Consider the following 55,917-nt stretch of genomic DNA (forward strand, 5'->3'; position numbering starts at 1 on the left):
TTGCCGTACAACCACCCGCCGGCCCCGCCGGCCGCCCCCGACCCCGCCGTCGCGTTGGCGCCGTTGCCGATCAGCGGGCGCCCGGTAGCCGCCAGGAAGGGCGCGTTGATCGCGTTGAGCAGCGGACTGGTTATCGACGCGGCGCTGGCGGCCTCGGCGGCCGCATAGGAGCCCGCGCCCGCGGTCAAGGCCTGCACAAACTGGTCATGAAACACCGCGGCCTGCGCACTCACCGCCTGATAGGACAGGGCGTGCGCGCCGAAGACCGCCGCCACCGCCGCCGACACCTCATCAGCGCCCGCGGCCAGCACCGCCTCGATGTTGCCTGCCGCCGCGGCGTTGGCCGCGCTGATCGTCGAACCGATACCCGCCAAATCCGTCGCCACCGCCGCCATGAAATCCGGCACCGCGATCACAAACGCCATGGGACACCTCCCAACCTGTCATGACCCAATGAGCCAGGACGACCCGGGAGATGCCCGGGTCACCGTCGACCCTTAGGGCAGGAGCGGATCATACCGCAGTACGGAATGCGAAATCCCGATTTCGCATTGATCACCCAAATGCCCGCGGAGCCCTATTCGTTGCCTCGAATGAGAATGCCCGCCCACGACGCGTCGTCCAAAAAAACTGAGCGTGGTTCGGCGCCGCAGGCTTGGAATTGACGACGGCAGAGCGCAAGGCCGTAACGAAGGCGGTCGCGGGCCCGCCACAAGCGGGGGACCGGGCCCGGCAAAGCGAAGTTAATCGATGAGTCGTGTGCCACCACGCCGTGCCATCGCGATCATCCACGCAAGGCGCTGCGTGGTTCCTCGCGACAACGAGCGGTCCGCCAACGGCCGCCGCGACTACCCAAGTACGGACCGAAAGTCATTGCGGCGCTTATCTTCTGCTGGGTGACGCTCGGACCTGGGGTGAGCTGGTTGTCAGACTATGCCGCTTTGGCGAGCTGGCGAGCTGGACATCGATGGGGAACGCGGTCAGGGAATCAAATCGGGGCGCCACGCGACCGTAAGCTGTGTCCTTGTGAGCATTCCGAACGTGCTGGCCAGCCGCTACGCCAGCGCCGAGATGGTCGCGATCTGGTCCCCGGAGGCCAGCGTGGTCGGCGAACGTTGGCCGTGCGGCGGGCACAGGCCGAATTGCACCCGAATTGGACCCGAATTGGATGTAGCCATCCCGCAGGCCGCGATCGCCGACTACGAGCGCGCCCTCGAAGATGTCGACCTGGAGTCGATCGCTGCCCGAGCACGGCCGCTGCGCCATGACGTCAAGGCCAGTATCGAAGAGTTGTATGCGTAGCAAGCGGCCACACCGGCATCCGGCACCTGGCGGTGGAACTGGTTGGGAATTAAGGATTGTCCATGAGCAAACTTGCGATGATCTTCACGGCAGCAGTTCTCGTCGCCGGTTGCCACAGCCATAACCAACCAGCACCCAGCGCCGGTACAACGGCGGCCAGCGCCGCGTCTGGGCCACCGACCTCCAGATCCTCGACGTCCAACACGCTCCGCGGAGCGACTGCCACCCTGTCCGCCAACTACCCCACCGTCGATGACGTCTTCACCAACACCGTCACCGGGAAGGTTCCAGTTAGTTGGCCCAAGGGAACGCTGTATGCAACACGTGGTCCCATGGTGCAGGTGCTGGCCAGCTTCGACGTCGCGGATACCACAGTGACCGAGACGTTCCTGACGACTGCGAGCTTGGCAGTAGGGACGTTTAACGGACCCGTTTACACATTCAAAGGCGCGCCAGTCATCACGAACGTCACCGTGGACCCCGGCAGTGACCATGAAGTCGACCCGGTCAACATCTCGTTCACCGCCGACTCCATTAGCGTCAACGACTCGGGTATCCACGTCACCGACGGCGCCAAACAAATCCTCCGTGTGGAGTTCTCGACGTTGTAACCCTCGGGTAGTCGGGCACGGGATCCACAGCTCCTCGAAAGGGCAACCCACAGTTGAGCTTTGACGGGTTGCACACTGCGTGCTGTCAATCTGGCCAGGGCGGAGTCGTGGTGTGCTACGAACAGGTGTTGCCGCTGTTTGCAGCCCGGTTGAACTCGTGGCTTGCCGATCCGGCCCGCCGATGTCGAGCCGTCACCCGATGTGAGCGGTGCCAGCGACCGGAACCCTGTCGAAAGCGGCGGATAACCACCATTTCTCCGTGCGCAATATGTCGGTCCATTCATAGAGCGTGTCGCGCGACCGCGCGCACGGCGCCTGGGAGTTGGCCAGAGCCGGCAGGTCCGGTGCGAAGACCGTCAGCGTCAAGGTGGCCGCGGCACCGCCGCCTCCAACATCGGCCCGAACCCGCAAAGAATTGATCTCTGGCGGCAACCCCTACAAAGACGTTAGTCGGGAGGCCGACAAGCTATCCGGAATTCCATCCAATCCGAATTAATTAACAAGACCGTTAATGTGTGACGACCTCGCCGCTTTCTTGCTCACGCTTTATTTCCAAAGCGATATCGATCAGCTGGTCTTCCTGACCGCCGATCAGCTTGCGCTGACCTGCTCGATACAGCAGCGCCGACGCCGGCACACCGTAGCGCTCGGCCTGACGGACGGCGTGCTTGAGGAAGCTCGAGTAGACCCCCGAGTAGCCCATGATCAGCGCGTTGCGGTCCAGCAGACATTCGGCGGGCATGGCCGGGCGCACCACGTCTTCGGCGGCATCGGCGATGTCGAAGAAGTCGATGCCGGTTTTCACCCCGATCTTGTCGAACACCCCGATCAGCGCCTCTACCGGGGCGTTGCCCGCGCCGGCGCCAAAACGCCGCACGCTGCCGTCGATCTGCTTAGCGCCGGCGCGCACCGCCTCCACCGAGTTGGCCACCCCCAGGCCGAGGTTTTCGTGGCCGTGGAAACCCACCTGGGCGTCCTCGCCGAGCTCGGCGACCAGGGCCGAGACGCGGTCGGCCACCCCGTCGAGCACCAGGGCCCCGGCCGAGTCGACGACGTAGACGCACTGGCAGCCGGCATCGGCCATGATCCGGGCCTGGGCGGCCAGCTTTTCCGGCGAAATGGTGTGGGCCATCATCAGAAAACCGACGGTTTCCAGCCCCAACTCGCGCGCCAGCCCGAAATGCTGAATGGACACGTCGGCCTCGGTGCAATGAGTGGCGATCCGGCAGATCGACCCGCCATTGTCCTGTGCCTCTTTGATGTCGTCCTTGGTGCCCACCCCGGGCAACATCAAGAACGCGATCCGCGCCTCTTTGGCCGTCTCGGCCGCCAGCTTGATCAATTCCTGCTCGGGAGTTTTGGAGAAGCCGTAATTGAACGACGATCCGCCCAGCCCGTCCCCGTGGGTCACCTCGATGACCGGCACCCCGGCGGCATCCAGGGCCGCCACGATGGCGCCGACCTCCTCTTTGGTGAATTGGTGACGCTTGTGGTGCGACCCGTCGCGCAACGACGTGTCCGTGATGCGGACATCCCAGATGCTGGTCATCGCGTGCCTCCGGTAACCGAAAGTGTCACATCTTTGCTCTTGCGGGCGATCTCCTCGCCGACCTTGGTGGCCGCCGCGGTCATGATGTCGAGGTTGCCGGCGTACGGCGGCAGGTAATCCCCGGCGCCCTCCACCTCGACGAACGTGGTGACCACCGCCTGGCCGCCCGAGTTGAGCGACGGCTCGTCAAACTGCGGCTCGTTGAGCAGCCGGTAGCCCGGCACGTAGGTCTGTACCTCAGCCACCACATCGTGGATGGACTTCGCGATCGCGTCCCGGTCGGCGTCCTCGGGGATGGCGCAGAAGATGGTGTCGCGCATGATCATTGGCGGGTCGGCCGGATTCAGGATGATGATCGCCTTGCCGCGGGCGGCTCCACCGATGGTCTCTACTCCGCGTGAGGTGGTCTTGGTGAACTCGTCGATGTTGGCCCGGGTGCCCGGGCCCGCCGATACCGAAGCCACCGACGCGACAATTTCCGCATATGGCACTGTCACGACCCGCGACACCGCATACACGATCGGGATCGTCGCCTGACCCCCGCAGGTGATCATGTTGACGTTCGGTGCGTCCAGGTGTTCACGCAGGTTGGCCGGTGGAATCACCGCCGGGCCCACCGCTGCCGGCGTCAGGTCAATGGCCCGGATCCCCGCGTCGGCGTACTTCGGTGCGGCCGCCTTGTGCACGTAGGCGCTGGTGGCCTCGAACACCAGGTCGGGTTTTTCGGGCTGCTCCAACAACCAGTCGACCCCTTTGTGACTGGTCTCCAGACCAAGCTTGCGGGCCCGCGCCAAGCCTTCGCTTTCCGGGTCGATGCCCACCATCCAGCGCGGTTCCAGCCACTCCGAGCGCAGCAGCTTGTAGAGCAGGTCGGTGCTGATGTTGCCCGACCCCACGATCGCCACGCTTGCCTTAGACGGCATGTTGCTCCTATCTCTATGGTCGCGACCCGCCGCGCCCGGCTTCGCCGCGCTTGCGATCGCTCCTATCTCTATGGTCGCGACCCGCCGCGCCCGGCTTCGCCGCGCTTGCGATCGCTCCTATCTCTATGGTCGCGACCCGCCGCGCCCGGCTTCGCCGCGCTTGCGATCGCTCCTATCTCTATGGTCGCGACCCGCCGCGCCCGGCTTCGCCGCGCTTGCGATCGCTCCTATCTCTATGGTCGCGACCCGCCGCGCCCGGCTTCGCCGCGCTTGCGATCGCTCCTATCTCTATGGTCGCGACCCGCCGCGCCCGGCTTCGCCGCGCTTGCGATCGCTCCTACTCGAATGCCAACCGGACCGAGCCCAGCCCGGCGAATTCGGCGACGAAGTCGTCGCCGGCATGGGCGTCGATCGCGCGCGTGCACGATCCGGGCAACACGATGTCGCCTTGCCGCAACCGAACCCCGAAGCTGTCCACCTTGCGGGCCAGCCAGGCCACGGCGGTGACCGGATTGCCCAGCACCGCATCGCTTCGGCCCGCAGCGACCACCTCACCGTTGCGGATCAGCGTCGCCTCGATGGCCGTGACGTCGATATCGGCGGGAGACACCCGCGCTGCGCCCAGCACGAAGCCCGCCGAGGAGGCGTTGTCGGCAATCGTGTCGCACAGCGCGATCTTCCAGTCGGTGATCCTGGTGTCGATCAACTCGATCGCCGGCACCAGGGATCCGGTCGCGGCCAGCACGTCGTCCTCGCTGCAGTCCGCGCCCGGCAGGTCCGCCGACAAGATGAAACCCACCTCGACCTCGACCCGCGGATACAGATATCTGGCCGCCTTGACCCGCGTGTCCTCGAACACCTGCATCTCGTCCAGCAGATGCCCGTAGTCGGGCTCGTCGACGCCCATCATCTGCTGCATGGCCTTGCTCGACAGCCCCACTTTGTGGCCCAGCACCCGGGCGCCCTCGGCGACCCGCTGGCGAATGTTGATCAGCTGGATCTCGTAGGCGTCGACCACGTCCATGTCGGGGTGGGCGGCGGTCAGCGGAGCGATCGGCTCACGGCTGCGCTCAGCTTGCGCCAAGTCGGCGGCCAGCTCGTCGCGGGTCGCAACAGTGAGCATTTACCGAAGTCCCCTCGTCTTGCCGACCTCATGGTGACCGGGTCAGTAGCGCCCGACCCGGGCAATTCTATAACGTGTTCTACATGACAGCACAGGACTACGACGTCGTCGTGGTCGGGAGCGGTGGCGCCGGTATGGTGGCAGCGCTAACCGCCGCGCACCGCGGTCTTTCGACAGTAATCGTCGAGAAGGCCGCGCACTACGGCGGATCGACCGCGCGCTCGGGCGGCGGCGTCTGGATTCCCAACAACGAGGTACTCAAGCGCGCCGGCGTCCGCGACAGCTGCGAAGCGGCCCGCACCTATCTGCACGGCATCATCGGCGACGTGTCGAGCAGCGGGGTCGAGCCGGAGCGCATCGACACCTACCTCGAGCGCGGGCCCGAGATGCTGTCCTTCGTGCTGAAGCACACCCCGTTGAAAATGTGCTGGGTGCCAGGCTATTCCGACTACTACCCCGAGGCGCCCGGTGGCCGCCCGGACGGCCGCTCGATCGAGCCGAAGCCGTTCAATGCCCGCAAGCTCGGTCCCGACGAAGCCACGCTGGAACCTGCTTACGGCAAGATTCCGCTGAATGTTGTTGTGATGCAACAGGACTACGTGCGTCTCAACCAGCTGAAGCGGCACCCACGGGGTGTGTTGCGCAGCCTGAAGGTCGGTGCCCGCACCACCTGGGCCAAGGCCACCGGCAAGCATCTGGTCGGCATGGGGCGCGCCTTGATCGGCCCGCTGCGGATCGGGCTGCGGCAGGCCGGGGTTCCGGTGTTACTCAACACGGCGCTCACCGACCTCTACGTCGAAGACGGGGTGGTGCGCGGCGTGTACGTCCGTGACGCCGGCGCGTCGGAAGCTGCCGAGCCGCAGCTGATCCGGGCCCGGCGCGGAGTGATTCTGGCGTGTGGCGGTTTCGAGCACAACGAGCAGATGCGGGTGAAGTACCAGCGCGCGCCCATCACCACCGAATGGACTGTCGGCGCCAAGGCGAATACCGGCGACGGCATTGTCGCCGGCGAAAAGCTAGGTGCGGCACTGGATCTGATGGAGGACGCGTGGTGGGGCCCGACGGTGCCGCTGGTGGGCGCGCCATGGTTCGCGCTGTCGGAACGCAATTCGCCCGGGTCGATCATCGTCAACATGTCCGGCAACCGGTTCATGAACGAATCGATGCCCTACGTCGAGGCCTGCCACCACATGTACGGCGGCAAGTACGGGCAGGGTCCTGGACCAGGTGAGAACATTCCCGCCTGGCTAGTTTTCGACCAGCAATACCGCGACCGCTACATCTTTGCCGGACTGCAACCGGGCCAACGTATTCCGCGTAAGTGGCTGGATTCCGGCGTGATCATCCAGTCCGACACGCTGGAGGAACTGGCCACCAAAGCCGCCCTCCCGGTCGACCAATTCATCGCGACGGTCCAGCGTTTCAACGGCTTTGCCCGCTCTGGCGTCGACACCGACTACCACCGCGGGGAAAGCGCCTACGACCGCTACTACGGTGACCCGACCAACAAGCCCAATCCGAACTTGGGCGAGATCCGGCACGCACCCTACTACGCCGCCAAGATGGTTCCCGGAGACCTGGGCACCAAAGGCGGTATCCGCACCGACGTCCACGGCCGAGCGCTTCGCGACGACGGCAGCATCATCGACGGTCTTTATGCCGCAGGCAATGTCAGCTCGCCGGTGATGGGACACACCTACCCGGGCCCGGGCGGCACCATCGGGCCGGCGATGACCTTCGGCTACCTGGCCGCCCTGCATATCGCTGGAGAGCGCCAACATGCCGATTGACGTCGAAGTCGCACTGAACGCCGAACTGGATCCGGTCGAATTCACTTGGACCAGTAGCGATGTCCAGCTCTACCAACTGGCATTGGGTGCCGGGTCGAACCCGATGGACCCGCGCGAGCTGCGGTACTTGGTCGACGACACCCCGCAGGTGCTGCCGACTTTCGCCACGGTGGCCGCCACCTTCCATGCCACCAAACCGCCCACCGTCCGGTTCCCCGGCATCGATATCGAACTGAGCAAGGTGCTACACGCCAGCGAACGGGTGGAAGTGCCCGGGCCGCTGCCGCCGTCGGGCTCCGCGCGCGCCGTCACCCGGTTCACCGATATCTGGGACAAAGGCAAGGCCGCGGTGATCTGGAGCGAGACGAGGGTGACCACACCCGACGGCGAATTGCTGTGGACGCAGAAGCGGTCGATCTACGCCCGCGGCGAGGGGGGATTCGGCGGCGAACGCGGCCCGTCAACCTCGGATGCCCCGCCGGAGCGCGCACCTGATCTGCAGGTCGCGATGCCGGTGCTGCCGCAGCAAGCGCTGCTCTACCGCTTGTGCGGTGATCGCAATCCGCTGCACTCTGACCCCGAATTCGCAGCTGCCGCAGGCTTTCCCGCGCCCATTCTGCACGGGCTGTGCAGCTACGGCATGGCCTGCAAGGCCATCACCGATGCGCTGCTCGACGCGGACGCCACGGCGGTAGCCGCCTACGGCGCCCGCTTCGCGGGCGTGGCGTACCCCGGCGAAACGCTTCAGGTCAACATGTGGAAAGACCAGGGCCGCATCGTTGGCGGCGTTGTCGCGCCGTCGCGCGACAACGCCGTCGTGCTCAGCGGCATCGAGCTGGTGCCCGCCTAGGGCGTGTCTACTCTTTCGCCTGGGCGTGACCGCAGCGTCACGTTCGAGGCCGCGTGTGACTGCAGCGTCACATTCGAAGCGCACGGGCAGCGCGGACGCGGCGAAGAATCTCAGCGGGCCGATCACCCGCGACTACCCTGACCACGGTCCAGCCGCGACGGTCGACCAATTCCAGCCGTCGAACATCCCAGGTGTACTGTCGCCTATCAGTGCGATGTTGCTCGCCGTCGTACTCGACCGCGACTTTGACGTCCTCCCAACCCATATCGAGGTAGGCATTAGCATCGCCGAACTCGTTGAGCACCGGAATTTGCGTTTGTGGCCGCGGTAACCCTCCCTGCACCAACACCAACCGCAGCCACGTTTCCTTCGGGGATTGTGCGCCCGCGTCGACGAGATCGAGCGAGACACGAGCACGCCTCAGTCCACGACGCCCACGGTGTCGGGCGGCCAGCAACTCTACGTCGGCCACCTTGAACTCGGTCGCGCGGGCAAGGGCGTCGAGAGCGGCGACCGCTGCTGTCGTTGGATGCCAGCACGCGAGGTCAAGAGCAGTACGCGCGGGCGTCGTAATCGGAATGCCGTCGATCAGTTGGATCTCGTCATCCTCAAGCCGGTCGCCCCAAATTTGCAGGCCCGGCAACGGGTGACGGTTGTCGTGAATGATGTCCACTGGCCGGTCCTCGTCCACCCAGCTACTGCCATGCAAAGCCACGGCGGTGAAACCCGCGACGACCCCGCGGCGCTTCGACCAGAGCCAGGCCGCGCGCGCCCGCACCGCCTGCGTAAGCTCGGTTCCTTCGCTGACATAGACGTCGCGAAACACCCGCGTATAGCGACGCCGCAACTGGCTAGCTGACGTGATGCCCGCCGCCACTGCCTCACTGCCGACAAAGGGTTCCCCCATGAAACGAGCAGTGTGCCAGCGACCACCGACACGACCGCCAGCGTGACGCTGCAGTCACATTCGAACCCGAACGTGACTGCAGCGTCACGCCCGCAAACCCCGTGCACTAGCGCATCATGACAGCATCACTGGTGACGCTATGATTGCATGATGCGGACCACCGTGACGCTGGATCCAGATGTCGTCGCTGCGCTACAGCACGCAGCCCGTGAGCGGGGCTTGTCGTTCAAGGCGGTGCTGAACGACGCGGTGCGGCGTGGATTGAGTGGTGCACCCACCCGTCGCGCCTATCACACGCCGAGTCGCGACCTTGGACTGCGGGCGGGAGTCGACATCGACAAAGCGTTGGCGTTGGCCGCGGGAGACGAGGACGCGGAGACCTTGCGCAAGCTTGCGCTGCGCAAATGAAACTGCTTGACCTTAACATCCTCATCTATGCAATCGACGAGTCGACGGCTCGTCACAAGGCGGCACGCGAGTGGCTGGATGACACGTTGTCGGGTTCGGCGACCGTCGCTTTCGCCTGGCACGCCCTCGTCGGTTTTGTCCGGTTATCCACCCGCGCAGCGATATTCGAGCGGCCCTTGACCGTCGACGAGTCCTTCGACGTCGTCGCCGGATGGTTGGCCCAACCGTGTGTCACGGTTGTACATCCCACGGATCGCCACGCAGCCGTCCTTCGCGGCTTGCTTACTCCGCTTGGTACGGCGGGAAATCTGACCAGCGACGCGCATCTGGCCGCTTTGTCTATCGAGCACGGCGCCGAACTGTGTTCCACCGACGTCGACTTCAGTCGCTTCTCAGGTGTGCGGTGGACCGATCCGCTACAAACGTAGACCCACGCACACCAGACCAAGCATCGTCATCACCGACGGGCCGTCGCCCCGAGCCCCGCGCGGCGTAATGGCTTCGCATAGGCCACCAGCGGGGATCTCAAACCGGCCATCGACGTTCGAGAACCTGGATACCATTTCCTAGCTGTCCTGACGTTGTCGGGCCATCGGGGATTGGAGCGGCCGATGTCGTCGTACGTGATCACGGCGCCCGAGGCTATTGCCGTGGCATCGGGGGATCTGACCGGAATCGGTGAGGCGATCAAAGGGGCCGCCGCTGCGGCGGCGCCCTCGACGACCGGACTTATCGCGGCGGCCGGTGATGAGGTGTCGGCGGCCATCGCGAGTCTGTTCGGCGGCTACGCCCGGGAGTTCCAGGCGCTGAGCGCGCAGACGACGACGCTGTTTCAGGCCGAGTTCGTGCGTGCGTTGACCACGGCGGGGGTCGCCTATGCGGCCGCTGAGGCCGCGAATGTGTCACCGCTGCAGACGCTGGCGCAACAGGCCGAGCGACTGGGGGTTTTCGCGCCCGTCGAGCGGCTGATCGGCCACCCGCTGTTCGGTAATGCAAACACTGGCAGCAATCAGCCCGCCACATTGCTGAACACAGCCACCAACGAGGCGGGCCTGTCCGGGGCGGTGAACTACGCCGCCACCGAGGCCCTCGCTGCTCCGGCCACCAACGGGGTGACCGGGGTCAAGTCCGGCTTCTCTTTCCTGCAGATTCCGATCGGCCCGTCCTCCTTCCTGGGCTTTACCATTCCTCAGTTCAACTACCCCGCCCCCGCGCACTGGTACTTCCCGACGCAGGCGGACGGTTCGGTGAATGCCACCGGTGTCATCTATCTGCAGCACGGCTTCGGGGCGATAGGTTGGTTCTACGAGCCGCTGGCCGTGCAGTTGGCGCAGCAGACCAACAGCGTCGTGGTCGTTCCCACCGTGCCGTCAATTCCGTTGCCGTTCGGCCTATGGATCGGCAGCCCGCAGATGCAGCAGGGCGTGGCGTCGTTGTTCCTCGGACCGGAAGCGGCGCTGAACATCAGCGCGAACCAGGCCGGATACCAGGGCACGCTACCGCAGGATTTCATCCTGTCAGGACACTCCGCCGGTGGTGGCCTCGCCACGATCGCCGCCGGCAACTACCTCGCAGACCTCGGGGCGAACACCAACCAGCTGCGCGGGGTGGTGATGTTCGACGGGGTCGCCAACAACGCCACGGCCTTCGCGGCGGCGATAGCCAACCTGCAGTCGGCGAGCGTCCCCGTTTATGTGGTGGCAGCGCCACCCCAGCCGTGGAACGCCTTCGGTGGCACCACGAATCAACTGGTCAGTCTGTACCCGGGGCAGTTCGTCGGGGTCGAGATTGTCAACGGCTCGCATGTCGATTCGATGCTGGGCGGAAATCCCTTGGTCGACTTCGCCGCCCAGCTGCTGACTGGTTTCTCCCCGCCCGGCGCCACCGCCGCGGTGTACACCCTGTCTTCGGGTTGGATCAACGACATTTACGCCGGGGCAGGCCCGCTCAGCCCGATGTACGGCGTCTACGGGCCCACCGGCGGCTACGTCGCCCCCGGCGGCCAAGCGATCTTTCTGGGCCGGGCCAGCGGGATCGTCCTGCCGGCGTAATCACCGGGGTCAGGTACAGCTACCCCAAAATCAAACCCGACGTGGGCACGCCCGTCCCCGCGGTGACCAGCACGTGCTCGACACCGGGCACCGGGTTGACCGAGGAGCCGCGCAGCTGCCGCACACCTTCGGCGATGCCGTTCATACCGTGAATGTAGGCCTCCCCGAGCTGACCGCCATGGGTGTTGATCGGCAGCCGTCCACCCACCTCGATCGCGCCGTCAGCGATGAAATCTTTGGCCTCGCCGCGGCCGCAAAATCCCAACTCCTCCAACTGAATCAGCGTGAACGGGGTGAAGTGGTCGTAGAGCACGGCGGTCTGGATATCGGCCGGCGACAGGCCCGACTGCGCCCACAGCTGCCGGCCCACCAGCCCCATCTCCGGCAGGCCGTCCAGTTCGGGCCGGTAGTAGCTGACCATGGTGTACTGGTCCGGGCTCGACCCTTGCGACGCCGCTTCGATGACGGCGGGCCGCTGCTTCAGATCACGCGCGCGCTCCGCCGACGTCACCACGATCGCCACCGCCCCGTCGGTCTCCTGACAGCAGTCCAGCAACCGCAACGGCTCGGCGATCCATCTCGAATTCTGGTGGTCTTCAATGGTTATCGGCTTCTGATAGAAGTAGGCTTTCGGGTTGTTGGCGGCGTGCCGGCGGTCGGCCACCGAGATCACGCCGAAGTCCCGGCTGGTCGCACCCGACAGATGCATGTAGCGGCGGGCGATCATGGCGACCTGCGCTGCCGGCGTCGAAAGCCCGTGCGGATACGAAAAAGAATTGTCAGCTGATGTCGAATCAGCATGCGCCCCAGCAGTTCCCACAAGGCGGGTCTGCACCTGGCCGAACCGCATGCCGGATCGCTCGTTGAACGCCCGGTACGCCACCACCACGTCGGCCACCCCGGTCGCGACGGCCATCGCCGCGTGCTGGATGGTCGCGCACGCGGCGCCACCGCCGTAGTGGATCTTGGAAAAGAACTTCAGCTCACCGATGCCCACCGCCCGCGCCACCGCGATCTCGGTGTTGGTGTCCATGGTGAACGTGGTCAACCCGTCGACGTCCGCAGGGCTCAAGCCGGCATCGTCCAGCGCATCCAGCACCGCTTCCGCTGCCAGCCGCAGCTCGCTGCGGCCGGAGTCCTTGGAGAAGTCGGTAGCGCCGATGCCGACGATGGCGGCCTTACCGGACAACACTAGGCATCCCCCATCGTCAGCTTGACCGTCGCGATCACGTGATCACCAAGACTGTTGCGGCCCAGCACCTTTACCGTGATTAGTCGGTCCGCCACCGCGGTCACCTCGCCGGAGAACGTGACCGTGTCATAGGCGTACCACGGCACCCCCAGCCGCAGCCCGATCGACTTGATCAGCGCCGACGGCCCCGCCCAGTCGGTGACGTAACGTTGTACCAGCCCGGTGTCGGTGAGGATGTTGACGAAGATGTCCTTGGAGCCCTTGGCCTGTGCCTTGTCCCGGTCATGGTGGACGTCCTGAAAGTCACGGGTGGCCAACGCTGTCGAGATGATGAACGTGGGGTCGCCATACAGTTTCAGCTCGGGCAGCTGCGCGCCTACTGATACAGCCGGGGCGCTCATGCGTCCGGCTCCCAGGCGTAGAGAGTCCACTCCGGGCCGGAGGCACCAGCCGGGAAGTCGATATACATTGCCCGAACCGGCATTCCGATCTCCACTAATGACGGGTCGACGTTGCGCAACTCACCCAGCATGCGCACGCCCTCCTCCAGTTCAACCAGCGCAATCACGAAAGGCAGGGTGCGGCCGGGCACCTTCGGTGCGTGATGCACCACGAAGCTGAACACCGCGCCGCGACCCCTTGACACCGCGTAGTCGATCTGCGCGGACGGCTCCTGCCACACCGCCGGAACCGGAGGATGCTGCAGGCTGCCGTCGGGCCGCCGTTGGATGCGCAACTCGTGAGCCGCAACGCCTTCCCAGAAGAACGCGGTGTCGCGCGACAACGACGGCCGCATCATCGCACCGGGGTCCAGATCGTCGGGAACCGCCGCATCGGCCGACGCGGCAGGCCTGAATTTCAAAATGCGCCAATCCATTTCGGCAACGTCCTCGTCGCCGACGCGCCAGACGGTGCGCTGGTTGATGAACCAGCCCTCGCCGAGCGCGGTCTGCTTGGGCCCGACGACGTCACCGAGCTCGGCGGTGATGGCGACGTGCTCGCCGGGCCGCAGGTACCGGTGATAGGTCTGCTCACAGTTGGTGGCAACCACGCCGATATAGCCGGCCTCGTCGAACAGCTTCATAACCGGACCCAATGGGTCGTCCTTCGGACGTTGCCCGCCCAGCCCGTACATCGTCCAGACCTGAATCATCGCCGGGGGCGCGACGATTCCCGGATGGCCGGCAACGCGGGCGGCATCGTCGTCGACATAGATCGGGTTGCGGTCGCCGATGGCCTCCACCCAGTTGTTGATCATCGGCTGGTTCACCGGGTCCCGGGCGGCGCGCGGCTTACCGCTGCCGGCCGCCGTGATTTGCGTGATGGCTTCGCGGATATCGGTCATCGGGGCACCCTCGGCACCTTGAGGCCCGATGCGGCGATCATCTCTCGCATCACTTCGTTGACGCCGCCGCCGAAGGTGATCACCAGATTGCGTTTGGTCTGCGAGTCCAGCCACTCGAGCAGCTCGGCGGTGTCCGGTTCAGCGGGGTTCCCGTATTTGCCGACGATCTCCTCGGCGAGTCGCCCGATACGCTGAACACGTTCGGTGCCAAACACTTTCGTCGCCGCGGCATCGGCCACGTTGATGTCCTCGCCGGCTGCCGCCACCTGCCAATTGAGCAACTCGTTGATCCGCCAGGTCGCGTGGATCTCACCGAGTCCACGCTTGACGTCGGCGTGGTCGATCGGTGCGACGCCGTCGGCGGCCGGCTTGCACGCCCAGGTGTGCACCCGATCGTAGATGCTGGCGAAGCGGCCGGCCGGGCCCAGCATCACCCGCTCGTTGTTGAGCTGGGTGGTGATCAGCCGCCAGCCGCCGTTCTCCGCACCGACGAGCATGTCTACCGGCACCCGCACGTCGTTGTAGTACGTGGCGTTGGTGTGGTGGGCGCCGTCGGACAAGATGATCGGCGTCCACGAGTAGCCGGGATCCCTGGTGTCGACGATCAGAATCGAAATGCCTTTGTGCTTAACGGCTTCCGGATCGGTGCGACATGCCAGCCAGATGTAGTCGGCGTCATGGGCGCCGGTGGTGAAGATCTTCTGGCCGTTGACGATGTACTCATCGCCCTGGCGCACCGCGGTGGTACGCAACGACGCCAGGTCGGTGCCCGCTTCGGGTTCGGTGTAGCCGATCGCGAAGTGCACCTCCCCCGCCAGGATCGCCGGCAGGAACTTCTTCTTCTGCAGCTCGCTGCCGTATACCTGCAGGGTGGGCCCGACGGTCTGCAATGTCACCGCGGGCAGCGGCACGTCGGCCCGATGCGCCTCGTTGACGAAGATCTGCTGCTCGATCGGGCCAAAACCGTGGCCGCCGAACTCCTTCGGCCATCCGACGCCGAGCATGCCGTCACGGCCCATCCGCCGGATCACCGCGCGATAGGCCGCGCCGTGCCGGTCCTTCTCCATCTCTTTGGCCTCGTCGCGCGAGATCAACGTCGAAAAGTATTGCCGTATCTCGGCTTGCAGCTGCCGCTGCTCCGGAGTCAGGTCGATAAACATTGCACTCCCACGGGGTCGCTCGCACCCGGCTGCGCCGTGCCCGGGTTCGCCGCGCTTGCGATCGTCACGAGCTCGAGACGGTGCGACGGCCCGCCCAGCAACCGGGTCAGGTCTTTGATCGTGGAGTAATACCGGTGCATCGGATAGGTGATGTCCATTCCCATACCCCCGTGCAGGTGATGACAGATCTGCATCACCGGCGGCGCCTGAGACGCCAACCAATATCCGAGCACGTCGAGGTCGTCATCGGCATCGCGATCTTCGGCCAGCCGCCAGATCACCGACTTGGCCGCCAAATCGATGGTGCGCGAGGCGATATAGACCTCGGCGAGCTGCGCGGCCACGGTCTGGAAGGTGGACAGTGGCTTGCCGAACTGCTTGCGGTTGGCCACGTAGTCAGCGGTAAGCCGCAACGCACCAGCCACCAGCCCGTCGGCATACGCACCCACCATCGCCAAAGCCAGCTGGTTGACCCGGTGCGCCGAAGCGCCCACCAGCACATCGGATTCGGCAACCGTCACGTCACTGAACGTCACCGTGTACTCATCGGAACCGTTCGACGTCGGCGTGCGCACCAGTTGCACGCCTTCGGCTTTCGGTGACACCACCACGACCGCCTTGTCGGCGGTAACGACCATCCAGTCCGCCTGGCCGGCATACTCCACACCAATCTTGGTGCCCGACAACCTGCCGCCTACAAAACTGGTCCTCGGTCGGTCGGGCAGCGGGGCGCCCGGCTCGTTGAGCGCCGCGGTCAGCACCGACCCCTTGGCAACCCCGGCCAGGTAACGGTCCTGCTGCTCATCGGTGGCCAGCTCGAGCAGCGGCACCGCACCCAGGCCCAGCGTTGCCAGTCCCGGTGTGACTGCACCGTGCCGCCCGGCTTCGGTCAGTACGGTCCCCACCTCGAGCAGCCCGACGCCGTCGCCGCCGAGCCGCTCCGGCACCGGCAACGCCGTCACTCCGCCGTCGACCAACGCAGCCCAGGAGGCATCCCGCTGCAGCACCGACGTGACCACGTCGGCAACCGCCTGCTGTTCCGGGGTGAGATCGAAGTCCATTACCGCGCCACAGAACTCGAGACGCCGCCCGCCACCGCACCGGGTGTAGCGGCGGCTACCGGACACTTGCCGGCGTAGTCGACCTGCCAGTGCTTGATGCCGTTGAGCCAGCCCGACCGCAACCGCTGCGGAGCCGAGATGGGCTTCAGGTCCGGCATATGGTCGGCGATGGCGTTGAACATCAGGTTGATGGTCAGCCGGGCCAAGTTGGCTCCGATGCAGTAGTGCGCCCCGGTACCGCCGAACCCCACATGCGGGTTGGGGTTGCGCAAGATGTTGAACGTGTAGGGGTCTTCGAAGACCTCTTCGTCGAAGTTCGCCGAGCGGTAGAACATCACCACCCGCTGGCCCTTCTTGATCTGCACACCAGACAACTCGTAGTCCTGTAGCGCGGTCCGCTGGAAACAGGTGACCGGAGTGGCCCAGCGGACGATCTCGTCGGCGGCGGTCTCCGGACGCTCGTTCTTGTACAGCTCCCACTGCTCGGGGTGGTCCGCAAACGCCATCATGCCCTGGGTGATGGAATTGCGACTGGTCTCGTTGCCGGCCACCGCGAGCATCACCACGAAGAAGCCGAACTCGTCGTCGGAGAGCTTTTCGCCGTCGATGTCGGCCTCGATCAGCTGCGTCACGATGTCGTCGCCCGGATTCTTGGCCTTGTCCTCGGCCATCTTCATCGCATAGCTGATCAACTCCACCGAGGACGCCTTTGGGTCGACATGCGCGAATTCCGGGTCTTCGGTGCCGGTCATCTCGTTCGACCAGTGGAACAGCTTCCCGCGATCCTCCTGCGGCACACCCAGCAGACCCGCGATGGCCTGCAGCGGTAGCTCACACGACACCTGCTCGACGAAGTCGCCGGAACCCTCGGCCGCGGCCGCTTTGGCAATCTTGTGGGCACGCTCGCTGAGTTCGGCCTCCAGGCGTCCGATGGCCCGCGGCGTGAACCCGCGCGAAATGATCTTGCGCAACCGAGTGTGGTGGGGCGCGTCCTGGTTGAGCATGACGAACCGCTGCACCTCGATGTCCTCGCGAGCGATGTCATTGTGGAACCGCGGGATCACGGTGTTCTCCCAACTGGAGAACACGTCGCTGCGCCGCGACACCTCCTTGACGTCCTTGAGCTTGGTGATCGCCCAGAAGCCGCCGTCATGGTAGCCGCCGCCGTGGCCGGGTGCCTGCTCGTTCCACCAGATCGGCGCGGACGCCCGCAGTTCGGCAAACTCGGCGACCGGAAGCCGCTCGGCGTAGATGTCGGGGTCGGTGAAATCGAACCCGGGTGGAAGATTGGGGCAAGGCACGATACTTCTCCTAACTGCAGTCTTCGTTGACCAACATGCGCAAACCGTGCGCCAGGCGATCCATGGATAACTAGTGTCACTAGTTGTCCTAGTGATGCTCTATTGCCAGTAAAACATGCCTTCACCGCAGACAAAAGGCACCTACCCATCGTCGCTTGTCATAGTAATGAAACGTGTTCTAGCCTGGCTCCATGGGTAACCCGGTAATCGTCGAGGCCACACGCAGCCCAATCGGCAAGCGGAATGGGTGGCTGTCAGGTTTGCACGCGACCGAGCTGCTGGGAGCGGTGCAGAAGGCACTGGTGCACAAGGCCGGGATCGACGCGGGAGAGGTCGAGCAGGTCATCGGCGGCTGCGTGACCCAATTCGCGGAGCAGTCCAACAACATCAGCCGCACCGCGTGGTTGACCGTGGGCTTGCCCGAACACGTGGGCGCCACCACCGTCGACTGTCAGTGCGGCAGCGGGCAGCAGGCCAATCACCTGATCGCGGGGCTGATCGCAGCCGGCGCGATCGACGTCGGCATCTCCTGCGGAATCGAGGCGATGAGCCGGGTCGGCCTAGGGGCCAACGCGGGGCCGGACCGCAACTGGCGGGCGGCGTCGTGGGACATCGACATGCCCAACCAGTTCGAGGCCGCCGAGCGAATCGCCAAGCGCCGCGGGATCACCCGCGAGGACATCGACACCTTCGGACTCCAGTCACAGCTACGCGCCAAGCGCGCCTGGGACGAGGGCCGTTTCGACCGGGAGATCTCGCCCATCGAGGCGCCGGTGCTCGACGAGCAGAAGCAGCCCACCAGCGAGCGCCATCTGGTCGGTCGCGACCAGGGCCTGCGGGACACCACCATGGAGGGGCTCAGCCAGCTGAAGCCGGTACTCGAAGGCGGCATTCACACCGCGGGCACGTCATCGCAGATCTCCGACGGCGCGGCCGCGGTGTTGTGGATGGACGAAGACAAAGCCAAGGCGCTCGGTTTGAGGCCGCGCGCGCGGATCGTCAGCCAGGCGCTCGTCGGCGCCGAGCCGTACTACCACCTGGATGGCCCGGTGCAGTCGACGGCAAAGGTGCTCGAAAAGGCCGGCATGAAGATGGGCGACATCGATATCACCGAGATCAACGAGGCGTTCGCCTCCGTGGTGCTGTCCTGGGCGCGGGTCCACGAGCCGGACATGGATCGGGTCAACGTCAACGGCGGCGCGATCGCATTGGGCCATCCGGTGGGGTGCACCGGCAGCCGGCTGATCACCACCGCATTGCACGAGCTGGAGCGCACGGACCAAAGCACCGCGCTGATCACCATGTGCGCCGGCGGTGCCCTGTCCACCGGGACCATCATCGAACGAATCTGATGACGGTCTCCGACGAAGACCGCGTTGCCGCGGCGCAGGCCTACATCGACGCGCTGGTCAGCCATGATGCCGACAAGGTGCCGTTCGCGCCCGGCTGCACCCGGGTCGAGCAGGGTGTCAAGAACGGGTTTTCCGGCGCTCACCTGCGGCGCAGCCTCAACCGGGGACTTCAGTACCGGGTGATCGCCGATGCGACACCACCGGACTATCGCATCGTCGGCGATGAGGTGCACGCGACCTACGACGTGCTAACCAAGGCCGCCTTCGCCGGCCGGCGAATCGCCTCACGAGTCAACGAGACGTTCGTGATTCCCGCCGATAGCCCCAGCGGGAAGGCCGAGATCGCGCACATCGTCGTGCGCTTTCGCCCGTTCATTCAGCGGTAGCGCGCCCGTAGGATGTCGTCATGCCGAAGTCGCCGCCGAGGTTTCTGAATTCGCCGTTCACCGATGTTCTGATCAAGTGGATGTCGCGCCTCAATACCTGGATGTATCGACGCAACGGCGGCGAGGGCCTCGGTGGCACCTTCCAGAAGATCCCGGTCGCTCTGCTGACCACCACCGGTCGCAAGACCGGCCAGCCGCGGGTCAGTCCGTTGTACTTCCTGCGCGACGGCGACCGGGTGATTGTCGCCGCCTCCAAGGGCGGCGCCGACAAGAACCCGATGTGGTATCTAAACCTCAAGGCCAACCCCAAGGTTCAGGTGCAGATCAAGAAGGAAGTTCTCGATCTCACCGCGCGCGACGCCACCGACGAGGAGCGCGCCACGTACTGGCGGCAGTTGGTGGACATGTATCCGACCTACGAGGATTATCAGTCCTGGACCGACCGGGCCATACCGATCGTGGTCTGCGAGCCGTAGCGACGGGCGCTGAGGGCCGCTTCGGCCGGTTGTCGCGTTGGCCGGCTGTGACGGGCGACCCGGACAAAGAATTTCACCGCGCCAACCGGCCGGCTACGTCAACCCGTCAGAACCGTTGACGCCCAAGAGGTTTCCTCCGGTACCGCCGGTCCCGTGAGCGTCGAAGCAATACTGGCCAGATCCGTTGCGGCCGAATCCAGGAGCTCGGGCACCGCGATCAATGTTGACATCTGACACCTCCCGATGGGCCATGACATCCCTGCTGGTGTCCGAGTACCCGCGACATGGTCGGTATTAGGGACGCACCGTATCGCGGTTGAAAGCAGCGCGTCCTGGACTTCGCCAGGATTTCCGGCGTCGCGTAGCCAATGCAACCGCAAAATAACTCAGTAGATGAGTCCGGCCATCAACGGCAGCAACGCCAGCGGCAACGACGGCGTCTTCCCGGTCGCCGGCAGGAACGTGTACCGCGTCACCCGGCGCAACCCCAGATGCTGGCTCTGCTTGTACGCCGCCGAATTGATCGCCTCCCGGGGGAACAACAACGACTCGAGGAGCTCCGGCTTGAGCGACGGTCCCGGCTCGCCGCCAACCAGCTGGCCCACCACAACGGCTGCACTGTCGAGCACCGGCCACGGCCCGTCGCCGTCGCAGACCAGTTGAGCGAGCACGCTGTCGTCGGACCCGAATACGGTCACATCGTCCTTCTTGCGGACAGTCTTAGCGATTTGCCGCCGGTCGGGATCGCTGAGCGTCACCGGAGCCGGCTTCTCGTTGATCGAGCTGATCCGGGCCAAGACCGCACCGCCCGCGCCGCGCACCTCGACGTGGATGTCATTGCCGACATCCATGCCCGTCAAGGTCACCAGCTTCCAGAACTTCTGTGCCGCTTTGCCGCCGCTGTGCACTCGGGCGGTACGGGCCAGCAGAGCGTTATCGGTTCCGCGGAGTTCCCACCGGTGGCCCAGCGGGGAGGCGCCGGCGCAAAAGACGGCCGAGAGGCCGCTGGGCCGAGCCAACTCGCCGAGCGATAGTGCCACGGGTTCATCCATTGGCAATCAGGCCCCGTAAACCGGTACCGGTGGCCGCGACTTGGCCAGCAGGTCGGCGACGACGGGCCCCAACTCGGCGGGATCCCATCGCGCGCCCTTGTCGACCTGCGGGCCGTGCGCCCAGCCCTCGGCGACTCGGATGATGCCGCCCTCGACCTCGAACACCTTTCCGGTGACGTCGCGGGCTTCGGCGCTGCCCAGCCACACCACCAGCGGGGAGATGTTCTCCGGCGCCATCGCGTCGAAACCCTCGTCGGGCTTGGCCATCATCTCGGCAAAGACGGTCTCGGTCATGCGAGTCCGAGCCGACGGTGCGATGGCGTTGACGGTAACGCCGTAGCGGCCCATCTCCGCGGCGCCGACGAGTGTCATCGCCGCGATGCCCGCCTTGGCGGCGCTGTAGTTGCCCTGCCCGACGCTTCCCTGCAGGCCCGCACCGGAGCTGGTGTTGATGATCCGGGCGTCAATAGCTTCCGGGGCTTTCCCCGCCTTGGACAGTCCCCGCCAATATGACGCGGCATGCCGCATCGTGGCGAAGTGGCCCTTGAGGTGCACCGCGATGACGGCATCGAACTCCTGCTCGCTGGTGTTGGCCATCATCCGGTCGCGCACGATGCCGGCGTTGTTCACCAAAACGTCGAGGCCACCGAAGGTTTCGACGGCGGTCTGGATCAGGCCGGCCGCCTGGTTCCAGTCCGAGACGTCGGATCCGTTGGCGACCGCTTCGCCACCGGCCGCGGTGATCTCGTCGACCACGCCCTGCGCCGCGCTGCCGCCGCTTGCGGGTGAACCGTCCAGCCCCACCCCGATGTCGTTGACCACCACGCGCGCGCCCTCGGCCGCGAAGGCCAGCGCATGCGCGCGACCGATACCGCCGCCCGCTCCGGTGACGATCACCACCCGCCCGTCGACCAAACCCATACCCTGACTCCTTGATTAGTTACTTGTTGGCGCTCGAGGCGGCCAGATACGGCGGCGGTTCCCCGCCGCCGTGCACCTCCAGCGTGGCGCCGCTGATATACGAAGCCACATCGGACGTCAAAAACGCTGCGGCCCAACCGACGTCGACGGGTTTCGCCAGCCGGCCCATGGGCACGGTGGCGGCGACGCGGGCAACCGACTCGGCATCTCCGTAGAACAACCCGGATTGTTCGGTCTCGACCATGCCGACCACCACCGCGTTGACCCGGACCTGCGGAGCCCATTCCACGGCCAGTGTGGCAGTGAGGTTTTCGAGCCCAGCCTTGGCCGCCCCGTATGCGGCGGTCCCCGGAGTGGGACGCCGACCGCTGACACTGCAGACGTTCACGATCGCCCCGCCGCGGTGCTGCTGTCGCATCAGCGCGTTAGCCTGCTGCGAAACAAGCAGCGGCGCAAGCACATTGAGTTCGACGATCTTGCGGTGAAAATTGTGCGTGGCCTCGGCCGCCAGCGCGTACGGCGACCCTCCCGCGTTGTTGACCAACACGTCGAGGCGGCCGTGGCGTTCGGCGATGGCGCCCATCATCCGGCCCACCGAGTCCTCGTCGCGAATGTCGCAGGCGTGGAACTCATACGGCAGACCTTCGACGACTCGTCGTGCGCAGGTGATGACGGTCGCGCCTTGTTCGGCGAAGACCGCGCTGATGCCGGCGCCTACCCCCCGAACACCGCCGGTCACCAACACCACCCGCCCGGCCAGACCTAGATTGATGGCTTCTCCGGCCAGAGGGCCTGCGTCGGCACGGGTCACTGTGCTAGCGTACCAAGCAAGTGCTTGCTCAGGTACCCGGGTTCTCGACAGGAAGTGCCAATTGCCAATCACATCCGCCACCCTGGAGCCGGGCATAGTCGCGGTCACCGTCGACTACCCGCCCGTCAACGCCATCCCGTCACGCGGCTGGTTCGACCTCGCCGAGGTCATCACGGCCGCGGGCGCCGACCCCGAAACCCACGCGGTGATCCTGCGCGCCGCGGGCCGTGGCTTCAACGCCGGTGTGGACATCAAGGAAATGCAGCGCACTCAAGCTTCCCAGGGGTACACCGCGCTGATCGACGCCAACCGCGGCTGCTTTGCCGCATTCCGCGCCGTCTACGAATGCGCGGTGCCGGTGATCGCCGCCGTCAACGGATTCTGTGTGGGCGGCGGCATCGGCCTGGTCGGCAACTCCGATGTCATCGTGGCCTCCGACGACGCCAGATTCGGGCTGCCGGAGGTGGAGCGCGGCGCGCTCGGTGCCGCCACTCATCTGTCGCGGCTGGTGCCGCAGCACATGATGCGGCGGCTGTTCTTCACCGCCACCACCGTGGACGCCGCCACGTTGCACCACTTCGGCTCGGTGCACGAGGTGGTGCCCCGCGCCGAACTCGACGAGGCGGCCCTGCGGGTGGCGCGTGACATCGCCGCCAAGGACACCCGGGTCATCCGCGCCGCCAAGGAGGCGCTGAACTTCATCGACGTGCAACGGGTCAACTCGAGTTACCGCATGGAACAGGGATTTACCTTCGAGCTCAACCTGGCCGGGGTGTCCGACGAGCACCGCGACGCGTTCGTGAAGAAGTCATAGCCGCCGGCGACGATGCAGAGCGAAGCGAGGATGAGGAGCGGCGCATAGTGCCCGACAAGAGAACCACGCTCGACGACGCCGTCGCGCAGTTGCGCAGCGGCATGACCATCGGCATCGCCGGCTGGGGTTCGCGGCGCAAACCCATGGCTTTCGTGCGCGCCATGCTGCGCACCGATGTCACCGACCTCACCGTGGTCACCTACGGCGGACCGGACCTGGGACTGCTATGTGCGGCCGGGAAGGTCAAGCGGGTCTACTACGGGTTCGTCTCACTGGACTCGCCGCCGTTCTACGACCCCTGGTTCGCCAAAGCCCGGACCAGCGGCGCCATCGAAGCCCGGGAAATGGACGAAGGCATGCTACGGTGCGGGCTTCAGGCAGCCGCCCAGCGGCTGCCGTTTCTGCCGATCCGCGCCGGCCTGGGCAGCTCGGTTCCGGACTTCTGGGAGGGCGAGCTGGCCACCGTGACCAGTCCCTACCCGGCCCCCGGCGGCCCGCACGAAACCCTCATCGCCATGCCGGCGCTGCGCCTGGACGCCGCCTTCGCCCACCTCAATCTCGGTGACTGCCACGGCAATGCGGCCTACACCGGCATCGACCCCTACTTCGACGACCTCTTTCTGATGGCCGCCGAAAAGCGGTTCCTGTCGGTCGAACGCATCGTCTCCACCGAGGAGCTGGTCAAGGCCGTTCCACCGCAGGCCCTACTAGTGAACCGGATGATGGTCGACGCGGTGGTCGACGCGCCCGGTGGGGCCCACTTCACCACCGCCGCACCGGATTACGGCCGCGACGAGAAGTTCCAGCGGCACTATGCCGAGGCGGCGTCCACCGAGGACGGCTGGCGGGAGTTCGTCGCCAACTACCTTTCCGGCGGCGAAGACGACTACCAGGCCGCGATACGCGAGTTTGGAGCGTCGTCATGAGCACCCGGGCCGAAATCTGCGCAGTCGCCTGCGCCGAGTTGTTCCGGGACGCGGGCGAAATCATGATCAGTCCGATGACCACCATGGCCTCGGTCGGGGCGCGGCTGGCGCGGCTTACCTTTTCCCCGGACATCTTGCTCACCGACGGCGAGGCGCAGCTGCTCGCCGATACTCCGCCGCTGGGCAAGACCGGCGCCGTCGAGGGCTGGATGCCGTTCGGCCGGGTATTCGAGACGCTGGCCTGGGGCCGACGGCATGTGGTGATGGGCGCCAATCAGGTTGACCGCTACGGCAATCAGAACATCTCGGCGTTCGGGCCGCTGCAACACCCGACCCGGCAGATGTTCGGGGTCCGCGGATCGCCGGGCAACACCATCAATCACGCCACCAGTTACTGGGTCGGCAATCACTCGAAGCGGGTGTTCGTCGACGCCGTCGACGTGGTCTCCGGCATCGGCTACGACAAGGTCGACCCCGGGAATCCGGCATTCCGGTTCGTCAACGTGCACCGGGTGGTGACCAACCTCGGCGTGTTCGACTTCGGCGGCCCGGACCACACCATGCGCGCGGTGTCCCTGCACCCCGGGGTATCGCCCGACGAGGTCCGCGAAGCCACCTCGTTCGAGGTGCACGGGCTTGGCGGCGCCGGTGAATCCCGGCAACCGACCGACGACGAGCTGCGGCTCATCCGCGAGGTCATCGATCCGAAGGCGTTGCGCGATAGAGAGATTCGATAGTGCGGCTCAAGACCCCGCTGACCGAGCTGGTCGGCGTCGAGCATCCGGTGGTGCAGACCGGCATGGGCTGGGTGGCCGGCGCCCGCCTGGTGTCGGCCACCGCCAACGCGGGCGGCCTCGGCATCCTGGCGTCGGCCACCATGACCCTGGACGAATTGGCGACGGCCATCGGCAAAGTCAAGGCCGCCACGAACAAGCCGTTCGGGGTCAACATCCGCGCCGACGCCGCCGACGCCCCGGACCGCGTCGAGTTGATGATCCGCGAGGGTGTCAAGGTCGCCTCCTTCGCCCTGGCGCCCAAACCCGAGTTGATCGCTCGGCTTAAAGAGGCCGGCGCGGTCGTCATCCCGTCGATCGGCGCGGCCAAACACGCCCGCAAGGTCGCGGCCTGGGGTGCCGACGCGATGATCGTGCAGGGCGGCGAAGGCGGCGGCCACACCGGACCGGTGGCGACCACGCTGTTGCTGCCGTCGGTCCTGGATGCCGTGCAGGGCACCGGCATCCCGGTGATCGCCGCGGGCGGTTTCTTCGACGGGCGCGGTCTGGCCGCAGCACTGGCCTATGGCGCGGCTGGGGTCGCTATGGGCACCCGGTTTCTGCTGACGTCGGATTCCACCGTGCCCGACGCGGTCAAACAGCGCTATCTTCAGGCCGCACTGGACGGCACCGTCGTCACCACCCGCGTCGACGGCATGCCGCACCGGGTGCTGCGCACCGGTCTGGTCGAGAAACTGGAAAGCGGTTCGCGGATAAGGGGTTTCATCGCGGCGGTGCGAAACGCCGGCAAATTCAAGAAGATGTCGAAGACGAGCTGGCGATCGATGATCCGCGACGGCCTGGCCATGCGCCACGGCAAGGAGTTGACGTGGTCGCAGGTGGTGATGGCGGCCAACACCCCGATGCTGCTCAAGGCCGGCCTGGTCGACGGCAACACCGATGCCGGGGTGCTGGCGTCGGGTCAGGTTGCGGGCATTCTCGACGACCTGCCGTCGTGCGCGGAATTGATCGAGTCGATCGTGCGCGACGCCGTCGCGCACCTGCGAGCGGCGTCGGCGCTGGTCGCGGACTAACAGCGTCTTTGGGCCGTATTGATTATCATTGACGCTGACGATCAAATTTAGGTGCTAACCTTCATAAATGGCTGAAAGTCGTTTGGGCATTACCGCGTTGGATGAACGCATTGCGTTTCTGCTCTCCCAACTGGGTTCCTACAGTGATGCGGAGTTCCATCGCCGACTGGCTCCCACCGGAGTGGAACCACGGTCCTATGCGGTGCTGTTGGCGCTGGCATCCGACGATGGTCAATCTCAGCGCCAGCTGTCAGCGCGGTTGGGGATCCACCGCAACGTGATGGTGACCGTCATCGACGATCTGGAGCGCAGGCGGCTGGTCAAGCGATTGCGGCACCCCGACGACCGGCGGGCATTCGCGGTAACCCTGACCGACAAGGGTCGCCGCCTGCTCCCTACTCTCGATGAATCGGGTCGGGAGCTCGACGAAGAGATGTCTGCGGCGCTGTCATCCAACGAACGCGACACACTCCGAAAGCTCTTGCAGCGCATGGCCGCCGGAGCCGGACTCATCCCAGGAGTTCATCCTCGAATGTCTGACCGCGGTTAGCAATAACCCTTCGGATGCCGTTGGGCAGGTGGCGTCGGGAGTGCAATGTCCGGTGCGGCGCTACCAGTTCCAGGCAGCCTGGTCGTTCGACGGATATTCTCCGCAGATGTCGGTGGTGTGCGCGGCGACGCCCTTGTTGTTGAAGAACAGCTTGGCGTAATTGGGCCACGCCACGGTAAGTGGATCGGCGAAGTGCGTCACCAACTGCTCCGAATACGCTCGCCGGGCGGCGGCATCGAGCGAATAGAACCAGTGCATCTGGTCGCGGGTTGCCTGCTGAATCTCCGGCGAATGGTTATGGTAGTCAATCAGGTACCGCTCGTAGTAGACGGGTTCCACATCTCGCGCGGCGGACATGATTTGTTCAGCTGTACACGTCGTGACGATCATCCGGTGGGGTATCGGGTAATCGTCGGTTGCGTCGGCCGACGCGATACCGGGCGCTCCTGCGATGCCGGCGCCCATGGCGAGCATCGCCATGATCACCCCGATTCCATTGTGACGGCGGTTGCTGCGATCCGGACTGCTCATCAAACATCCTTTCCGGCATACGTTTTAGATTTAGAATGCCCGCGGACATCAGCGCTGCCGTTCCGCGGCGCGCCGCAGGACCGCTGCCCGGTCCGGGCAGTAATTGCCGACCGCGGCGGCCAGGAATTGCCAGGCTTGCGCGGTGGTGCTACCCCGGGGAAGGTTGTCGGACACGAACCCCGCCGACCCATCGGCGTCGGCATCGATACCGTGCTCCAGTCGCTCGCAGGTGATCTTCGCTATCCAAGCGTTGTAGTCGCGAGAGCCGTAGATACCGTATGCGCGCAGTTGATCTGAGAAATCGGTATCGACATCTGCGGACGCGGGCGCGGCGAAGACGAGTCCCACGGCGGCCACCGCAGCGGCGAGGCCGGCGGCAAGTCCTATGGTCGGGGCGCGCCGGCTGGCATAATCAATGTTGTTGCGGTGCATCATATTTCCCGATATCCGCTTAGGGCCAGTTCCGGCTCGGCTGGCCGTTGCCGAGGCGGTGTTGACGCGTTATCAGCCCGCGGTGGGCGGCTTCGGACCGCTAGCGGCCACCAAAACCAGCGCCCCAGTAGCGCGGCAATCGATGGTGTCATCAGAGAACGCACTACCAAGGTGTCGAACAGCAATCCCAGCCCGATCGTGGTGCCGCCCTGCCCGATTGCGCGTAGCTCGCTGGTCACCATGGCGGCCATCGTGACGGCGAACACCAGGCCGGCTGCCGTTACCACACCCCCGGTGGCCCCCATGGATCTGATAATTCCGGTTTTCAGTCCCGCGCCGATTTCTTCTTTGAACCGGGACACCACCAACAGGTTGTAGTCGGATCCGACAGCCAGCAAAACGATCACCGAAAACGCCAGCGTCATCCAATGCAGTTCGATGCCGAGAATGTATTGCCAAAGCAGGATCGAGAGACCAAATGACGCGCCGAGTGACAGCACCACCGTCCCGATGATCACGACGGAGGCGAACAGCGCGCGGGTAAGCACCAGCATGACGATGAAAATCAGCGTTATCGCGGCTACCGCTGCGATCAGGAGATCCCATTTTGCGCCGGTTTGTATATCTTTATACGTCGCGGCGGTACCGCCAAGATAGAATCGCGCACCCGCCAGCGGCGTACCCTTCACCGCTTCGCGTGCTGCTTGGAGCTCGGCGTCGACATGCGAGATCCCCTCCGGTGTCGCCGGGTCGGTGTCGTGGGTGATGATGATCCGTGCGGACTTGTTGTCCGGTGAGACCATCAGTTTGAGCCCGCGCTGGAAATCCGGATTCTGGAAGGCCTCCGGAGGCAGGTAGAAAAAGTCGTCGTTTTTTGCCGCGTCGAACGCCTGTCCCATAGCGGTCGCGGTATCGGTCATCCGCTCGATCTGGGTGATCATCCCGTCGAAACTGCTGTACATGGTCAATAGCGTTGTCTGCATGCTCTTTGATACGGCGATCATCGGTGGCAGCTGGTCGAGTAGCTGCGGCATTACCGCGTCCATGCTCTTCACATCGTTCAACAGCGAGCCGAGGCTGTCGGTCAATTCGTCCACGCCGTCCAGACCGTCGAACACCGATCTCATCGACCAGCAGATCGGTATGTTGAAGCAATGTTTCTCCCAATAGAAGTAGCTCCGTAGCGGCCGGAAGAAATCATCGAAATCGGCCAGATGGTCCCGCATCTCGTTGGTCGTGGCCTGCATTTGCTCGGTGTCGCCGACCATGTGATGTGTGGTGTCGGCAAGCTGGCGCATCAGATCCATCATGCGCTCCATCGCCGCAACCATTATTCCGAAGTCGTCGCTCATCTTTTTCATGTCGGCCATGCGGTCCTTCAAGAATTGCATGTTTTCGGTCGTGGAGACGGACTGCATGCCGATCTGGAACGGTATCGAGCTGTGCTCGATCGGGGCGCCCAGCGGCCTCGTAATGCTCTGCACTCTGGCGATACCCGGCACCCGGAATATATTCTTGGCGATCCTGTCCAACACGAGCATGTCGCTCGGATTACGCAAGTCGTGGTCGGTCTCCACCAACAACATGTCGGGGTTCATTCGCGCCGCGCCGAAATGGCGTTCCGCGGCCGCGTATCCGACATTGGTTGGCAAATCGCCGGGGATGTAGCGGCGATCGTTGTAGTTCGTCCGATATCCGGGCAGGGCGAGCAAGCCGATGAGGGCGATCGCTGTTGCCCCGGCGAGAATGGGGACCGGCCACCTGATGACCGCGGTGCCGACTCGCCGCCATCGTCGCGTCTTGATCTTTCGCTTCGGGTCGAGCAGGCCCAGACGGCTGCCCACGGTAAGGACAGCCGGCCCCAGCGTGAGCGACGCCGCGACGACCACGACCAGACCGATGGCGCTGGGTATGCCCATGGAACTGAAGTAGTTCAGTCTGGTGAAGTGCAAGCACAGCATTGCGCCCGCAACGGTCAGTCCCGATCCCAAGATCACGTGGGAGACCCCGCGGTATGCGGTGTAGTAGGCGGTTTCGCGATCTTCGCCGGCCTGACGCGCCTCCTGGTATCGCCCGACGAGGAATATTGCGTAGTCCGTGCCGGCGGCGATCGCCAATGACGTGAGCAGGCTGGTGGCGAAGGTCGACAGCCCCAGCATGCCGGTGTTTCCGATTACCGCGACAACTCCTCGCGCAGCGGACATTTCGACCACCACCACCGTCAGCACCGTCAGCAGGGTCCCGATGGACCGATACACGATCAGCAGCATGACGGCGATGACCCCAAGGGTGATCACGGTGATCTTCACCAAGCTCTTCTCACCGGCATCGGTCAGGTCGGTGGTAAGCGGTGCTTGGCCGGTCACGTAGGCCCGCACCCCGGCCGGCGGATGGGACCGCGAGACGATCTTTCGGACCGCCTCGACGGATTCGTTCCCCAGCGGCTGGCCCACATCACCGGCGAGGTTCAACTGCACATAGGCAGATTTCCCGTCGGCGCTCTGCGAGCCTGCCGCCGTGATCAGGTCACCCCAGTAGTTCTGGACGTGTTGAACGTGTTTCACGTCCTGCTCGAGTCGGCGAACCAGATCGTCGTAGTAGCGGTGCGCGGCGTCGCCCAGTGGTGCATCGGCTTCCAGAACGATCATCGCCACGCTGTCGGAATCAAATTCGCGAAACGCAGCGCCCATGCGTTTCATCGCGATCGTCGACGGCGCATCCTGGGAGGTCAAGGAAACCGAGTGGTGCCTGCCGACGATTTCCAACTGGGGGACAACGGCGTTGCTGACTACGGTCAGTGCCAGCCATACCAGGATGATCGGCACTGCCAGCACGCGAGTGGCCCGCGCGAGGAACGTTCGGGCCGAATTCTGGTCGCTCATCCGGACTTCACCAGGCAGAAGGTTTGGGCGTTGACTTCGTTGGCGTACTGCTGTTCCTTGAGTTCGCCGTTCACGGTGATGCGGCATCCGATGGTGTTGCTGTTTCCCTGCGCAACGATATTGGCGAAAACGGCCGGAATGGTCGTGGTGAAAGTGTGTGTCCAGGGAAGCGTCGTGAAGCCGGCGCGCTGCGGCTGGGCGTTCTCATCCAGGTAGCTGATGCTTCCGCTAGTCCCTTGCGGGCCAACAACTTCGTACTCCACCCGTTTGGGATTGAACGGTACGATCTGGTCGAAACTTTCGCCGCTGGCCGCTGAGATGCTGTGAGCGCCGAAGATTCCGTGGAGTCGATAGACGGTGAAACCGCTGGTCGCCATCGCTACCACGACGACCAGGGGTATCCATAATCGCCTCAGCGCGTCGAGAATCGAAATCATCGCTTTGATCCCCCTGTCAAGGTCAAGTGGTTATGCATCCCGCCGTGTGCTGGTGGCGTCGGCGCCATGGTTCATGAATGCGCGGGGTGCTGCCAGCTAACGCGCGCCCAGGTGCGCACTGAGCAACCAGCCTGGTACCGACTTGCGTCCATGTGGTTCATCGCGCAGGTCACCCAGCGGCAGTGCTGAGAAGCTCTCCGGCAGGTTGCCGTGCAGCCGGGCCGGTTTGATGTCGTCGATCGCCCAGTACTTTCCCACGGCAGTGCGCAGTTCCTCGCCGGTGACGGCGTTGGCTGGGCCGTCGGGCATGCTTGCGCGGTCGAAAACCAGCACAAAATATGACGCCCCGGGGGCGGCGGCGCGAGCGATCGACTGCAGATAGCCCTCGCGCGCCTCGACGGGAATCGAGTGAAACAGCGTGCTGTCGACGATGGTGCCGAACCGGCCCTCCGATCCCGGCGGGTAGTCGGCGAAGTCGCTGATGTCTGCGACTTCGAAGGTAGCGTTGGTCAACCCGCGTTTGGCGGCCTCGGCCCGGGCCAGCTCAATGGCGCTTGGCGAGAGGTCGAGACCGACTGTCGTGAAACCGAGTTCGGCCAGGCGGATCGAGATCGCCGCCTCGCCGCAGCCCACGTCGAGGACGTCGCCGTGGAACTTGCCCTGCTCGATCAGTGCGGCGAGCTCGGGCTGCGGTTCGCCGATGCTCCACGGCGGCTTGGGACCGGCGCCTAGGCTGGGCACCTCACCACGGTAAGCGGCTTCGAAGGTGAAATCTTGTGGTGCGGTCATGGTTAACCTCCTTGCGATCTGGTGAACAGTGCCCGATGGTCGGCGACCCAGGCGGCGAACGATTGAGCCGGGCGGCCCAAGATTTTGTCGATCTCGCGTGTTACCGCGGCTGGTTTGTCGACGGTGGCCGCAAGGAAACCGATATAGGCATCCGCAAATGCGGTCGGAAACCCCAGTGCGACAAAGCTGTTGCGCACCTGCTCCACCGAAACCTCCTGATAGCGCAGCCGCCGGTTCACCACCGTGCCGATCGTCGCCAGCAGTTGCGCGTTGGTGAACGCCTGGGGCCCGGTCAGTTCAACCGTTCGGCCGACAAGCCTGTCGGTCAGCAAGGCCTGCGCGGCCACCGCCGAGATGTCCCGTTCGACGATCGGGGCGCTCGAGGCGGCGGCATACGGCCCAGCGACCACATCACCGGATTGCAGCTGTGTCGACCACATTCCAGCCAGATTCGAGACAAACATTGTCGGCCGCAGACTTACCCACGAAAGACCGGACTCGATGGCCAGCTGTTCGACCTCCTTGTTGCGGTCGCCGCGGAAGCGTGATGGCTGGATCGCGAAGTCGTCGTCGGCGTTGATCGCCGAGAGAGCCACCAGGCGTGTCACGCCTTCGTCGCCGGCGCGGTCGACGACCGTCGCAAGGTCATCGGCCAGTGCGCGAGAGTTGAGGAAGACCGCGTCGGCTCCCCGAAGCCCCTCGGCAGCCGAGGTCACCACCTCGACACCGCGGGGAAAGCCGGCAGTGCCAGGCTGGCGAGTGACGGCGCGGACGGTCGCTCCAGCCTCGACCAGTTCGGTGACCAGCGGTCGCCCGACATTGCCCGTGGCACCAGTGACCACAACCGTCGTCATGATGAGTCCCTTCCGGGTTGCGGCGCCGCGGCGTCGTGACCGCAGCCAGCAGCACGAACGCCAGTACGGCGCTGGTGGTGCGGGCAACGTGGGCCGCCTGCCAGCGATCGCGCACTGCCGACCAGTCGCCCGGTGGCGCCAGCACCGACCAGCCTTGTTGCGCGGTGTTGATCGGGACACTGATGGCCGCGCTGATCACCAGCGCAGTCAGCAACAGCAGCAATGCCATCAACGCCAGCCACCTGCCGCTGCCGCGCCGCCTGGTCACCGACACTGTCAATGCCGCAGCCGCCGCAATGGCAGGCACCAGCAGCAATGCGGCAAGGCCGCCGAGCCGGTCGAGTTCGATCAGCCGCACCTGGGTGTAGACCGACGCCCCGAGACCGCGCAAACTACTTTCGAAAACCGCCACGGTCACCAGGAACCCCGCGAACAACCCGCTGGACAGCACCGCGGCATAACCGGAACTAGTTTCAAACCGGCCCGGAACTCGTCGCGTTGACGTAGCAGCAGGGCTGATGTCGGTGCACGACGTCACTGATTCACCTCCGTTAGCGTGGTGGGTCAAGCACTTTCGGCAGGGCAACGCCCCGGAAATCAGCCGGCTTCCCGGCGGATCATCTGCCACAGACTCGGGGTGTTCTCGGTAGTCGAGACGACGACGGTCTGGCCCGCCGTGGAGGTATCGGCGGCGATCGCCACCAGGTAGTCCGCCAGGTCGATCCGAGCGGTGAACGCACCCACCGGGTCGACGCTTCCGGACACGTACTTTGTCGGGGCGGGTAGGTCGAATAGACCCGACGGGCGGACGATTGTCCAATCAAGACGGCTACCGCGGACGACGGTTTCCATGCGCCGGATGTCGTCGTAGACCGTCTTACCGACCGTGCGGCTGATGACCGGCTCGATGAACCGAAGCGACACGGGTGCATTGCGGCGCCGCATCGGATACGCCGCGGTGGAGCTGACGACCACCAGGCGTGGCACGCCGGCATTTCGCATCGCATCCACGATGGTGCGGGTGCCGACCGAGTACGTGTCGACCGGCTCGCGTGTGAATGACGCTCCCAGCACCGAGACCACCGCGGCTGCGTCGTGCACAATCGGCGCGACCGCCGTCGCGTCGCGCGCATCGGCAGCAGCCACCGTCAACCGCGCTCCGGCGATCGGGAATTCGAGCGGCCGGCGTGTCACCGCGGTGACGTGGTGTCCCGCCGCCAAAGCCAGCGCGGTCGCCAGCCGACCCGTCTGGCCGTTCGCTCCGAAGATCACCAGTTTCATAGCCCCTCCCAACCTGTAAGCATCGTTTATGATTGTCACTGTAGGTGATGGTCTTGGGATGTGCAAGTAGCTGATGCACCGTTTGTGATTGTCTCAGTTAGTGATAGTCTTTGGATTGGTCGATCGCGTCTCGAGCGCGTCGACGAACCGTAATCCTTTGGAGGCCAGATGAAGATCACCGTTTTCGGCGCCACCGGCGGCGTTGGCAAACACCTGGTAACACAAGCACTGCAACGCGGTTATTCCGTCAATGCGGTGGTTCGCGATGCCGCCAGACTGCCGATCACCAGCCCCGGGCTGTCGGTAAGCACCGTGCCGGGGCTGGAAGAACCAACGCTGCTGCGGCCAGCGCTGCGGGGAAGCGACGCGGTGCTGTCGGCGGTAGGCCCGCACGGCCGAAAAGACACTGCGGTGGCCGCGACCAGTACCCGCAGCATCGTGCGAGCCATGCAGGCTACCGGCGTCGAGCGACTGGTCGCGGTGAGTGCGGCCCCGGTCGGGCCGGTGCCCCCCGGCGAAAGTCTGCTCACGCGCACGGTGGTCCTGCCGATCCTCACCACGGTGCTGCGCAACGTCTATACCGACCTTGCCGAGATGGAAGCCGAGTTGGGGCGCAGCCGCATCGCTTGGACCGTCGTGCGGCCGCCCAAACTCTCAAACAAGCCGCTGACCGGAAGCTATCGAACGGTATTGGGCGGCAATGTCCCTCGCGGCTCGGCGATATCTCGCGCCGACGTCGCGCACTTGATGCTGACCGCGCTGGATCAATCCGCGACGGTCCGGCAGGCCATTGGTATCGCCTACTAGCAGAACGGAATTCCTACCATGACACCCACTTACGTCGCTGTCACACTGGGCGCTGTTGCGGCCAACGGTTTCTCCGGGGTAGCCGCTCTGCTTCACTTCAAGCCGATACTTCCCGGCATGGCCAGGGCGGGCGTCCCCGAGTCGTGGCTCACCTTCCCCATCGGCACGCTGAAGACCGCAGGCGCGATCGGCTTGGCGGTTGGCGTGGCCGGACTACGGCCGGTCGGTGTCGCCGCGGCCGTCGGGCTCGTCCTGTTCTTCGTATGCGCCATCTACACACACCTACTCGCCCGCGATTACAGCCCCCAGTTCGCCCTCGCCATCGGCTTCTTGACGCTCAACGTCGCATCACTGGCGCTGGTGCTCAACGCGCCGTGAGTTGCGGCTGATCTGCGTGCAGCGTCAACGCTGGTGGAGTAGTTGACGCGTGTCGACTACGCTACTTCAGCTATGTCGACCATCGGCACCGTAGACCAAGCGGCACCCGACTCATCCGCACATCATGCCCTGCCCGATCCCGGGGAGTCGGTACCCAGACTCGCGGTGCCGACCGTCGGGATCTTCCTGGGCGCATTGACGGCATTCGTGCTGTCGACCGTCGGGTACATCAACGGCTGGGTGCCGTTCTGGGCGACAATTCCGGTCAACGCCGCGGTGACCTTCGTGATGTTCACCGTCGTGCATGACGCGTCGCACTACTCGATCAGCTCGACCCGCTGGGTCAACGGGTTGTTCGGACGACTGGCGTGGCTTTTTGTCGGGCCGGTGGTCGCCTTCCCGTCGTTCGGGTACATCCACATCCAGCACCACCGGCACTCCAACGACGACGAACAGGACCCGGACACGTTCGCGTCGCACGGCTCGCCATGGCTGCTGCCGCTGCGCTGGCCGATGGTCGAATACTTCTACCTCAAGTACTACCTGCCCCGGGCCCGCAGCCGACCCGTCGCCGAAGTCGCCGAGACGCTGGTGATGTTCACCCTGAGCGTCGCCGGTCTTGCCGTCGCCATCGCCACCGGAAATTTCTGGACTCTTGCGGTGGTGTTCCTGATCCCGCAGCGCATCGGACTCACCGTGCTGGCATGGTGGTTCGACTGGCTGCCCCACCACGGGCTGGAGGACACCCAGCGCAGCAACCGGTACCGGGCGACCCGCAACCGCGTCGGCGCGGAGTGGCTGTTCACCCCGGTGCTGCTGTCGCAGAACTACCACCTGGTGCACCATCTGCACCCGTCGGTGCCGTTCTACCGGTACCTGCGGACGTGGAAGCGCAACGAAGAAGCCTACCTGGAGCGCAATGCGGCGATCTCGACAGTCTTTGGCCAGCAACTGAATCCGGACCAGTTCCGGGAATGGAAGCAGCTCAATGGCCGGCTCGCCAAGCTGTTGCCGGTGCGGATGCCGGCCCGGTCCAGCTCCCCTCACGCGGTGTTGCACCGCATCCCGGTCGCCTCGGTCGACCCCATCACCGCCGACAGCACATTGGTGACGTTCGCGGTACCCGAAGCGCTGCAGGACGCGTTTCGCTTCGAGCCGGGCCAGCATGTGACCGTGCGTACCGATCTGGGCGGCCAAGGAATTCGGCGCAACTACTCGATCTGCGCTCCGGCCACCCGTGCCCAGTTGCGGATTGCCGTGAAACACATTCCCGGAGGCGCTTTTTCGACGTTCGTTGCCAACGAACTCAAGGCCGGCGACGTGCTCGAGCTGATGACTCCGACCGGCCGGTTCGGCACCCCGCTGCACCCGCTGAACCGCAATCACTACGTGGGCCTGGTGGCGGGCAGCGGGATCACCCCGGTGCTGTCGATCCTGGCGACCACGCTGGAGATCGAGACCGAAAGCCGGTTCACGCTGATCTACGGCAACCGCACCAAGGAATCCACCATGTTCCGCGCCGAGCTTGACCGCCTGGAGTCGCGCTACGCCGACCGGCTGGAGGTGCTGCATGTGCTGTCCAACGAGCCGTTGCACACTCCGGAACTGCGGGGCCGCATCGACACCGAAAAGCTCAACAAGTGGCTGACCGGCAGCCTGCAGCCGGACAGCGTCGATGAGTGGTTCATTTGCGGCCCAATGGAAATGACCGTCGCGGTGCGTGAGTCGCTGATTGAACATTGCGTGGACCCGGAGCACATTCACCTCGAGCTGTTCTACGGCTATGACACGTCCGAGGCACCCCAACGTTCCTATGAGGCAGCGACCGTCACGTTCACGCTGTCCGGACAGACGGCGACGTTCGACCTGGTGCCTGGTGACTCGATTTTGGAAGGGGCGCTGCAGGTACGCGACGACGCGCCGTACGCCTGCATGGGAGGTGCATGCGGAACCTGCCGGGCCAAGCTGATCGACGGCAATGTCGAGATGGACCACAACTTCGCTCTCGGCCAGGCCGAGCTGGACGCCGGTTACATCTTGACCTGCCAGTCGCACCCCATCACCCCGTTCGTATCCGTCGACTACGACCGCTAGGCGCTCCCGAGGCTCTTTAGCTGATAGCTTAATCAGACAGAAGTTAAGCTATTATGTTCACATGGATGCTCTGAAGAATTGGGCTTCACTTCGGGCCACGATGATCGGCGACGTGGTCGGGTCCCGCCGCGCCGCTGACCGTTCGGCGCTGCATACCCGAACCGCAACGGCTTTGCGGCAGGCCGCCGACGGCGCGATCGACGCACCGGCGTTCACCGTCGGCGACGAGTTCCAGGGCAGCTACCCTACTGTCGGCGCCGCCATCGACGCCGCAATGCGAGTGCGGTTGCTGCTGGCCCCCGAGGTCGACGTCCGTTTCGGGATAGGGTGGGGCGCGGTCACCATCCTCGACGCGGACGCCGGGATCCAGGACGGCCCGGCGTGGTGGGCGGCGCGAGACGCCATCCGTCATACCGCCGACATCCAGCAGCGGCCCGGCTTTGCGCTGGTGCGGACCACATTTCGGGCGCCGGATGATGCCCGCTCTGATGTCGCGGCGGTCAACGCGGCGCTGATTTGTCGGGACCATCTGCTTGGATCGCTCGATGAAAGGTCATTGCGGATTGTGAGGGGCTTGATGGACGGGCTGACCAAGAAGGAACTCGCCGTAGCCGAGGGTATCAGCGCGTCGGCGGTGTCCCAGCGCGCAAGCCGTGACGGTTTGGACTTGATTGTCCTTGCCGCCCAATATCTTCGGAGTATCACGTGAGCGCCGTCGCGGTACTGCTGATCGCTGTTGGCATCGCCGATGGGTGGCGGCGGTTATCGAGGGCGGTGTGGTTGCCGCTGGTCACCGGACCGGCGGTGGTGGTGGCCTGTGCGGCGCTGTGCGGGCTGTGGCACGCCCGCGACATCGTGCCCCTGGGGTTGGCGGCGCTGGCGGCGGTGGCCTGGGAGGTGTCGTGCCTGCGCAGCGAGCGCACCGGTAAGCACCAGCGTCGTGCGCTGGCCGTCATGGTGGTCGGGCTTGCGGTGCTAACCACCCTGTCCGGGTTGGGATCTCACGCGGGTGGCGTTGCCGCCCGCTGGGCGCAGTGGGTGGCCCTGCCGTTGGGCACCGTCACGCCTACCCGGCTGCTGATGGTCGTCGGCGTGGTGCTGCTCCAGCGCGTCGAGCCGTTGCACCGCCCACAACCGGGTTGCCGCGCGCCGCCGACGTCGAAGGTCGTACGGGCGGGGCTGGTGAGCGGGATTCCGTCGACCGTCAGATCTCGGTGGGAAGCACCGTCTCGGTATGCACGGTGATACCAGCCGGCGGCCGTCGATTGTCATGCGCCAACTCGGCCGGCGCCCGCGGGTCCACCTACCTCGCGCCGAGTAAGTCCGCCGCCGAATTACCGGCGACCACGCCGCGCCGCCGCGACCACAACCATGCCGCGCATGCGCGCTGGCTGGCGATCAGCTCGGCGCCGGACGGGACGTAGACGCCCGGGTAGAGGGACTCGTAGACCAGCCGCATGGTCCGCTCCGGAATGGCCCTGGTGGCCAACGCCTCCGAACCGAGAAAGGGCCACGGGACGTCGCTCATGGCCGAATAGTGACAGCACCCACCGACAGCCCCACGACGCCGAGCGCCGACTGTGCATCCCGCGACGCGACACGCCGACGAAGCGTCGCGTGGTTCACACTCGGCGCCCCGAAGGTCAGAGGCGTTCGATGATCGTCACGTTGGCCGTGCCGCCGCCCTCGCACATGGTCTGCAATCCATAGCGACCACCGACGCGCTCGAGCTCGTTGAGCATGGTGGTGAACAGCTTTGCGCCGGTGGCTCCCAATGGATGACCCAGCGCGATCGCACCGCCGTTGGGATTGACCTTCTCCGGGTCGGCCTTGATCTCCTTGAGCCAGGCCAAAACTACCGGCGCGAATGCCTCGTTGATTTCCACGACGTCGATGTCGTCAATGGAAAGCCCGGTCTTCTCCAGCGCATAACGGGTGGCCGGTATCGGGCCGGTCAGCATGAACACCGGATCGGCGCCGCGTGCACTGACGTGGTGAATGCGCGCCCGCGGGGTCAAGTTGTGGTCCTTGACGGCTCGCTCGGAGGCCAGCAGCACCGCGCTGGCGCCGTCGGAGATCTGGCTGGCCAGCGCCGCGGTAAGCCGGCCGCCGTCGACGAGGGTCGGCAGTCCCGCCATTTTTTCCAGTGATGTCTCACGAGGCCCCTCGTCGAGGCGGAAGTCGCCCACCGCCACGATCTCGTTGTCGAAATGTCCTGATCTGATTGCGGATAACGCACGCTCGTGGCTGCTGAGCGCGAACCGCTCCATCTCCTCACGGGACAAATTCCACCGCTCGGCGATCATTTCGGCGCCGCGGAACTGCGAGATCTCCTCGTCGCCGTAGCGGTGCTGCCACCCCTTCGACTCGGCAGTCGGCGAGCTGAAACCGAACTGCTTGCCGACCTCCATGGCCGAAGAGATCGGGATCTGGCTCATGTTCTGGATTCCCCCGGCCACGATGATGTCGGCTGTCTGCGCCATAATCGCTTGTGCACCAAAGGCAATCGCCTGTTGACTGGAGCCGCATTGCCGGTCGACGGTGACGCCGGGAACCTCTTCCGGGTACCCCGCGGCCAGCCAGGCCAGCCGGCCGATGTTGCCGGCCTGTCCGCCGACGGCGTCCACACAACCGACGATCACATCCTCGACCGCAGCCGGGTCGACGTCGACGCGCTCGAACAGGCCTCGGAATACGCCGGCCCCCAGGTCGAGCGGATGCACGCCGGCGAGTGCTCCGTTGCGCTTGCCGACCGCTGTCCGCACGGCCTCAACGACGTACGCCTCGGGCATGTCACACTCCTTCTCTCGTGATCCCGCCAAGAACGATGGCGAGGTATTTCTGGCCCACCTGCTCGGCGGTGAGCGGTCCGCCGGGCTGATACCAGCGCACCGATACCCAGGTGGTGTCCCGGATAAAGCGGTAGACCAAATCGACATCGAGGTCGGGCCGAAAATAGCCCTCCGCGATGCCTTGCTTGAGCACCTCCACCCACATCTTGCGTTGCTGCTTGTTGCGGTCCTCGAGATAGGAGAACCGCGGCTGCGACGACAGTCGCTGGGCTTCGTCCTGGTAGATAACGACTTGGGCGTGTCTATGCTCGATCGCCTCGAACGAGGCCATGAACAGCCCCTTGAGCCGTTCCAGCGGATTGGGCTGGGTGTCCACGATTTCGCGGTAGCGATCAAACAGCCAGTCGAGGAACCCACGCAGCAGCTCGTCGACCATCTCCTCTTTGGAGGAGAAATGGTGATACAGGCTGCCGGAGAGGATGCCGGCACCGTCGGCGATGTCGCGCACGGTGGTGGCGCGCAGGCCGCGCTCGGCGAACATGGCCGCGGCGAGCTCCAGCAACTCATCTCGCCGGCTGATAGCCTGACCGGCCACTCGGTCCATCCGACCACACTATCAACCAAGCGCTTGCTCGGCCAACCACGACGGACTTCGTCGACACCAACTAAGGTTTGCCCCGAGGCCATCGGTAGCGCCGCCTCCACAGAATTCCAGCATGAACGATTCGTACGGAAAACGGATGTCGGCCCAGCCATCGTCGTAACATCTCTGCCATCGGAGTACTCGATCAGGAAACGATCGAGAGTCCCCCGCGCCTAGGACGCGAACACCGTTGGGAGCCGCACGATCGGGCAACGATCGCTTCGGGCGGCAGCCGCGGACCTGGGTAGGAGGTCAATATCGTCAAGATTGCGGTGCCGCCGCCGGAGATCAATTCCTGGCGAATGTGCAGCGGTGCGGGTTCGGCGCCGATGCTGCAGGCTGCGGCCGCCTGGCAGGGGATCTCATCGGAGTCGGTGGCGACGGCAACGTCGTTCTCGTCGATGACGTGGGGGCTGGTATATCAGCTAATGAACACTTTTCTCGGGTTTCTCGACTCGGCCAGCGGAGCCCCAATACCTAACGGTCAAACTTCCAGCCTAGCCTCCGGTGGCGGCACTCCGGGGCGTATGTCCGGCTTCTTCAACACGGCCAGCGGCGGCACCGGGCAGAGCGGCGTGACCTCGTGCATCGGAAACACCAGCATCCCGGGCGTCCTCGGTCCCACCGTAGCCGCGCCGGTAGGCGGGGGGTCGCCGCGGATTAGCCTGGGCCGCAACGACTTAACTCCATCCAACTGGCGATGGCGACCAGAGTGCCCGCAGCGCCGTCATCGGCCCACAGCGCCGCGGGCATCGATCTGACCGATCAACGATCCAAGGCCGGCCGGCTTTGCCTGAAACCCCTTCTCCACCGCGCAATTGGCGTAGCATCCGTAAATTGCCCACCAGGTATCAGTCGCGTCGGGGCGGCCGAGCGGAAAGTGTTGGAGGTCGACATGGTCAGTTTTCCGATGCTGCCGCCGGAGATCAATTCGTTGCTGATGTTCAACGGTGCCGGTTCAGCGCCGATGGTGCAGGCGGCGACAGCGTGGGGCGGGCTGGCCGATGAACTTGGGACAGCTGCGAATTCATTTGCGTCGGTGACCTCGCGTCTGGTCGGCCAGGCTTGGCAGGGCCCGGCGTCGGCGGCCATGGCGGCCACGGCCGCGCCGTACGCGGGGTGGCTGAGCGCGGCGTCGGCACAGGCTGCCGGCGCCGCGGCGCAGGCCCAGGCGGTGGCCGGCGCATTCGAAGCGGCGCGGGCGGCGACGGTGCATCCGTTACTGGTGGCAGCTAACCGCAACGCCTTCGTGCAGCTGGTGCGGTCGAATTTCCTGGGGCTCTTCGCGCCGGCGATCGCCGCCGCCGAGGCCCAGTACGAGGAGATGTGGGCCGCCGACGTCTCGGCGATGACGGGCTATCACGCCGGTGCGGCGGCGGCCGCCGCCGGGTTGAACCCCTTCGAGCAGTTGTTGGCGCTCTTGCCCAGCATCGGCATCGGCAACAAGGGGGGCAACGGCAACATCGGCAACTGTTTTTTTTTTAATGATAAGGTGTGTAGCGTTATCTACTGAAGGTGTATCGTCGGCAGCGGCAACGGCAGCTCCGCCATCACGAGCAGCGGAAACATCGGCGACGGAAACCAGGGCAACAACAACTTCGGCAGCGGGAACTTCGGCAACCAAAACATCGGCTTCGGCAACACCGGGGACTCGGGCACCAGCTCCAACCCCGGCGCGAACCTGGGCATGGGCAACTTCGGAAACGGAAACGTCGGCTTCGGAAACATCGGCAACGAGAACATCGGCGGCGGCAATACCGGCGTCGGAAACCTCGGCGCTGGCAACTCCGGGATCCGCAACTTCGGCTTCGGAAACACCGGCAACAACAACATCGGGATCGGGCTCACCGGCAACAACCAGGTAGGCATCAACCTGCCCGGGCTGCTGAACTCCGGCAGCGGCAACATCGGGTTCGGCAACTCCGGTACCAACAACATCGGCTTCTTCAACTCCGGCCACGGCAACGTGGGTATCTTCAACGCGAGCCCGACGCCGTCGACCAGCCTAGGCAACTTCGGCATCGGAAACGCAGGCGTCGGCAACGTCGGCCTCTTCAACTCCGACATCGGCAACTTCGGCCTCGGCAACAGCGGTCTGGTGAACACCGGCCTCTTCAACTCGGGTGAATTGAACACCGGCTTCGGGAACGGCGGGACCCTCAACACGGGGTCGTGGAATTCGGGCGACGGAAACACCGGCTCCGGCAACTCGGGCGAGACCAACACAGGTTTCTGGAATTCGGGCGATGTGAACACCAGCATCGGGTCGACCACCGACACCGGCCTGGTCAACTCCGGTTTCAACAACACCGGCGATGGTGTCTCGGGATTCTCCAACACTGCGACCGGCACTGCCGCCGGCGCCATCTCGGGCTTCTTCAACCAGGCCAGCGGAGGATCAGTATTCAACGGTGCTATCTCCGGCATCGGCAACATGGGTGTCCCGAGTACGGGCCCCGCAGTGAGCGGCTTCAACAGCGGCTTCTTCAACACCGGCACCGCTCTGTCGGGCTTGTTCAGCATCGAACAACTGTTGAAACAACTGACGTAGCCGGAAAGTTCGGCCAGGCATCCCGAATCGGCTATCGGCGATCAGGGTCATGGTGATTCGAGATGCCTTGTCCGTCTGGCAAGTACGAGGTGACACGGACAGCCGGCGTCTCGGCGATGCCGGGCTATCAGGCTGTGTCCCGGTGGGGTGAGAGAGAAATCGCGTGCTGGTGCGGTTGGGTCGGTGCGCTGATGGCGCCAAGTGTGCGCTGGCGGCGCCGAGTGTGCCGTCAGGGCGGCCGATCGTGGGCGTTCCCCCGTCCTACATGCACAGTCAAACCCGTCACTGCACACTCGATACGGCGGCATGGCCACCGATACGGTGAGCTGCGGTATCGGCGTGCCGAAATAGAGCCAAGGTGTGCCGAAAACAGAGCCAGGCATTCAAGGCTGCGCAAGAAGACATCGTTGACCAGCCGCATTCGTGGTCACTATGAATTCGAGTGAGACAGGCCAAGGCAATACCACTCCCGATCACCAACCGCCTACGGGTGCTGGTTCGATACCGAAATAACCTCGCCCGTAAGGTAACTCGAGTAATCACTGGCCAGAAACGCGATGGTGGCCGCGACTTCCCAGGGTTCGGCGGCACGGCCGAACGCCTCTCGGGCGGACAGCCGGTCCAACAGCTCGGCCGAGGTGGTCTTGTCCAGGAACTTGTGCCGGGCGATGCTGGGCGAGACGGCGTTGATCCGAACCCCGTACTCGGCGGCTTCTATTGCACTGCAACGGGTGAGCGCCATAACTCCCGCTTTGGCGGCGGCATAGTGTGCCTGCGAGTGCTGGGCTCGCCAGCCGAGAACGCTGGCGTTGTTGACGATCACTCCGCCGTGCGGGGCGTCGCGGAAGTACCGCAACGCGGCCCGGGTAGCCCGGAACACCGACGTCAGGGAGACGTCCAGGACGCGGTCCCACTCGTCGTCGGTCATGTCCGCGACCGGCGTCTGGCCACCGAGGCCGGCGTTGTTGACCAGCACGTCGAGCCGGCCCATGCGTGCGGTGGTCGAGTCGATGAGGGCGTCCACCTGCACACTGGACGCCACGTCGCACAGCACACTTTCGACTCGGCCGAGCCCCAGCGCGGCCAGTTCGGCGGCGGTCTCCCCCAACCGTCGCTCATGGTGGTCGGAGATCACCACGTCGGCCCCCTCGGCCAGCGCGCGACGCGCGGTGGCCGAGCCGATGCCGGTACCCGCGGCCGCGGTCACCACCACCACTTTGCCGTCCAAAAGTCCATGTCCGGGAATTTCTTTCGGCGCGACGGACAAATTCATCCCTTGACCTCCCGCGGCAGGCCGAGCACCCGCTCGGCAATGATGTTGCGCTGAATCTCGTTGGAACCGCCGTAGATGGTGTCGGCCCGGGTGAACAGATACAGCCGCTGCCATTCGTCGAATTCACCGCCGGTCAACGCGAGACCCGGCTTGCCGATCACGTCCATCGCCAGCTCCCCGAGAGAACGATGCCAGTTGGCCCACAACAACTTTGACACGTTGTCCTGGCCGGGTTGCTCAGCGGCCGGCCCTTCCATGGTGGCCAGTGCATAGCTGCGCATCGCCCGCAGCCCGGTCCACGCCCGGGTCAGCCGCTCCCGGATGAACGGGTCGTCGGCAGCGCCGGTACGCCGCGCGAGGTCGACCAACCGCGAAAGCTCACGGGCATAGACGATTTGCTGGCCCAGCGTGGACACGCCGCGCTCAAAGGTCAGCGTCGCCATCGCCACCCGCCATCCGTCACCCGGCCGGCCCACCACCATGCCGGCATCGGTACGCGCGTCGTCGAAGAACACCTCGTTGAATTCCGACGTTCCGGTGATCTGGACGATCGGCCGGATCTGCACCCCGGGCTGATCCAGCGGCACCAGCAAATATGACAGCCCGGCATGCCGTTTGGAGCCCTTCTCGGTGCGCGCCACCACGAAGCACCACTGCGACAGGTGCGCCAGTGACGTCCACACCTTCTGGCCGTTGATCACCCACTGGTCGCCGTCGCGCTCCGCAGTGGTCGACACGTTGGCCAGGTCACTGCCCGCGCCCGGCTCCGAATAGCCTTGGCACCACAGCTCGGTGACGTCGAGAATGGGCGGCAGGAAGCGCTGCTGCTGTTCGGGCGTCCCGAACGCAATCAGGGTCGGGCCCAGCAGCTCCTCGCCGAAGTGGTTGACCTTCACCGGAGCGTCGGCGCGGGCGTACTCCTCGTAGAACGCCACCCGGTGCGCGGTCGGCAGTCCCCGTCCACCGTGTTCGACCGGCCAGCCCAAGCAGGTGAGCCCGGCGGCCGCAAGATGCTGATTCCATGCCCGGCGTTCTTCGAACGCCTCGTGCTCGCGTCCCGGCCCGCCGAGCCCCTTCAGAGCTGCGAATTCGCCGACCAGATTGTCCGCGAGCCACTGGCGGACCTCGGCCCGGAACTCCTCGACGTCCTGCATGACCTGTAGGCTAACCTACCAAGCACTTGCTTTGTTAGGCCGCCGGTGAAGGGCGCCGCGTGCCGCTTAGAGGAGCATTCGATGACCGACGATCCGCGTACCGTGCCCGCGGCTCTGGATCGTCTCGCGGCCATGTTCCCCGAACACGACGTCTTGATCACCGACGACCGGAGCTTCACGGCCACCGCCCTGCGTGCCGAGGTGCACCGGGCCGCGGCGGCGCTGATCGCACTGGGCGTCGAGCCCGGCGATCGAGTGGCCATCTGGTCGCCGAACACCTGGCATTGGGTGGTGGCCTGCCTGGCGATCCAGCACGCCGGCGCGGCCATGGTGCCGCTGAACACCCGCTACACCGCCGAAGAGGCCGCCGACATCCTGGGCCGCACGCGGGCGCCGCTGCTGTTCGCGATGGGCCGGTTCCTCGGCGCCGACCGGGCCGCCGGCCTGAACTCGCAAGCCCTGCCCGCGCTTCGGCACATCGTGCGAATTCCGATCGAGGCCGACGATCCGGTCCACGGCACCTGGGACGAGTTCATCGCCCACGGCACCGACACCCACGCCGTCGAACTGCGCGCGGCCGCCGTCACGCCCGACGACGTCAGCGACATCCTGTTCACCTCGGGAACCACCGGCCGCAGCAAGGGCGTTCTGTGCGCGCACCGGCAGTCGCTCGCGGCCTCGGCGTCGTGGGCGGCCAACGGCAAGATCACCGGCGACGACCGCTATCTGTGCATCAACCCGTTCTTCCACAACTTCGGCTACAAGGCCGGCATCCTGGCCTGCCTGCAGACCGGGGCGACGCTGATCCCACATCTGACGTTCGATCCGCTGCACACCCTGCAGGCGATCGAGCAGCACCGGATCACGGTGTTGCCCGGGCCGCCCACCATCTACCAGACCCTGCTGGACCATCCGGCGCGCCGCGACTACGACCTGAGCTCGCTGCGGTTCGCGGTGACCGGCGCGGCCACCGTGCCGGTGGTGCTGGTGGAACGCATGCAGTCCGAACTCGATATCGACATCGTGCTGACCGCCTACGGTCTGACCGAGGCCAACGGCATGGGGACGATGTGCCGCCCCGACGACGACGCGGTGACCGTCGCCACCACCTGCGGGCGCCCGTTCGCCGGCTTCGACCTGCGTATCGCAGACACCGGAGAAGTCCTGTTACGCGGACCCAACGTCATGCTGGGCTATCTCGATGACCCGACGGCGACGGCCGCGGCCATCGACTCCGACGGCTGGTTGCACACCGGCGACATCGGTGCCGTCGACGAGGCCGGCAACCTGCGCATCACCGACCGGCTCAAGGACATGTACATCTGCGGCGGATTCAACGTCTACCCCGCCGAGGTCGAACAGGTGCTGGCCCGGCTGCCCGGCGTGGCCGACGCCGCCGTGATCGGTGTTCCCGACCAGCGGCTGGGAGAAGTCGGCCGAGCCTTCGTGGTGCCCAGGTCCGGCGCGACGCTCAACGAGGCGACGGTAATCTCGTACACCCGTGAGCATTTGGCGAACTTCAAGGCGCCGCGGTCGGTGCGGTTCGTCGATGCCTTGCCCCGCAACGCCGGCGGCAAGGTGGTCAAATCACAACTGCGAGAGTTGGCCTGAATGGACCTGGCATTCGATGAGGAAACCCTGGCTTTCCAGGCCGAGGTGCGCGAGTTTCTGGCGGCCAACAAGGACTCGATCCCGACGACGTCCTACGACAACGCCGAAGGCTTTGCCCAGCATCGGATTTGGGATCGGGTACTGTTCGATGCCGGACTGTCGGTGATCACCTGGCCGGAGCAGTACGGCGGCCGCGACGCCCCGCTGCTGCACTGGGTGGTGTTCGAGGAGGAATACTTCCGCGCTGGCGCGCCGGGTAGGGCCAGCGCCAATGGCACCTCGATGCTGGCGCCCACCCTGTTCGCCCACGGAACCCAGCAGCAGCTGGATCGGATTCTGCCGAAAATGGCCAGCGGCGAGCAGATCTGGGCCCAGGCCTGGTCGGAGCCCGAATCCGGCAGCGACCTAGCTTCACTGCGGTCCACCGCCACCAAGACCGAGGGCGGCTGGCTGCTCAACGGGCAGAAGATCTGGAGCTCACGGGCGCCGTTCGCCGACATGGGCTTTGGGTTGTTCCGGTCCGATCCGTCGGCCGAGCGGCACCGCGGCCTCACCTACTTCATGTTCGACCTGAAGGCACCCGGCGTCACGGTGCGGCCCATCGTGCAATTGGGCGGCGACACCGGCTTCGGCGAGATCTTCCTCGACGACGTCTTCGTTCCCGACGAGGATGTCATCGGCACCCCGAACGACGGCTGGCGTGCGGCCATGAGCACGTCGAGCAACGAACGCGGCATGTCGCTGCGTAGCCCCGCTCGCTTCCTGGCGGTGGCGGAGCGGCTGGTGCAACTGTGGAAAGCCAACGGCTCCCCACCGGAATTCGCCGACCGCGTCGCCGACGGGTGGATCAAGGCGCAGGCCTACCGGCTGCAGACCTTCGGCACGGTCACCCGGCTCGCCGGCGGCGGCGAGCTGGGCGCCGAATCGTCGGTAACCAAGGTGTTCTGGTCGGAGCTCGACGTGGAATTGCATCAGACCGCGCTGGACATCCTGGCAGCGGACGCAGAGCTGGCCGGCCCGTGGACCGACGGGCTGTTGTTCGCCCTGGGCGGACCAATCTATGCGGGCACCAACGAAATCCAGCGCAACATCATTTCGGAACGGCTGCTGGGCCTGCCGCGAGAGAAGAAGTGACCGTGGACTTTGCCCTTGATCAACAACAACGTGATTTCGCCGCCAGCATCGACGCGGCGCTGGGTGCTGCCGATCTGCCCGGCGCGGTTCGCGCCTGGTCGGCCGGCGATGCGGCGCCCGGCCGCAAGGTGTGGCAGCAATTGGCCAACCTTGGCGTCACCGCACTCAACATTCCGGAGAAGTTCGACGGTCTGGGGGCCGATCCGGTGGACCTGGTGGTCGCGCTGGAACGGCTTGGCCGCTGGTGTGTTCCCGGCCCGGTCGCCGAATCCATCGCCGTGGCACCGGTTTTGCTTGCCACTGACGATCAGGCCGAGCGCTGCGCCGGCCTGGCATCGGGTGAGCTGATCGCCACCGTCGCACTACCGCCGCAGGTGCCGCGGGCCGTCGACGCCGACACCGCGGGGCTGGTGTTACTGGCCGGTGAGGCCGGTGTCGCCGAAGGCACCCCGCGCCGGCGCCATGCGTCCGTCGACCCCAGCCGTCGCCTCTACGACGTGGCGGCGACCGGCGAAACCTGGCACGCAGACACCAACCGCGCCTACGAGTTCGGCGTATTGGCCACGGCGGCACAACTGGTGGGCGCCGCCGAAGCACTGCTGAGCGCGGCCGTCGACTATGCCAAGCAGCGGACGCAGTTCGGCCGGGTCATCGGCTCGTATCAGGCGATCAAGCACAAACTCGCCGACGTCCACATCGCGGTCGAGCTGGCCCGTCCGCTGGTTTACGGCGCGGCGCTGTCGTTGGCGCCGCGGGACGTCAGTGCGGCGAAAGCAGCGGCATCCGAGGCGGGTCTGCTGGCGGCTCGCTCGGCGTTACAGACTCACGGCGCCATCGGATTCACCCAGGAACACGACCTGTCGCTGTGGCTGCTGAAGGTGCAGGCGCTGCGTTCGGCCTGGGGTACACCGGAGGAGCATCGACGGCGAGTGCTGGAGGCGTTATGACTGACGAACGGCAGATGCTGCGCGAGACCGTCGCCGCCCTGGTGGCCAAGCACGCAAGTCCAGCCGCGGTGCGAGCGGCGATGGAGTCAGACCGCGGCTACGACGAGGCGCTGTGGCGGCTACTGTGCGAACAAGTCGGCGCCGCCGCTTTGGTCGTCCCGGAGGAACTCGGCGGAGCCGGCGGCGAGTTAGCCGACGCCGCAACGGTTTTGCAAGAGCTGGGCCGGGCGCTGGTGCCGTCCCCGCTGCTGGGCACCACGCTGGCGGAACTGGCGCTGCTGGCCGCGCCCGAGCCGGACGCCGAGACGCTGACCCGGCTTGCCGAGGGTACCTCGATCGGCGCGCTGGTCCTCGACCCCGACTACGTCGTCAACGGTGACGTCGCCGACGTCGTCGTCGCCGCGAACGATGGCCAACTGAGCAGCTGGACTGGCTTCACCGCGCAGCCCGTCGCCACCATGGATCCCACCCGTCGGCTGGCCCGCATGCAGCCGCAGGAAACCCGGCCGATCGGCGCCGACCCGGGACTGGCCGGCATAGCGGCAATTCTGCTGGCCGCCGAGCAGATCGGTGCCGCGGAACGCTGCCTGGAGCTGACCGTCGAATACACCAAGAGCCGAGTGCAATTCGGCCGCCCGATCGGCAGCTTCCAGGCACTCAAGCATCGGATGGCCGATCTGTACGTGACGGTCGCCGCGGCGCGGTCCGTCGTCGCCGACGCCTGCAATGAACCCACACCCGCCAATGCGGCCACCGCACGACTGGCTGCCTGCGAAGCGCTCAGCGCCGTGGCCGCCGAGGGCATCCAGTTGCACGGTGGCATCGCGCTCACCTGGGAACATGACATGCACCTGTATTTCAAGCGGGCGCACGGCAGTACGCACCTGCTGGATTCACCACGAGACGTGCTGCGCCAGCTGGAGTCCGAGGTGCTTCCCGCACCATGACCGATCGTGTTGCCCGGCGCGCGGGCATTCCACCGTTTCACGTGATGGACGTCTGGCTGGCGGCCGCCGAGCGCCAGCGCACCCACGGCGATCTGGTCAATCTCTCGGCGGGTCAGCCCAGCGCCGGCGCCCCGGAACCGGTACGCGCCGCGGCGGCCGCCGCCCTGCATCTCAACCAGCTGGGTTACACGGTGGCACTGGGTATTCCGGAGCTGCGTGCCGCGATCGCGGCGGACTACGAGCGCCAGCACGGCATCACGGTCGGCCCCGACGCGGTGGTGGTCACCACCGGTTCCTCGGGCGGCTTCCTGCTCACCTTCCTGGCATGCTTCGATGTCGGCGACCGGGTCGCGATGGCCAGTCCCGGCTATCCCTGTTATCGGAACATCCTGTCAGCGTTGGGATGTGAGGTGGTGGAGATACCGTGCGGGCCGGCGACCCGGTTTCAGCCCACCGTGCAGATGCTCGCCGAACTCGACCCGCCGGTGCAGGGGCTGGTCGTGGCCAGCCCGGCCAATCCCACCGGCACCGTCATCCCGCCCGCCGAGTTGTCGGCGATCGCGTCGTGGTGCGACGAATCCGGGGTCCGGCTGATCAGCGATGAGGTCTATCACGGCCTGGTGTACGAAGGGGCACCGCAGACCAGCTGCGCTTGGCAGACCTCACGGAACGCGGTGGTGGTCAACAGCTTTTCCAAGTACTACGCAATGACCGGCTGGCGACTGGGTTGGCTGCTGGTGCCGACGGAGCTGCGCCGGGCGGTTGACTGCCTCACCGGCAACTTCACCATCTGCCCGCCGGTGCTGTCGCAGATCGCCGCGGTATCGGCGTTCACCCCCGAGGCGACCGCGGAAGCCGACGGCAATCTGCGGCACTATGCGCTCAACCGCTCGATGCTGCTCGACGGCCTGCGTCGCATCGGAGTTGACCGACTGGCTCCCACCGACGGCGCGTTCTACGTCTACGCCGACGTTTCGGACTTCACCACCGACTCGTTGGGCTTCTGCTCGAGGTTGCTGGCCGACACCGGCGTAGCGATCGCACCAGGGGTCGACTTCGACACCGCGCGGGGCAACTCGTTTGTCCGGATGTCGTTCGCCGGGCCGACCAGCGACATCGAAGAAGCCCTGCGCCGAATACAGTCCTGGCTGCCGGGGAGCTGATTGTTCGCCCGCGACGGGCTCGCCCTTCAGTTGTCGCCGAAACAGACTTGGTCGATGCGGGCTTCGAGGGCACCGCGTTCGCCGACATCTGCCACGTTGATGCCGAAGCGCCCGCTCAGCGCGTCGACAACCGCGGCCGCGTCCTCGAGCACGGTCTTCTCGGTCCGGCCGCCGCGATGGACCGCCAGGATCCGGCCCGTCAAGTTCCACCGCGCGTCCTCGGTCACGGTGGCAGCCATCAAGCCGGTGACAAAGTGCGACGACGGGTGTGTCGAGACAAACCAACTGCCCACCTTCAGGTCGATCGGCGGCCGGCTGATCGTGCTGAATTCATAGAGCGGCTGCCACTCGTCGCGAACCAGCGCCTGCAGCACTAGCCCGTCGCCACGGTCATCGAGCCGGTACGGTTCATGCGTCGTTTGCTGGACGCATCGGGTCCGCAGCCGCAGCGGCGACGTCGGCGTCTGCCCCCCGAAACCGGCGTCCACCAGATACGAACCGTCCGAACCGGGAAAACTCACCGCGAGCACGGTGTGCGTCTGTGCCGGCAGCGGCGCATCCGGCGGCGCCATCCACACCACCCGCCCGGCCAGCCGCCGCGGCCGAAACCCGAGTTCGGCCAGCACGTTGCCGATCAGCCCGTTGTGCTCGTAGCAGTAACCGCCGCGGCGCCGGTGGACGAGCTTGTCCATCAGCGATTCGGGGCTCAGGTCGTCAACCGGCACCCCCATCAGCGGATCGAGGTTCTCGAACGGAATCGCCCGGGTGTGGGCGCTCACCAGCTCCCGCAACACCGCCAGGGTAGGTTCGGTGGGACCGCGATAGCCGATGCGTTCGAAGTACGCGTTGAGATCCAGCGCCATAGCCCCATTTTGCTGGCTGGCGCACGACTTCGACAGCCGTATACCCAAGGGGGTATTATGGCGTTAGTTCGCCCGAGATCGGGAAAGTTGCAGAAGGAGGAGCCAGTGGCTGACGTCGAGCTCTACATCGATCCGGTATGCCCCTTCGCCTGGGCCGCTTCGCGATGGCTGCTCGATGCCGCGCACAAGACGGACACACCGGTCACGCTGCGGCAGATGAACCTGGCCGTACTCAACGAGGGCAACGACCTCAACCCGAAACAACAGCAGATGATGGATCGATCACGACGGCTCGGTCGGCTGTTCGCCGCGGTCGCCAGCCAGCACGGGCCGGACGCATTCGCACGGCTTTACGACTCGGTCGGCGCCCGTATCCATGTGCGTGGGAAAGAAATGTCCACCGATGAGGTCCGCAAATCCCTGACCGAATGCGGACTTGACGAATCACTTGCCGAATCGCTAGACGACAGTGCACTCGACGAGGCCGCCAGGCGCGCGCACCAAGCCAGCCAGGACACTCTGGGCGGCTCGGCCGGCAGCCCGATCATCGCGGTCGACGGGCGCGGGTTTTTCGGGCCGGTGCTGACCGGGATACCCGGCAGCGACGACGGCGTCCGCCTGCTCGAGGCCGTCATCACCGCCGCGACCACGCCCGAATTCGCCGTGCTGCAACGGCCTTACCAGGGGCCGCCCGTTCTCGAGGAGGCTCGCTGAATGTGTCACGCCGTCAGGTGCCGCACCTGCGGGAAAGTGACGTGGGCCGGTTGCGGCGCGCACGTTGATCAGGTCCGCGCGGCGGTGCCGGAATCGCAGTGGTGTCCAGGTCACCCGAACCAATCCCCCAGGCGCTTGTGGCATCCACGGCGCACCTAGCCGCACCAGCAACCCGGCTCTAACTACTACCTACGTACGTAGGTAGTATTTTGGTGACCACCGGCCGCGAAGTCTCGCCAATCGACGGAAAGGGATCACCATGCAACGGCGCCTAACCGCCTCGCTTGCCATCACTGCTGCTGCCGCGATGATCGTCACAGCCTGCGGCTCTTCCGGAGCACGATCTGACCCGGCCAATACGCTGACTTCGTCATCCAGCAGGCCCACCGGCCAGAGCGCACGCGTACCTGCCCAACTGCAGTTCACCGCCAAAACTATTGATGGGCACACGTTTTCGGGTGACAGTTTGGCGGGAAGAGCCGCGGTGTTGTGGTTCTGGACGCCCTGGTGCCCAAAGTGCCAGCATGAAGCACCGATCGCGGCGGACGTCGCCGGGGCGCACCCGCGCGTGACGTTCGTTGGGGTGGCCGCGCGGGACCAGGTGTTGGCGATGCAGGGCTTCGTAGACAAATACAAATTGAGCGGCTTCATTCAGCTAGCCGATACCGACGGGGTGATCTGGGCAAGATTCGGCGTAACGCAGCAACCGGCGTGGGCGTTCGTGAGCGCCAACGGCGACGTCGACGTCGTCAAAGGTTCGCTGACTCAGTCTGAATTGAACGAGCGGGTCGACAGGCTGGTCAGCCGGTGATCGATGCCACAGCACTGAGCTTTGCCCTGGGCGCCGGACTGGTAGCTGCCCTCAATCCATGTGGATTTGCTTTCCTGCCAAGCTATTTGGGCTTGGTGATCGCCGGTAGTCAGGGAGTCTCACGTCCGAGAGCCCTGATCCGCGCCGGCGCCGCGACCGCGGGAATGTCCGTCGGATTCCTGACGGTCTTCGGCATTTTTGGGCTACTCGTCGCACCGGTGATCGCGTCGGCGCAAAGGTACCTGCCGTTTGCCACCGTGGTCATCGGGATCCTCCTGGTGGCTTTGGCTGTCTGGTTGCTGGCCGGAAAGGACGTCAGCATCATCCTGCCGAAACGCGCGGGTGGTACGCCGACAAGGCGGCTTACCTCCATGTACGGCTACGGCGTGGGTTACGCGATTGCGTCACTTTCGTGCACCGTCGCACCGTTTCTCGCCGTCATCAGCACCACGTTCAGGCAGGGTGCGGTGCTTTCGGGCGTGCTGGCTTTCGTCGCGTACGCAGGCGGAATGACGATCACGGTGGGGGTGGCAGCGCTGACGGTTGCCCTGGCCGGCTCCGCGGCCACCGCGACGTTTCGGCGTGTTCTGCCCTTCGTAGGCCGAATAGTCGGCGTAATCGTGCTGCTGACCGGGCTATATGTCATGTATTACGGCTACTACGAACTGCGGCTCTATTTTGCCAATGCCGAAGCCGATGACCCCGTGATCGGGGCCGCTAACGCCGTGCAGGAGTGGCTGATTCAGTTGGTCGACGGGCTGAGCCCATGGTCCCTCGTCGGCGCCTTGGTTGCGCTGGTCGCCGTGGGAGTGTGCTGGCATACCCTGCTTCGATGGCGCGCCCCGAACCGCAATGCGCTCGTCACAGATGACAGGCCAGCCCGACCGCCAACGGAGTGATTACCGCAAAAGCAATTGTCGTAGCGAGAATTACCCGCTCATGCAAACGCCTGCGGCGCGATATCGGGTTGGTTAGCCGGCTCGCGCGGGCCAGCGTGGCGGTGCCCGCCGCGCCGAGCGCCGTCGACGCCATCGCCGGCGGCGCCCCTGTCAGCGCCAGCAGTCCGCGTAGCAATGCCATCTTCCCGTGACGCCGCACCGCGACATCATCAGCACACATCTCCAATAGGTCCGCGACCATTTCCGCTGCCGTGCAAAACAGTGTCAATCGCGGCAGGCTCGCAGCAATTGCCCGCAGCACCATGAGCAGGTCATGATGGCGACCGGCCAAGTGAGCGTACTCATGCGCCAGCACAGCCGCCAGCTGCGGCTCGTCGAGGCGGTCCAGGGCAGCGGTGGTGACCACCACGACAGGGTCGGGGCGAGCGGTTACGCAATAGGCAGCGGGATGCGGCGCCGGAACAACTACCAGGTCAGGCCGCCCATACCGGTCACCGCCGCCTCCGATCACCCGAGCAGCAGATGCGTGCAGGAGACTGCGTGATCGTTGCCGCAGCCACTGATGTGCGACGCGCCAGCTGACGACGGTGGTGGCCAGCAGGCTGGCAAACAACAGGCCCATGGCCATGGCCGACGCAATTGCGTGCGGCAATCCCAGCTGGCCGGTGACCCCTAACGCCTTGAAGCACAAAGTTGGTTCCCGGTGGCGCCAGATGCTGTCGAGCACTGCGGCGCAAAGGAACACGAGCGCAGCCAACCACGCTGCAATAGCGGCAACCACCGCTGTCAGCCAGGAGGCCACGGCAAGCTGAGGCCGCACACCCGTGCCGGTGACACGTCGTAGCAGCAGGGGGCCCAGCCACGTCAACATCGACGCATAAAGGAGCAACAAAAGAGCCGCGTTCACGATTCTTGCCGATCAATGAACCGACGCAGCGCGTCGCGGACCCGCGCCGATTCATCCTCGTCCATCTGCTTGAGAAAAAACGCCAGCACCAAGTCCGAATCTCCCCCGGTATCGAAGGCATCGCGCATCAATCTCGCCGAATGTTCCTCGCGGGTCATAGTCGGCCAATAGCGGAAAGCCTTGCCCACCCGTTCCCGCTGCAACCAGCCCTTGCGGTGCAAGTTGTCCATGGTGGACATCACCGTGGTGTAGGCGATCTGGCGATCATGCGCCAAGTCGTCAAGAATATCGCGCACGGTGACGACCTCGCCGCGGTTCCACACGCGGTCCATGATCACTGCCTCGAGCTCGCCGA

57 protein-coding genes and 3 pseudogenes (1 of these 60 only partly in view) are annotated in these 55,917 nt (G+C 65.3%); 30 read left to right on the plus strand and 30 right to left on the minus strand.

Annotated elements, in window-relative coordinates:
* Positions 1-425: PE family protein (locus BST40_RS04850; protein ID WP_089025008.1), on the minus strand; the 425-nt coding region annotated here is incomplete at its 3' end.
* Positions 426-1,026: 601 nt separating this feature from the next.
* On the opposite strand from BST40_RS04850, the pseudogene BST40_RS04855 reads away from it, so the two are divergent.
* Both BST40_RS04855 and BST40_RS29260 read left to right on the plus strand, forming a co-directional pair.
* Positions 1,027-1,299 (plus strand): annotated as a pseudogene (locus tag BST40_RS04855) (adenylosuccinate lyase); the annotation flags it as partial.
* A 65-nt stretch (positions 1,300-1,364) separates the two neighbouring features.
* Positions 1,365-1,913, plus strand: coding sequence for a hypothetical protein (locus BST40_RS29260; RefSeq protein WP_131808307.1), 549 nt, complete (start codon positions 1,365-1,367; stop codon positions 1,911-1,913).
* A 508-nt stretch (positions 1,914-2,421) separates the two neighbouring features.
* On the opposite strand, the gene dmpG is transcribed toward BST40_RS29260, so the two are convergent.
* From dmpG to BST40_RS04885, 3 genes are all read right to left on the minus strand, one after another.
* Entirely contained in the window at positions 2,422-3,462 is a 1,041-nt protein-coding gene (gene dmpG, locus BST40_RS04870; protein ID WP_083044218.1) for a 4-hydroxy-2-oxovalerate aldolase, read from the minus strand.
* Positions 3,459-4,385 (minus strand): acetaldehyde dehydrogenase (acetylating), encoded by a 927-nt coding sequence (locus BST40_RS04875; RefSeq protein WP_075547654.1) that lies wholly within the window; start codon positions 4,383-4,385, stop codon positions 3,459-3,461. Before BST40_RS04875 ends, dmpG begins: the two co-directional genes overlap by 4 nt.
* A 337-nt stretch (positions 4,386-4,722) precedes the next feature.
* Positions 4,723-5,508: a 2-keto-4-pentenoate hydratase gene (locus BST40_RS04885; protein WP_075547653.1), complete on the minus strand. Its 786-nt coding sequence runs from the start codon at positions 5,506-5,508 to the stop codon at positions 4,723-4,725.
* A gap of 83 nt (positions 5,509-5,591) precedes the next feature.
* Between BST40_RS04885 and kstD the strand changes: the two genes are divergently transcribed.
* A complete protein-coding gene (gene kstD / locus BST40_RS04890; protein WP_083044448.1) occupies positions 5,592-7,298 on the plus strand; it encodes a 3-oxosteroid 1-dehydrogenase in 1,707 nt (568 codons plus the stop codon).
* Positions 7,288-8,148, plus strand: coding sequence for a MaoC/PaaZ C-terminal domain-containing protein (locus BST40_RS04895; protein WP_075547652.1), 861 nt, complete (start codon positions 7,288-7,290; stop codon positions 8,146-8,148). Before kstD ends, BST40_RS04895 begins: the two co-directional genes overlap by 11 nt.
* A gap of 67 nt (positions 8,149-8,215) precedes the next feature.
* Here BST40_RS04895 and BST40_RS04900 read toward each other — a convergent pair whose 3' ends face one another.
* Positions 8,216-9,055 carry a hypothetical protein gene (locus BST40_RS04900; RefSeq protein WP_083153624.1) on the minus strand — a complete coding sequence of 280 codons (840 nt, stop codon included), beginning with the start codon at positions 9,053-9,055 and terminating at the stop codon, positions 8,216-8,218.
* Positions 9,056-9,205: 150 nt separating this feature from the next.
* On the opposite strand from BST40_RS04900, the gene BST40_RS04905 reads away from it, so the two are divergent.
* The 3 genes from BST40_RS04905 to BST40_RS04915 all read left to right on the plus strand — a co-directional run bounded on the left by BST40_RS04905 (position 9,206) and on the right by BST40_RS04915 (position 11,514).
* Positions 9,206-9,463, plus strand: a complete 258-nt coding sequence (locus BST40_RS04905) for a ribbon-helix-helix domain-containing protein (RefSeq protein ID WP_075547664.1) — start codon at positions 9,206-9,208, stop codon at positions 9,461-9,463.
* Entirely contained in the window at positions 9,460-9,891 is a 432-nt protein-coding gene (locus BST40_RS04910; RefSeq protein ID WP_075547650.1) for a type II toxin-antitoxin system VapC family toxin, read from the plus strand. The genes BST40_RS04905 and BST40_RS04910 overlap by 4 nt, the downstream gene beginning before the upstream one ends.
* A 183-nt stretch (positions 9,892-10,074) precedes the next feature.
* Positions 10,075-11,514 (plus strand): PE family protein, encoded by a 1,440-nt coding sequence (locus tag BST40_RS04915; RefSeq protein ID WP_083153625.1) that lies wholly within the window; start codon positions 10,075-10,077, stop codon positions 11,512-11,514.
* A gap of 19 nt (positions 11,515-11,533) precedes the next feature.
* On the opposite strand, the gene BST40_RS04920 is transcribed toward BST40_RS04915, so the two are convergent.
* From BST40_RS04920 to BST40_RS04945, 6 genes are read right to left on the minus strand one after another with little or no spacing between them, the layout of a single operon-like run.
* On the minus strand, positions 11,534-12,706 hold the full coding sequence (locus BST40_RS04920; protein WP_083044214.1) for a lipid-transfer protein: 1,173 nt from the start codon (positions 12,704-12,706) through the stop codon (positions 11,534-11,536).
* Positions 12,706-13,107: a MaoC family dehydratase gene (locus BST40_RS04925; protein WP_075547647.1), complete on the minus strand. Its 402-nt coding sequence runs from the start codon at positions 13,105-13,107 to the stop codon at positions 12,706-12,708. Before BST40_RS04925 ends, BST40_RS04920 begins: the two co-directional genes overlap by 1 nt.
* Positions 13,104-14,051: a bifunctional MaoC family dehydratase N-terminal/OB-fold nucleic acid binding domain-containing protein gene (locus BST40_RS04930; RefSeq protein WP_083153627.1), complete on the minus strand. Its 948-nt coding sequence runs from the start codon at positions 14,049-14,051 to the stop codon at positions 13,104-13,106. Before BST40_RS04930 ends, BST40_RS04925 begins: the two co-directional genes overlap by 4 nt.
* Complete coding sequence (gene fadE29 / locus BST40_RS04935; protein WP_083153629.1) at positions 14,048-15,211, minus strand: acyl-CoA dehydrogenase FadE29; 1,164 nt, start codon at positions 15,209-15,211, stop codon at positions 14,048-14,050. Before fadE29 ends, BST40_RS04930 begins: the two co-directional genes overlap by 4 nt.
* Positions 15,196-16,272, minus strand: a complete 1,077-nt coding sequence (locus BST40_RS04940) for an acyl-CoA dehydrogenase family protein (protein ID WP_075547644.1) — start codon at positions 16,270-16,272, stop codon at positions 15,196-15,198. The genes fadE29 and BST40_RS04940 overlap by 16 nt, the downstream gene beginning before the upstream one ends.
* Positions 16,272-17,573, minus strand: coding sequence for a cytochrome P450 (locus BST40_RS04945; RefSeq protein WP_075547643.1), 1,302 nt, complete (start codon positions 17,571-17,573; stop codon positions 16,272-16,274). Before BST40_RS04945 ends, BST40_RS04940 begins: the two co-directional genes overlap by 1 nt.
* Before the next feature lie 191 nt (positions 17,574-17,764).
* On the opposite strand from BST40_RS04945, the gene BST40_RS04950 reads away from it, so the two are divergent.
* The 3 genes from BST40_RS04950 to BST40_RS04960 are packed head-to-tail and all read left to right on the plus strand — an operon-like array spanning position 17,765 to position 19,787.
* Positions 17,765-18,925, plus strand: a complete 1,161-nt coding sequence (locus BST40_RS04950; RefSeq protein WP_083153631.1) for a steroid 3-ketoacyl-CoA thiolase — start codon at positions 17,765-17,767, stop codon at positions 18,923-18,925.
* Positions 18,925-19,311, plus strand: a complete 387-nt coding sequence (locus BST40_RS04955; RefSeq protein WP_075547641.1) for a DUF8021 domain-containing protein — start codon at positions 18,925-18,927, stop codon at positions 19,309-19,311. Before BST40_RS04950 ends, BST40_RS04955 begins: the two co-directional genes overlap by 1 nt.
* A 20-nt stretch (positions 19,312-19,331) precedes the next feature.
* The gene (locus BST40_RS04960; RefSeq protein ID WP_075547640.1) at positions 19,332-19,787 is read left to right on the plus strand and encodes a nitroreductase family deazaflavin-dependent oxidoreductase; all 456 of its coding nucleotides are present in this window, start codon (positions 19,332-19,334) and stop codon (positions 19,785-19,787) included.
* 386 nt (positions 19,788-20,173) lie between these two features.
* Here BST40_RS04960 and BST40_RS04965 read toward each other — a convergent pair whose 3' ends face one another.
* Genes BST40_RS04965 through BST40_RS04975 form a run of 3 tightly spaced genes read right to left on the minus strand, consistent with a single transcriptional unit; the run spans position 20,174 to position 22,547 of the window.
* Positions 20,174-20,827 (minus strand): hypothetical protein, encoded by a 654-nt coding sequence (locus BST40_RS04965; RefSeq protein ID WP_131808306.1) that lies wholly within the window; start codon positions 20,825-20,827, stop codon positions 20,174-20,176.
* 18 nt (positions 20,828-20,845) lie between these two features.
* Positions 20,846-21,760 (minus strand): SDR family oxidoreductase, encoded by a 915-nt coding sequence (locus tag BST40_RS04970; protein ID WP_075547638.1) that lies wholly within the window; start codon positions 21,758-21,760, stop codon positions 20,846-20,848.
* A 19-nt stretch (positions 21,761-21,779) separates the two neighbouring features.
* Positions 21,780-22,547 (minus strand): SDR family oxidoreductase, encoded by a 768-nt coding sequence (locus BST40_RS04975; protein WP_241780265.1) that lies wholly within the window; start codon positions 22,545-22,547, stop codon positions 21,780-21,782.
* An 85-nt stretch (positions 22,548-22,632) separates the two neighbouring features.
* Here BST40_RS04975 and echA20 point away from each other — a divergent pair, with 85 nt between their 5' ends.
* From echA20 to BST40_RS05000, 5 genes are all read left to right on the plus strand, one after another.
* Positions 22,633-23,385, plus strand: coding sequence for a (7aS)-7a-methyl-1,5-dioxo-2,3,5,6,7,7a-hexahydro-1H-indene-carboxyl-CoA hydrolase (gene echA20 / locus BST40_RS04980; protein ID WP_083044210.1), 753 nt, complete (start codon positions 22,633-22,635; stop codon positions 23,383-23,385).
* A 47-nt stretch (positions 23,386-23,432) separates the two neighbouring features.
* Complete coding sequence (gene ipdA, locus BST40_RS04985; RefSeq protein WP_075547635.1) at positions 23,433-24,311, plus strand: cholesterol ring-cleaving hydrolase subunit IpdA; 879 nt, start codon at positions 23,433-23,435, stop codon at positions 24,309-24,311.
* Complete coding sequence (gene ipdB / locus BST40_RS04990; RefSeq protein ID WP_075547634.1) at positions 24,308-25,048, plus strand: cholesterol ring-cleaving hydrolase subunit IpdB; 741 nt, start codon at positions 24,308-24,310, stop codon at positions 25,046-25,048. Before ipdA ends, ipdB begins: the two co-directional genes overlap by 4 nt.
* A complete protein-coding gene (gene ipdC, locus BST40_RS04995) occupies positions 25,048-26,118 on the plus strand; it encodes a (3aS,4S,5R,7aS)-5-hydroxy-7a-methyl-1-oxo-octahydro-1H-indene-4-carboxyl-CoA dehydrogenase (RefSeq protein WP_089025010.1) in 1,071 nt (356 codons plus the stop codon). The genes ipdB and ipdC overlap by 1 nt, the downstream gene beginning before the upstream one ends.
* Positions 26,119-26,185: 67 nt before the next feature.
* On the plus strand, positions 26,186-26,668 hold the full coding sequence (locus BST40_RS05000) for a MarR family winged helix-turn-helix transcriptional regulator (protein ID WP_075547632.1): 483 nt from the start codon (positions 26,186-26,188) through the stop codon (positions 26,666-26,668).
* 60 nt (positions 26,669-26,728) lie between these two features.
* On the opposite strand, the gene BST40_RS05005 is transcribed toward BST40_RS05000, so the two are convergent.
* The 8 genes and pseudogenes from BST40_RS05005 to BST40_RS05040 all read right to left on the minus strand — a co-directional run bounded on the left by BST40_RS05005 (position 26,729) and on the right by BST40_RS05040 (position 33,874).
* Positions 26,729-27,148, minus strand: a complete 420-nt coding sequence (locus tag BST40_RS05005) for a DUF5078 domain-containing protein (RefSeq protein WP_089025014.1) — start codon at positions 27,146-27,148, stop codon at positions 26,729-26,731.
* Between the two features lie 99 nt (positions 27,149-27,247).
* Positions 27,248-27,631 (minus strand): DUF732 domain-containing protein, encoded by a 384-nt coding sequence (locus BST40_RS05010; protein WP_083153682.1) that lies wholly within the window; start codon positions 27,629-27,631, stop codon positions 27,248-27,250.
* Entirely contained in the window at positions 27,631-30,513 is a 2,883-nt protein-coding gene (locus tag BST40_RS05015) for an MMPL/RND family transporter (RefSeq protein WP_075547630.1), read from the minus strand. The genes BST40_RS05010 and BST40_RS05015 overlap by 1 nt, the downstream gene beginning before the upstream one ends.
* On the minus strand, positions 30,510-30,890 hold the full coding sequence (locus BST40_RS05020; protein ID WP_240316518.1) for an MmpS family transport accessory protein: 381 nt from the start codon (positions 30,888-30,890) through the stop codon (positions 30,510-30,512). Before BST40_RS05020 ends, BST40_RS05015 begins: the two co-directional genes overlap by 4 nt.
* 156 nt (positions 30,891-31,046) lie before the next feature.
* Positions 31,047-31,739: a class I SAM-dependent methyltransferase gene (locus BST40_RS05025; protein ID WP_075547628.1), complete on the minus strand. Its 693-nt coding sequence runs from the start codon at positions 31,737-31,739 to the stop codon at positions 31,047-31,049.
* 2 nt (positions 31,740-31,741) lie between these two features.
* Positions 31,742-32,593 (minus strand): NAD(P)H-binding protein, encoded by an 852-nt coding sequence (locus tag BST40_RS05030; RefSeq protein WP_075547627.1) that lies wholly within the window; start codon positions 32,591-32,593, stop codon positions 31,742-31,744.
* Positions 32,594-32,702: 109 nt separating this feature from the next.
* A pseudogene (locus BST40_RS33120) lies at positions 32,703-32,861 on the minus strand (hypothetical protein); the annotation flags it as partial.
* 329 nt (positions 32,862-33,190) lie between these two features.
* Positions 33,191-33,874, minus strand: a complete 684-nt coding sequence (locus tag BST40_RS05040; protein ID WP_075547626.1) for an NAD(P)-dependent oxidoreductase — start codon at positions 33,872-33,874, stop codon at positions 33,191-33,193.
* Between the two features lie 168 nt (positions 33,875-34,042).
* Between BST40_RS05040 and BST40_RS05045 the strand changes: the two genes are divergently transcribed.
* The 5 genes from BST40_RS05045 (at position 34,043) to BST40_RS05065 (ending at position 38,398) form a co-directional block, all read left to right on the plus strand.
* A complete protein-coding gene (locus BST40_RS05045) occupies positions 34,043-34,681 on the plus strand; it encodes an NAD(P)-dependent oxidoreductase (RefSeq protein ID WP_083153635.1) in 639 nt (212 codons plus the stop codon).
* An 18-nt stretch (positions 34,682-34,699) separates the two neighbouring features.
* The gene (locus BST40_RS05050; RefSeq protein WP_075547624.1) at positions 34,700-35,059 is read left to right on the plus strand and encodes a DoxX family protein; all 360 of its coding nucleotides are present in this window, start codon (positions 34,700-34,702) and stop codon (positions 35,057-35,059) included.
* Positions 35,060-35,131: 72 nt separating this feature from the next.
* Positions 35,132-37,153 (plus strand): fatty acid desaturase, encoded by a 2,022-nt coding sequence (locus BST40_RS05055; protein WP_083153637.1) that lies wholly within the window; start codon positions 35,132-35,134, stop codon positions 37,151-37,153.
* A 61-nt stretch (positions 37,154-37,214) separates the two neighbouring features.
* Complete coding sequence (locus tag BST40_RS05060; protein WP_083044204.1) at positions 37,215-37,862, plus strand: SatD family protein; 648 nt, start codon at positions 37,215-37,217, stop codon at positions 37,860-37,862.
* The gene (locus BST40_RS05065; protein ID WP_083153639.1) at positions 37,859-38,398 is read left to right on the plus strand and encodes a hypothetical protein; all 540 of its coding nucleotides are present in this window, start codon (positions 37,859-37,861) and stop codon (positions 38,396-38,398) included. The genes BST40_RS05060 and BST40_RS05065 overlap by 4 nt, the downstream gene beginning before the upstream one ends.
* A 58-nt stretch (positions 38,399-38,456) precedes the next feature.
* Here the strand turns inward: BST40_RS05065 and BST40_RS05070 are convergent, their stop codons facing one another.
* From BST40_RS05070 to kstR2, 3 genes are all read right to left on the minus strand, one after another.
* Positions 38,457-38,681 carry a hypothetical protein gene (locus BST40_RS05070; protein WP_083153641.1) on the minus strand — a complete coding sequence of 75 codons (225 nt, stop codon included), beginning with the start codon at positions 38,679-38,681 and terminating at the stop codon, positions 38,457-38,459.
* Between the two features lie 115 nt (positions 38,682-38,796).
* On the minus strand, positions 38,797-39,945 hold the full coding sequence (gene fadA6, locus BST40_RS05075) for a steroid 3-ketoacyl-CoA thiolase FadA6 (RefSeq protein WP_083044202.1): 1,149 nt from the start codon (positions 39,943-39,945) through the stop codon (positions 38,797-38,799).
* Between the two features lies 1 nt (position 39,946).
* Positions 39,947-40,549, minus strand: a complete 603-nt coding sequence (kstR2, locus tag BST40_RS05080) for a TetR family transcriptional regulator KstR2 (RefSeq protein WP_075547619.1) — start codon at positions 40,547-40,549, stop codon at positions 39,947-39,949.
* Between the two features lie 311 nt (positions 40,550-40,860).
* On the opposite strand from kstR2, the gene BST40_RS33125 reads away from it, so the two are divergent.
* Positions 40,861-41,349 (plus strand): PPE domain-containing protein, encoded by a 489-nt coding sequence (locus BST40_RS33125; RefSeq protein ID WP_425270691.1) that lies wholly within the window; start codon positions 40,861-40,863, stop codon positions 41,347-41,349.
* A 134-nt stretch (positions 41,350-41,483) separates the two neighbouring features.
* Positions 41,484-43,139, plus strand: a pseudogene (locus BST40_RS31480) (PPE family protein).
* Between the two features lie 484 nt (positions 43,140-43,623).
* On the opposite strand, the gene ipdF reads toward BST40_RS31480, so the two are convergent.
* Both ipdF and ipdE1 read right to left on the minus strand, forming a co-directional pair.
* Positions 43,624-44,412, minus strand: a complete 789-nt coding sequence (gene ipdF, locus BST40_RS05095; protein WP_083153645.1) for a (5R,7aS)-5-hydroxy-7a-methyl-1-oxo-2,3,5,6,7,7a-hexahydro-1H-indene-carboxyl-CoA reductase — start codon at positions 44,410-44,412, stop codon at positions 43,624-43,626.
* Entirely contained in the window at positions 44,409-45,566 is a 1,158-nt protein-coding gene (ipdE1, locus tag BST40_RS05100) for an acyl-CoA dehydrogenase IpdE1 (protein WP_083153647.1), read from the minus strand. Before ipdE1 ends, ipdF begins: the two co-directional genes overlap by 4 nt.
* Before the next feature lie 81 nt (positions 45,567-45,647).
* Between ipdE1 and fadD3 the strand changes: the two genes are divergently transcribed.
* From fadD3 to BST40_RS05125, 5 genes are read left to right on the plus strand one after another with little or no spacing between them, the layout of a single operon-like run.
* On the plus strand, positions 45,648-47,177 hold the full coding sequence (gene fadD3 / locus BST40_RS05105) for a 3-((3aS,4S,7aS)-7a-methyl-1,5-dioxo-octahydro-1H-inden-4-yl)propanoate--CoA ligase FadD3 (RefSeq protein WP_083153649.1): 1,530 nt from the start codon (positions 45,648-45,650) through the stop codon (positions 47,175-47,177).
* Positions 47,178-48,311 (plus strand): acyl-CoA dehydrogenase family protein, encoded by a 1,134-nt coding sequence (locus BST40_RS05110; RefSeq protein WP_075547614.1) that lies wholly within the window; start codon positions 47,178-47,180, stop codon positions 48,309-48,311.
* A complete protein-coding gene (locus BST40_RS05115) occupies positions 48,308-49,258 on the plus strand; it encodes an acyl-CoA dehydrogenase family protein (RefSeq protein ID WP_089025013.1) in 951 nt (316 codons plus the stop codon). Before BST40_RS05110 ends, BST40_RS05115 begins: the two co-directional genes overlap by 4 nt.
* Positions 49,255-50,205 (plus strand): acyl-CoA dehydrogenase IpdE2, encoded by a 951-nt coding sequence (gene ipdE2 / locus BST40_RS05120; RefSeq protein WP_083153651.1) that lies wholly within the window; start codon positions 49,255-49,257, stop codon positions 50,203-50,205. The genes BST40_RS05115 and ipdE2 overlap by 4 nt, the downstream gene beginning before the upstream one ends.
* Positions 50,202-51,368: a pyridoxal phosphate-dependent aminotransferase gene (locus BST40_RS05125; protein WP_083153653.1), complete on the plus strand. Its 1,167-nt coding sequence runs from the start codon at positions 50,202-50,204 to the stop codon at positions 51,366-51,368. Before ipdE2 ends, BST40_RS05125 begins: the two co-directional genes overlap by 4 nt.
* 26 nt (positions 51,369-51,394) lie before the next feature.
* Here the strand turns inward: BST40_RS05125 and BST40_RS05130 are convergent, their stop codons facing one another.
* Positions 51,395-52,231 (minus strand): arylamine N-acetyltransferase family protein, encoded by an 837-nt coding sequence (locus BST40_RS05130; protein WP_075547611.1) that lies wholly within the window; start codon positions 52,229-52,231, stop codon positions 51,395-51,397.
* Positions 52,232-52,336: 105 nt separating this feature from the next.
* Here BST40_RS05130 and BST40_RS05135 point away from each other — a divergent pair, with 105 nt between their 5' ends.
* The 3 genes from BST40_RS05135 (at position 52,337) to BST40_RS05145 (ending at position 54,655) form a co-directional block, all read left to right on the plus strand.
* Positions 52,337-52,945, plus strand: a complete 609-nt coding sequence (locus tag BST40_RS05135; protein WP_083044198.1) for a mycothiol-dependent nitroreductase Rv2466c family protein — start codon at positions 52,337-52,339, stop codon at positions 52,943-52,945.
* A gap of 259 nt (positions 52,946-53,204) precedes the next feature.
* Positions 53,205-53,756 carry a protein disulfide oxidoreductase gene (locus BST40_RS05140; protein WP_075547609.1) on the plus strand — a complete coding sequence of 184 codons (552 nt, stop codon included), beginning with the start codon at positions 53,205-53,207 and terminating at the stop codon, positions 53,754-53,756.
* Complete coding sequence (locus tag BST40_RS05145) at positions 53,753-54,655, plus strand: cytochrome c biogenesis CcdA family protein (protein ID WP_075547608.1); 903 nt, start codon at positions 53,753-53,755, stop codon at positions 54,653-54,655. The genes BST40_RS05140 and BST40_RS05145 overlap by 4 nt, the downstream gene beginning before the upstream one ends.
* Here the strand turns inward: BST40_RS05145 and BST40_RS05150 are convergent.
* The gene (locus BST40_RS05150) at positions 54,618-55,562 is read right to left on the minus strand and encodes a M56 family metallopeptidase (protein WP_083153655.1); all 945 of its coding nucleotides are present in this window, start codon (positions 55,560-55,562) and stop codon (positions 54,618-54,620) included. The genes BST40_RS05145 and BST40_RS05150 overlap by 38 nt on opposite strands.
* A protein-coding gene (locus BST40_RS05155; RefSeq protein ID WP_075547607.1) for a BlaI/MecI/CopY family transcriptional regulator crosses the window boundary here: on the minus strand, positions 55,559-55,917 show its 3' portion. Its footprint extends 16 nt past the window's final position; the window shows 359 of its 375 coding nt (coding positions 17-375); its start codon lies beyond the right edge, outside the window; it ends in the stop codon at positions 55,559-55,561. Before BST40_RS05155 ends, BST40_RS05150 begins: the two co-directional genes overlap by 4 nt.

The sequence above is a fragment of the Mycobacterium persicum genome, from assembly GCF_002086675.1.
GTDB lineage: Bacteria > Actinomycetota > Actinomycetes > Mycobacteriales > Mycobacteriaceae > Mycobacterium > Mycobacterium persicum.

Coding starts and splice junctions, on each gene's coding strand:
- BST40_RS05030 (WP_075547627.1), bottom strand. CDS start 32,593: ATGACGACGGTTGTGGTCACTGGTGCCACGGGCAATGTCGGGCGACCG.
- fadD3 (WP_083153649.1), top strand. CDS start 45,648: ATGACCGACGATCCGCGTACCGTGCCCGCGGCTCTGGATCGTCTCGCG.
- fadA6 (WP_083044202.1), bottom strand. CDS start 39,945: ATGCCCGAGGCGTACGTCGTTGAGGCCGTGCGGACAGCGGTCGGCAAG.
- BST40_RS05055 (WP_083153637.1), top strand. CDS start 35,132: ATGTCGACCATCGGCACCGTAGACCAAGCGGCACCCGACTCATCCGCA.
- BST40_RS04955 (WP_075547641.1), top strand. CDS start 18,925: ATGACGGTCTCCGACGAAGACCGCGTTGCCGCGGCGCAGGCCTACATC.
- ipdF (WP_083153645.1), bottom strand. CDS start 44,412: ATGAATTTGTCCGTCGCGCCGAAAGAAATTCCCGGACATGGACTTTTG.
- BST40_RS05060 (WP_083044204.1), top strand. CDS start 37,215: ATGGATGCTCTGAAGAATTGGGCTTCACTTCGGGCCACGATGATCGGC.
- BST40_RS04960 (WP_075547640.1), top strand. CDS start 19,332: ATGCCGAAGTCGCCGCCGAGGTTTCTGAATTCGCCGTTCACCGATGTT.
- ipdE1 (WP_083153647.1), bottom strand. CDS start 45,566: ATGCAGGACGTCGAGGAGTTCCGGGCCGAGGTCCGCCAGTGGCTCGCG.
- BST40_RS05070 (WP_083153641.1), bottom strand. CDS start 38,681: ATGAGCGACGTCCCGTGGCCCTTTCTCGGTTCGGAGGCGTTGGCCACC.
- dmpG (WP_083044218.1), bottom strand. CDS start 3,462: ATGACCAGCATCTGGGATGTCCGCATCACGGACACGTCGTTGCGCGAC.
- kstR2 (WP_075547619.1), bottom strand. CDS start 40,549: ATGGACCGAGTGGCCGGTCAGGCTATCAGCCGGCGAGATGAGTTGCTG.
- BST40_RS05040 (WP_075547626.1), bottom strand. CDS start 33,874: ATGAAACTGGTGATCTTCGGAGCGAACGGCCAGACGGGTCGGCTGGCG.
- BST40_RS05140 (WP_075547609.1), top strand. CDS start 53,205: ATGCAACGGCGCCTAACCGCCTCGCTTGCCATCACTGCTGCTGCCGCG.
- BST40_RS05005 (WP_089025014.1), bottom strand. CDS start 27,148: ATGGCGATGCTCGCCATGGGCGCCGGCATCGCAGGAGCGCCCGGTATC.
- BST40_RS04905 (WP_075547664.1), top strand. CDS start 9,206: ATGCGGACCACCGTGACGCTGGATCCAGATGTCGTCGCTGCGCTACAG.
- BST40_RS05125 (WP_083153653.1), top strand. CDS start 50,202: ATGACCGATCGTGTTGCCCGGCGCGCGGGCATTCCACCGTTTCACGTG.
- BST40_RS04895 (WP_075547652.1), top strand. CDS start 7,288: ATGCCGATTGACGTCGAAGTCGCACTGAACGCCGAACTGGATCCGGTC.
- BST40_RS04940 (WP_075547644.1), bottom strand. CDS start 16,272: ATGGACTTCGATCTCACCCCGGAACAGCAGGCGGTTGCCGACGTGGTC.
- BST40_RS04915 (WP_083153625.1), top strand. CDS start 10,075: ATGTCGTCGTACGTGATCACGGCGCCCGAGGCTATTGCCGTGGCATCG.
- BST40_RS04910 (WP_075547650.1), top strand. CDS start 9,460: ATGAAACTGCTTGACCTTAACATCCTCATCTATGCAATCGACGAGTCG.
- BST40_RS04970 (WP_075547638.1), bottom strand. CDS start 21,760: ATGGGTTTGGTCGACGGGCGGGTGGTGATCGTCACCGGAGCGGGCGGC.
- BST40_RS05020 (WP_240316518.1), bottom strand. CDS start 30,890: ATGGCGACCAGCGGTTTCACCGTCTATCGACTCCACGGAATCTTCGGC.
- BST40_RS04875 (WP_075547654.1), bottom strand. CDS start 4,385: ATGCCGTCTAAGGCAAGCGTGGCGATCGTGGGGTCGGGCAACATCAGC.
- BST40_RS04925 (WP_075547647.1), bottom strand. CDS start 13,107: ATGAGCGCCCCGGCTGTATCAGTAGGCGCGCAGCTGCCCGAGCTGAAA.
- ipdB (WP_075547634.1), top strand. CDS start 24,308: ATGAGCACCCGGGCCGAAATCTGCGCAGTCGCCTGCGCCGAGTTGTTC.
- BST40_RS05000 (WP_075547632.1), top strand. CDS start 26,186: ATGGCTGAAAGTCGTTTGGGCATTACCGCGTTGGATGAACGCATTGCG.
- BST40_RS04885 (WP_075547653.1), bottom strand. CDS start 5,508: ATGCTCACTGTTGCGACCCGCGACGAGCTGGCCGCCGACTTGGCGCAA.
- BST40_RS05050 (WP_075547624.1), top strand. CDS start 34,700: ATGACACCCACTTACGTCGCTGTCACACTGGGCGCTGTTGCGGCCAAC.
- BST40_RS29260 (WP_131808307.1), top strand. CDS start 1,365: ATGAGCAAACTTGCGATGATCTTCACGGCAGCAGTTCTCGTCGCCGGT.
- fadE29 (WP_083153629.1), bottom strand. CDS start 15,211: ATGTTTATCGACCTGACTCCGGAGCAGCGGCAGCTGCAAGCCGAGATA.
- BST40_RS05025 (WP_075547628.1), bottom strand. CDS start 31,739: ATGACCGCACCACAAGATTTCACCTTCGAAGCCGCTTACCGTGGTGAG.
- BST40_RS05110 (WP_075547614.1), top strand. CDS start 47,178: ATGGACCTGGCATTCGATGAGGAAACCCTGGCTTTCCAGGCCGAGGTG.
- BST40_RS04950 (WP_083153631.1), top strand. CDS start 17,765: ATGGGTAACCCGGTAATCGTCGAGGCCACACGCAGCCCAATCGGCAAG.
- ipdE2 (WP_083153651.1), top strand. CDS start 49,255: ATGACTGACGAACGGCAGATGCTGCGCGAGACCGTCGCCGCCCTGGTG.
- BST40_RS04900 (WP_083153624.1), bottom strand. CDS start 9,055: ATGGGGGAACCCTTTGTCGGCAGTGAGGCAGTGGCGGCGGGCATCACG.
- BST40_RS05010 (WP_083153682.1), bottom strand. CDS start 27,631: ATGCACCGCAACAACATTGATTATGCCAGCCGGCGCGCCCCGACCATA.
- BST40_RS05045 (WP_083153635.1), top strand. CDS start 34,043: ATGAAGATCACCGTTTTCGGCGCCACCGGCGGCGTTGGCAAACACCTG.
- kstD (WP_083044448.1), top strand. CDS start 5,592: ATGACAGCACAGGACTACGACGTCGTCGTGGTCGGGAGCGGTGGCGCC.
- BST40_RS04930 (WP_083153627.1), bottom strand. CDS start 14,051: ATGACCGATATCCGCGAAGCCATCACGCAAATCACGGCGGCCGGCAGC.
- BST40_RS05130 (WP_075547611.1), bottom strand. CDS start 52,231: ATGGCGCTGGATCTCAACGCGTACTTCGAACGCATCGGCTATCGCGGT.
- BST40_RS05015 (WP_075547630.1), bottom strand. CDS start 30,513: ATGAGCGACCAGAATTCGGCCCGAACGTTCCTCGCGCGGGCCACTCGC.